Annotated in this window: 50 protein-coding genes and 1 pseudogene (1 of these 51 only partly in view); 39 read left to right on the top strand and 12 right to left on the bottom strand. The window is 71.8% G+C overall.

The features are described from left to right. On the top strand, nt 1-2266 hold the 3' portion of the coding sequence (smc, locus tag IF29_RS0134780; RefSeq protein WP_084715381.1) for a chromosome segregation protein SMC. 1394 nt of this gene lie to the left of the window's left edge; the window shows 2266 of its 3660 coding nt (coding positions 1395-3660); its start codon lies off the left edge, out of view; the stop codon is at nt 2264-2266. Here the strand turns inward: smc and IF29_RS0134775 are convergent. Next, nucleotides 2250-2618, bottom strand: coding sequence for a cupin domain-containing protein (locus IF29_RS0134775; protein WP_030263910.1), 369 nt, complete (start codon nt 2616-2618; stop codon nt 2250-2252). The two genes, smc and IF29_RS0134775, sit on opposite strands and share 17 nt — an antisense overlap. Nucleotides 2619-2828: 210 nt before the next feature. On the opposite strand from IF29_RS0134775, the gene IF29_RS0134770 reads away from it, so the two are divergent. After that, on the top strand, nt 2829-3590 hold the full coding sequence (locus tag IF29_RS0134770; RefSeq protein ID WP_198037643.1) for a helix-turn-helix transcriptional regulator: 762 nt from the start codon (nt 2829-2831) through the stop codon (nt 3588-3590). On the opposite strand, the gene IF29_RS0134765 is transcribed toward IF29_RS0134770, so the two are convergent. Both IF29_RS0134765 and IF29_RS0134760 read right to left on the bottom strand, forming a co-directional pair. Beyond that, a complete protein-coding gene (locus tag IF29_RS0134765) occupies nt 3553-5397 on the bottom strand; it encodes an ATP-binding cassette domain-containing protein (protein WP_051726424.1) in 1845 nt (614 codons plus the stop codon). The genes IF29_RS0134770 and IF29_RS0134765 overlap by 38 nt on opposite strands. Further along, nucleotides 5394-7211, bottom strand: coding sequence for an ATP-binding cassette domain-containing protein (locus IF29_RS0134760; protein ID WP_051726434.1), 1818 nt, complete (start codon nt 7209-7211; stop codon nt 5394-5396). Before IF29_RS0134760 ends, IF29_RS0134765 begins: the two co-directional genes overlap by 4 nt. A 130-nt stretch (nt 7212-7341) precedes the next feature. On the opposite strand from IF29_RS0134760, the gene ftsY reads away from it, so the two are divergent. Continuing rightward, on the top strand, nt 7342-8535 hold the full coding sequence (gene ftsY, locus IF29_RS0134755; protein WP_030263899.1) for a signal recognition particle-docking protein FtsY: 1194 nt from the start codon (nt 7342-7344) through the stop codon (nt 8533-8535). A gap of 112 nt (nt 8536-8647) precedes the next feature. Here the strand turns inward: ftsY and IF29_RS0134750 are convergent, their stop codons facing one another. Beyond that, a complete protein-coding gene (locus IF29_RS0134750) occupies nt 8648-9280 on the bottom strand; it encodes a bifunctional DNA primase/polymerase (RefSeq protein ID WP_232242719.1) in 633 nt (210 codons plus the stop codon). 477 nt (nt 9281-9757) lie between these two features. Here IF29_RS0134750 and nsdA point away from each other — a divergent pair, with 477 nt between their 5' ends. From nsdA to IF29_RS0134730, 4 genes are all read left to right on the top strand, one after another. Then, nucleotides 9758-11218 carry a transcriptional repressor NsdA gene (gene nsdA / locus IF29_RS0134745; RefSeq protein WP_030263893.1) on the top strand — a complete coding sequence of 487 codons (1461 nt, stop codon included), beginning with the start codon at nt 9758-9760 and terminating at the stop codon, nt 11216-11218. A 322-nt stretch (nt 11219-11540) separates the two neighbouring features. After that, entirely contained in the window at nt 11541-12878 is a 1338-nt protein-coding gene (locus IF29_RS0134740; RefSeq protein WP_030263890.1) for an ammonium transporter, read from the top strand. Beyond that, nucleotides 12875-13213, top strand: coding sequence for a P-II family nitrogen regulator (locus IF29_RS0134735; RefSeq protein ID WP_030263887.1), 339 nt, complete (start codon nt 12875-12877; stop codon nt 13211-13213). Before IF29_RS0134740 ends, IF29_RS0134735 begins: the two co-directional genes overlap by 4 nt. A gap of 141 nt (nt 13214-13354) precedes the next feature. Continuing rightward, complete coding sequence (locus IF29_RS0134730; RefSeq protein ID WP_051726423.1) at nt 13355-15838, top strand: [protein-PII] uridylyltransferase; 2484 nt, start codon at nt 13355-13357, stop codon at nt 15836-15838. On the opposite strand, the gene IF29_RS0134725 is transcribed toward IF29_RS0134730, so the two are convergent. Further along, the gene (locus tag IF29_RS0134725; protein ID WP_030263880.1) at nt 15754-16287 is read right to left on the bottom strand and encodes a hypothetical protein; all 534 of its coding nucleotides are present in this window, start codon (nt 16285-16287) and stop codon (nt 15754-15756) included. The genes IF29_RS0134730 and IF29_RS0134725 overlap by 85 nt on opposite strands. A gap of 253 nt (nt 16288-16540) precedes the next feature. On the opposite strand from IF29_RS0134725, the gene ffh reads away from it, so the two are divergent. The 3 genes from ffh (at nt 16541) to ftsH (ending at nt 20654) form a co-directional block, all read left to right on the top strand. Beyond that, the gene (gene ffh, locus IF29_RS0134720; protein ID WP_030263878.1) at nt 16541-18091 is read left to right on the top strand and encodes a signal recognition particle protein; all 1551 of its coding nucleotides are present in this window, start codon (nt 16541-16543) and stop codon (nt 18089-18091) included. A 76-nt stretch (nt 18092-18167) separates the two neighbouring features. After that, the gene (locus tag IF29_RS0134715) at nt 18168-18686 is read left to right on the top strand and encodes a GNAT family N-acetyltransferase (RefSeq protein ID WP_232242718.1); all 519 of its coding nucleotides are present in this window, start codon (nt 18168-18170) and stop codon (nt 18684-18686) included. Nucleotides 18687-18746: 60 nt separating this feature from the next. Further along, nucleotides 18747-20654 carry an ATP-dependent zinc metalloprotease FtsH gene (gene ftsH, locus IF29_RS0134710; RefSeq protein WP_030263873.1) on the top strand — a complete coding sequence of 636 codons (1908 nt, stop codon included), beginning with the start codon at nt 18747-18749 and terminating at the stop codon, nt 20652-20654. 182 nt (nt 20655-20836) lie between these two features. On the opposite strand, the gene IF29_RS0134705 is transcribed toward ftsH, so the two are convergent. Continuing rightward, nucleotides 20837-21667 carry a class I SAM-dependent methyltransferase gene (locus IF29_RS0134705; RefSeq protein WP_030263871.1) on the bottom strand — a complete coding sequence of 277 codons (831 nt, stop codon included), beginning with the start codon at nt 21665-21667 and terminating at the stop codon, nt 20837-20839. Nucleotides 21668-21906: 239 nt separating this feature from the next. Here IF29_RS0134705 and proS point away from each other — a divergent pair, with 239 nt between their 5' ends. The 18 genes from proS to IF29_RS0134615 all read left to right on the top strand — a co-directional run bounded on the left by proS (nt 21907) and on the right by IF29_RS0134615 (nt 36871). Beyond that, entirely contained in the window at nt 21907-23319 is a 1413-nt protein-coding gene (proS, locus tag IF29_RS0134700; protein WP_030263869.1) for a proline--tRNA ligase, read from the top strand. 333 nt (nt 23320-23652) lie between these two features. Then, nucleotides 23653-24258: a hypothetical protein gene (locus IF29_RS0134695; protein ID WP_030263866.1), complete on the top strand. Its 606-nt coding sequence runs from the start codon at nt 23653-23655 to the stop codon at nt 24256-24258. A 198-nt stretch (nt 24259-24456) separates the two neighbouring features. Further along, entirely contained in the window at nt 24457-24900 is a 444-nt protein-coding gene (gene rpsP, locus IF29_RS0134690; RefSeq protein WP_030263863.1) for a 30S ribosomal protein S16, read from the top strand. 2 nt (nt 24901-24902) lie between these two features. Then, nucleotides 24903-25142: an RNA-binding protein gene (locus IF29_RS0134685; protein WP_030263860.1), complete on the top strand. Its 240-nt coding sequence runs from the start codon at nt 24903-24905 to the stop codon at nt 25140-25142. A gap of 96 nt (nt 25143-25238) precedes the next feature. Continuing rightward, nucleotides 25239-25796 (top strand): ribosome maturation factor RimM, encoded by a 558-nt coding sequence (gene rimM / locus IF29_RS0134680; RefSeq protein WP_030263858.1) that lies wholly within the window; start codon nt 25239-25241, stop codon nt 25794-25796. A gap of 10 nt (nt 25797-25806) precedes the next feature. Further along, entirely contained in the window at nt 25807-26631 is an 825-nt protein-coding gene (gene trmD, locus IF29_RS0134675; RefSeq protein ID WP_030263855.1) for a tRNA (guanosine(37)-N1)-methyltransferase TrmD, read from the top strand. Between the two features lie 161 nt (nt 26632-26792). After that, nucleotides 26793-27143: a 50S ribosomal protein L19 gene (gene rplS / locus IF29_RS0134670; RefSeq protein ID WP_030263853.1), complete on the top strand. Its 351-nt coding sequence runs from the start codon at nt 26793-26795 to the stop codon at nt 27141-27143. Nucleotides 27144-27181: 38 nt separating this feature from the next. Further along, nucleotides 27182-27904, top strand: a complete 723-nt coding sequence (gene lepB / locus IF29_RS0134665) for a signal peptidase I (protein ID WP_030263850.1) — start codon at nt 27182-27184, stop codon at nt 27902-27904. Further along, nucleotides 27888-28823 carry a signal peptidase I gene (gene lepB / locus IF29_RS0134660; RefSeq protein ID WP_051726422.1) on the top strand — a complete coding sequence of 312 codons (936 nt, stop codon included), beginning with the start codon at nt 27888-27890 and terminating at the stop codon, nt 28821-28823. The genes lepB (IF29_RS0134665) and lepB (IF29_RS0134660) overlap by 17 nt, the downstream gene beginning before the upstream one ends. A 158-nt stretch (nt 28824-28981) precedes the next feature. Continuing rightward, nucleotides 28982-29908: a signal peptidase I gene (gene lepB, locus IF29_RS0134655; protein ID WP_380524863.1), complete on the top strand. Its 927-nt coding sequence runs from the start codon at nt 28982-28984 to the stop codon at nt 29906-29908. 132 nt (nt 29909-30040) lie between these two features. Beyond that, nucleotides 30041-30775 carry a signal peptidase I gene (lepB, locus tag IF29_RS0134650; protein ID WP_030263842.1) on the top strand — a complete coding sequence of 245 codons (735 nt, stop codon included), beginning with the start codon at nt 30041-30043 and terminating at the stop codon, nt 30773-30775. A 26-nt stretch (nt 30776-30801) separates the two neighbouring features. Beyond that, complete coding sequence (locus IF29_RS0134645) at nt 30802-31311, top strand: NUDIX hydrolase (protein WP_380524872.1); 510 nt, start codon at nt 30802-30804, stop codon at nt 31309-31311. A gap of 13 nt (nt 31312-31324) precedes the next feature. Further along, complete coding sequence (locus tag IF29_RS0134640; protein WP_030263837.1) at nt 31325-31651, top strand: DUF2469 domain-containing protein; 327 nt, start codon at nt 31325-31327, stop codon at nt 31649-31651. Nucleotides 31652-31807: 156 nt separating this feature from the next. Next, a complete protein-coding gene (locus tag IF29_RS0134635) occupies nt 31808-32179 on the top strand; it encodes a YraN family protein (protein ID WP_030263835.1) in 372 nt (123 codons plus the stop codon). Between the two features lies 1 nt (nt 32180). Further along, nucleotides 32181-33791, top strand: a complete 1611-nt coding sequence (locus IF29_RS0134630) for a YifB family Mg chelatase-like AAA ATPase (protein ID WP_030263834.1) — start codon at nt 32181-32183, stop codon at nt 33789-33791. Between the two features lie 22 nt (nt 33792-33813). Next, nucleotides 33814-34953 (top strand): DNA-processing protein DprA, encoded by a 1140-nt coding sequence (gene dprA / locus IF29_RS0134625; RefSeq protein ID WP_198037644.1) that lies wholly within the window; start codon nt 33814-33816, stop codon nt 34951-34953. A 471-nt stretch (nt 34954-35424) separates the two neighbouring features. Further along, complete coding sequence (gene whiG / locus IF29_RS0134620) at nt 35425-36225, top strand: RNA polymerase sigma factor WhiG (RefSeq protein WP_051726431.1); 801 nt, start codon at nt 35425-35427, stop codon at nt 36223-36225. Nucleotides 36226-36277: 52 nt separating this feature from the next. Further along, entirely contained in the window at nt 36278-36871 is a 594-nt protein-coding gene (locus tag IF29_RS0134615) for a TetR/AcrR family transcriptional regulator (protein ID WP_030263823.1), read from the top strand. 110 nt (nt 36872-36981) lie between these two features. On the opposite strand, the pseudogene IF29_RS45460 reads toward IF29_RS0134615, so the two are convergent. Next, a pseudogene (locus tag IF29_RS45460) lies at nt 36982-37368 on the bottom strand (peptidoglycan DD-metalloendopeptidase family protein); the annotation flags it as partial. A gap of 424 nt (nt 37369-37792) precedes the next feature. Here IF29_RS45460 and rpsB point away from each other — a divergent pair. From rpsB to rlmN, 6 genes are all read left to right on the top strand, one after another. After that, nucleotides 37793-38725, top strand: a complete 933-nt coding sequence (gene rpsB / locus IF29_RS0134605; RefSeq protein WP_030263817.1) for a 30S ribosomal protein S2 — start codon at nt 37793-37795, stop codon at nt 38723-38725. A gap of 146 nt (nt 38726-38871) precedes the next feature. Further along, nucleotides 38872-39708, top strand: coding sequence for a translation elongation factor Ts (tsf, locus tag IF29_RS0134600; RefSeq protein WP_030263814.1), 837 nt, complete (start codon nt 38872-38874; stop codon nt 39706-39708). 177 nt (nt 39709-39885) lie between these two features. Continuing rightward, entirely contained in the window at nt 39886-40626 is a 741-nt protein-coding gene (gene pyrH / locus IF29_RS0134595; RefSeq protein WP_232242717.1) for a UMP kinase, read from the top strand. 128 nt (nt 40627-40754) lie between these two features. Then, nucleotides 40755-41312: a ribosome recycling factor gene (gene frr, locus IF29_RS0134590; RefSeq protein WP_030263808.1), complete on the top strand. Its 558-nt coding sequence runs from the start codon at nt 40755-40757 to the stop codon at nt 41310-41312. A gap of 278 nt (nt 41313-41590) precedes the next feature. After that, nucleotides 41591-42682: a phosphatidate cytidylyltransferase gene (locus IF29_RS0134585; RefSeq protein WP_380524868.1), complete on the top strand. Its 1092-nt coding sequence runs from the start codon at nt 41591-41593 to the stop codon at nt 42680-42682. Nucleotides 42683-42779: 97 nt separating this feature from the next. Continuing rightward, on the top strand, nt 42780-43904 hold the full coding sequence (rlmN, locus tag IF29_RS0134580) for a dual-specificity RNA methyltransferase RlmN (protein WP_030263803.1): 1125 nt from the start codon (nt 42780-42782) through the stop codon (nt 43902-43904). Nucleotides 43905-44063: 159 nt separating this feature from the next. On the opposite strand, the gene IF29_RS0134575 is transcribed toward rlmN, so the two are convergent. From IF29_RS0134575 to IF29_RS0134560, 4 genes are all read right to left on the bottom strand, one after another. Further along, nucleotides 44064-45188 (bottom strand): hypothetical protein, encoded by a 1125-nt coding sequence (locus IF29_RS0134575; protein WP_030263799.1) that lies wholly within the window; start codon nt 45186-45188, stop codon nt 44064-44066. Beyond that, entirely contained in the window at nt 45167-45949 is a 783-nt protein-coding gene (locus tag IF29_RS0134570; protein WP_051726419.1) for an ABC transporter ATP-binding protein, read from the bottom strand. The genes IF29_RS0134575 and IF29_RS0134570 overlap by 22 nt, the downstream gene beginning before the upstream one ends. Nucleotides 45950-46147: 198 nt before the next feature. Beyond that, nucleotides 46148-47524: an aspartate aminotransferase family protein gene (locus IF29_RS0134565; RefSeq protein WP_030263787.1), complete on the bottom strand. Its 1377-nt coding sequence runs from the start codon at nt 47522-47524 to the stop codon at nt 46148-46150. Beyond that, complete coding sequence (locus IF29_RS0134560; protein ID WP_030263784.1) at nt 47521-47994, bottom strand: Lrp/AsnC family transcriptional regulator; 474 nt, start codon at nt 47992-47994, stop codon at nt 47521-47523. The genes IF29_RS0134565 and IF29_RS0134560 overlap by 4 nt, the downstream gene beginning before the upstream one ends. Nucleotides 47995-48183: 189 nt before the next feature. On the opposite strand from IF29_RS0134560, the gene IF29_RS0134555 reads away from it, so the two are divergent. Then, a complete protein-coding gene (locus IF29_RS0134555) occupies nt 48184-49620 on the top strand; it encodes a gamma-aminobutyraldehyde dehydrogenase (protein WP_030263781.1) in 1437 nt (478 codons plus the stop codon). A gap of 55 nt (nt 49621-49675) precedes the next feature. On the opposite strand, the gene IF29_RS0134550 is transcribed toward IF29_RS0134555, so the two are convergent. Next, nucleotides 49676-51334 (bottom strand): PucR family transcriptional regulator, encoded by a 1659-nt coding sequence (locus IF29_RS0134550; protein WP_030263777.1) that lies wholly within the window; start codon nt 51332-51334, stop codon nt 49676-49678. Nucleotides 51335-51576: 242 nt separating this feature from the next. On the opposite strand from IF29_RS0134550, the gene IF29_RS0134545 reads away from it, so the two are divergent. The 4 genes from IF29_RS0134545 (at nt 51577) to IF29_RS0134530 (ending at nt 56941) form a co-directional block, all read left to right on the top strand. Then, a complete protein-coding gene (locus IF29_RS0134545; RefSeq protein ID WP_030263774.1) occupies nt 51577-53112 on the top strand; it encodes a gamma-aminobutyraldehyde dehydrogenase in 1536 nt (511 codons plus the stop codon). A 67-nt stretch (nt 53113-53179) separates the two neighbouring features. Next, on the top strand, nt 53180-54574 hold the full coding sequence (locus tag IF29_RS0134540; protein ID WP_030263772.1) for an NAD(P)/FAD-dependent oxidoreductase: 1395 nt from the start codon (nt 53180-53182) through the stop codon (nt 54572-54574). A 243-nt stretch (nt 54575-54817) separates the two neighbouring features. After that, nucleotides 54818-55279: a hypothetical protein gene (locus IF29_RS0134535; RefSeq protein ID WP_030263770.1), complete on the top strand. Its 462-nt coding sequence runs from the start codon at nt 54818-54820 to the stop codon at nt 55277-55279. 96 nt (nt 55280-55375) lie between these two features. After that, the gene (locus IF29_RS0134530) at nt 55376-56941 is read left to right on the top strand and encodes a CoA-acylating methylmalonate-semialdehyde dehydrogenase (RefSeq protein WP_051726418.1); all 1566 of its coding nucleotides are present in this window, start codon (nt 55376-55378) and stop codon (nt 56939-56941) included. Nucleotides 56942-57366 lie beyond the last annotated feature (425 nt).

Below are 57366 nucleotides of genomic sequence, written 5' to 3'. Positions count from 1 at the left end.
GGCGCAGTCGCGGGCCCGCGAGGAGCTGGCCTCGGTGGAGCGCGAGCGGGCCGGGCTGACGGCGCGTCGGGAGGCGCTGGCCCTGGGACTGCGCCGCAAGGACGGCAGCGGCGCGCTGCTCGCGGCGGGGGAGCGGGGCGCCGGCGGCGGGCTGGTCGGGGTGCTCGGCTCGGCGGCCTCGCTGCTGTCGGTGCGTCCGGGCGCGGAGGCGGCGGTCGCGGCGGCGCTGGGGCACGCGGCCGACGCGGTCGCGGTGGACGGGGTCGCGACGGCGGTCGAGGCGCTGCGGCTGCTGCGCAAGGAGGACGCCGGCCGGGCCGGTCTGCTGATCGCCGCCGAGGCAGGTGCAGCAGAGGCAGTAGGGGACGAGGAGGCGGACGGACTGGCGCAGTGCGTGGACGGTCCGGCCGAGCTGGTCGGCGTGGTGCGCGGGCTGCTGCGCGGTTATCTGCTGGTCGCCGGCCTGGCGGAGGCCGAGGCACTGGTCGCCGCCCGCCCGGGGCTGACCGCGGTGACCGCCGAGGGCGATCTGCTGGGACGGGGGTTCGGCTACGGGGGCTCCGCCGCCGCACCGAGCCTGCTGGAGACCCAGGCCGCGGTGGACGAGGCGAGCGCCGCACTGGAGGAGCTGTCCGGACGCCGGGAGGCACTGGCGGCCGCGCTGGAGCAGGCCACCGCGCGCCGCCGGGAGCTGGCGTCCGCGCTGGAGGGGCTGACCGCGCGCCGCCGGGCGGCGGAGAAGGAGAAGTCCGCGGTGGCCCAACAGCTGGGGCGGCTGGGCGGACAGGCCCGCGGCGCGGCCGGCGAGGCCGAGCGGCTCGGAGCCGCCGCGGACAAGGCCGAGTCCGCGCTGGAGCAGGCCGAGGCCGAGCTCGCCGAGCTCAGCGAGCGGCTGCTGACCGCCGAGGAGGTGCCGGCCGACGAGGAGCCCGACACCGGCGAGCGGGACCGGCTCGCCGAGGCCTCGGCGCAGTGCCGGCAGGCCGAGATGGAGGCCAGGCTCTCGGTCCGGACCCATGAGGAGCGGGTGCGCGGCCTCGCCGGAAGGGCCGATTCGCTGGACCGCGGGGCCCGCGCCGAGCGCGAGGCGCGGGCCCGCGCCGCCCAGCGGCAGCAGCGGCTGCAGGCCGAGGCCCTGGTCGCCACCGCGGTCGGCGACGGTGCCCGGCAGCTGCTCGCGGCCGTCGAGCTGTCGCTGGGGACAGCGGCCCGCGAGCGCGAGCAGGCCGAGCAGGAGCGCGCGGTCCACGACACCGAGCTGTCCCAGCAGCGGGTCCGCAGCCGCGAGCTCAAGGCCGAACTCGACCGGCTCACCGACTCGGTGCACCGCGACGAGGTGCTGCGCGCGGAGAAGCGGCTGCGGATAGAGCAGTTGGAGGCCAAGGCGCTGGAGGAGCACGGCATCGAGGCCGACGGGCTGCTCGCCGAGTACGGCCCGGACCAGCCGGTGCCGCCGACGGACCAGGCCGAGGGCGCGGAGCCGCGCCCGTACGACCGGGCCGAGCAGGAGAAGCGGTTGCGCGCCGCCGAGAAGGCCTACACCCAGCTCGGCAAGGTCAATCCGCTGGCGCTGGAGGAGTTCGCGGCGCTGGAGGAGCGGCACCAGTTCCTCAGCGAGCAGCTGGAGGACCTGAAGTCCACCCGGCGCGATCTGCTCACCGTGGTCAAGGAGGTGGACGAGCGGGTGGAGCAGGTCTTCACCGCCGCCTACCACGACACCGCCGCGCAGTTCGAAGGCGTGTTCTCGCGGCTGTTCCCGGGCGGCGAGGGCCGGCTGGTCCTCACCGACCCCGACAACATGCTGACCACCGGCATCGAGGTGGAGGCCAGGCCGCCGGGGAAGAAGGTGAAGCGGCTGTCGCTGCTCTCCGGCGGCGAGCGCTCGCTCACCGCCGTCGCGCTGCTGGTCTCCATCTTCAAGGCCAGGCCCAGCCCGTTCTACGTGATGGACGAGGTCGAGGCGGCCCTGGACGAGACCAACCTGCGCCGGCTGATCGGCCTGATGGAGGAGTTGCGGGACAGCTCCCAGCTGATCGTGATCACCCATCAGAAGCTCACCATGGAGTGCGCCGACGCGCTCTACGGGGTCTCCATGCGCGGCGACGGCATCTCCCAGGTGATCAGCCAGCGGCTGCGGGACGAACCGCGGCGGCCCCCGCGCCGGATACTGCCGGCTCAGCAGACGGTGGCCGCCGAGGCCGTGCCCGCCGAGTCCGTGCCGTCCCCGGCGCCGGAGGCGCTGCCCGACGTCACTCCGGCAGAATGAAACCGGTGGTGGTCGGGATGCCCGGCACCTCGCCGGCGTCGCCGGCGTTGGTGGTGCCCTGCGGCTCCAGCAGCACGACCCTGGTCCCGGGGTCGGCGACCGGACGGTGCTGCAGGCCGCGCGGCACCGTGAACGCCTGGTGCGGGCCGAGTACCACCGGGTCCCTGCCCTCCAGTTCGAGCGTCAGCTTGCCGGCCAGGACCAGGAAGAACTCGTCGGTCTCCGGGTGGGCGTGCCAGACGAAGGCGCCCTCCAGCTTGGCGATCTTCACGTCGTAGTCGTTGACGGTCGCGGCGATGTGCGGCGACCAGTGGTCGGGGATGGCGTCCAGTGCGGCGTCGAGGTCGATCATGTGCCTTCTTCTCCCGGTGGTCGGCGGTGGGTGACGGTGGTTGACGGCGGATCAGGGGTGTAGCGGCAGGCCCTGGACCAGCCTGCGCCCACTGTCGTACCGCTGTCTTGGACGCTGGTGCGCGGCAGAATGGCGGGCGTGAGCGACTTTGTGATCGGTCGTGGCGACTGGGTGAGCTACTGGCGGGACGGACAGCGGCCGTTGGAGGCCATGCACGCGCACCTGCGGGAGCACGTCTACCACCGCCACAGCCACGAGGCGTACTCCTTCGGCGTGACCGAGGAGGGCGCGCAGAGCTTCAGCTGCCGCGGCGGAGCCCACACCAGCGCCACCGGGTTGGTGATGACCTTCAACCCGGACGAGCCGCACGACGGCCGCACCGCCGACGAGCTCGGCTTCACCTACCGGATCGTCCACATCGGCCCCGAGCTGGTCGGCCAGGTGCTGGCCGACGCGGCGGGGCGGGGGAGCGGACCGCTGCCGCTGTTCACCGAACCGGTCCTGGACGACGTCCGGGCCGCCCGTGCCATCCGCAGGCTGCACCACGGCCTCACCGGCGGGGCCGACGCCCTGGTGCGCGACGAGCGGCTGACCGAGGCCGTGCTGGCGCTGGTCGGCCGCGGCACCGGGCAGCGGATCAGCGTCGGCGCTGCCGGGGGAGCCCTGGCCCGGGCCCGGGCGCTGCTGCTCGATGCGGGCCCGCGCGCGGTGTCGCCCGAGGAACTGGCGGCCGCGGCGGGCTGCAGCCGCTTCGCGCTCTACCGGGGCTTCAAGGCCGCGTACGGGCTCGGGCCCAGCGACTACCAGCGGCAGCTGCGGTTGCGCGAGGCCCGGCGGCTGATCCTGCGCGGCCAGGGCCTGGCCGAGGTGGCCACGGCGACCGGGTTCACCGACCAGAGCCACCTCAACCGCTGGTTCCTGCGCTGCTACGGCATCACCCCGGGGGCCTTCCGCGCGGGGGCGCAGCCGTAGCGGGCCCGTCGAGCGCGTAGGCGGTGGCCTGCAGTCCGTAGAGCTCCGCGTAGCGGCCGCCGAGGGCGGTCAGCTGGTGGTGGTCCCCGGACTCGACCAGCCGGCCCTGGTGCAGCACCAGGATCAGATCGGCGCCGGTCACGGTGGAGAAGCGGTGCGAGACGATCACCGTGACGGCGCCGGTCCGCGCGGCCAGCTCGCGGGCCCTGGCCATGTAGCGCTCGAAGATGGCCTGCTCGCTGGGGGCGTCCAGGGAGGCGGTGGGCTCGTCCAGGACGAACAGCAGCGGATCGCGGCGCATCGACGCGCGGGCCAGCGCGGCCCGCTGCCACTGCCCCTCGGACAGCTCCACACCGCCCAGTTCCACGCCGAGCTGGGTGTCCAGGCCGTCGGGCAGGCCGGCGACGATCCCGGCGGCGTCGGCCGACGCGACCGCCTCGGCGATCCGCTCACGGTCCGTCAGCGCACCGGTGTCGCCCAGGCCGACGGTGTCGGCGAAGGTGGTGCGGAACCGCCCGAAGTCCTGGAAGGCCGCGCTGGAGCGGGCCCGCCAGCCCTCGGTGTCCAGATCGGTGAGCTCGGTGCCGTCCACCAGGATGGAGCCGCTGTCGGCGCGGTAGAACTTCGCCAGCAGCTTGACCAGGGTGCTCTTGCCGGACCCGTACTCGCCGACCACGGCCACCACCGAGCCGGCCGGCAGCCGGACGCTCAACCCGTCCAGGGCCGGGCGGTCGGTGCCGGGGTAGGTGTGGACGACGTCGGTGAGAGTGATCCCGTCCCGGAGCTCGGAAGGGGCGGGCAGGCTGCCGGACGCCCGGGCCCGTACCCCGGCCGCGTAGTCGCGCAGCCACAGGTAGGGCTCGATCACCTGCGAGGATCCCGCGGTCTCGGCGGTGGCGCCGACCAGGGTCTGCAGGCTGTCCTTGACGGTCCCCGCCACCGTGACGGTGAGCACCAGGTCGCCGATCGAGCCGCGGCCGTGCGCGGTCAGCCAGGCCACCAGTGCCAGCGCCGCGACGAAGCCGGCCGAGAACAGCGACCAGCCGCCGGCCTTCCACAGTGCGGCCCGGGCCCGGGCACCGGCCCGCAGCGCGATCGCCCGGTCCCACTCCTGCGCCTGGCGGTCGATCAGCTCGGCGGCGGACCCGGCGGTCAGCACCTCCTTCGCCCCGGCCGGCTGCACCGCCAGCTCCAGCAGGTGCTGCTGCAGCCGGTACCCCTCGGCGGAGGCGGCGTCGGTGGCCCGGACCAGCCGCTGGCCCCGGTGGTCGGCCCAGGTCAGCCCGGCGGCCAGTGGCAGCAGCAGGAGCAGCCAGGGGCTGACCGTGCCGAGCAGCAGCAGGGTGGTGCCCAGCCGGAGCACCCCGGCCAGGGTCATCAGCGCGTTCCAGGGCGACTGGGCCAGCCGGGAGGTCCCGGTGACGACCAGGGACAGCCGGTCCAGGAAGTCGCTGCGCTCCAGGTGCTCCAGCCCCTCCAGCGCGGCGATCTCCCGGTGCACCTCCGGTTTGAGCACGAGCCGCCCGAGCCGGTCGGCCGTGGTGCTGGTCAGCTGGAGGGTGGTGCCGGCCAGCACATAGCTGAGCGCGTACGCCAGCGCCGCACCGGCCGCCGCCGCCACGGCCGTGCCCGCAGCGCCGCGCACGGTGGCGTCCACGGCGGCCCGCAGGGTCAGCCCGGTCGCGGCCACCACCAGCACGGATCCGGCCACGGACGCCAGCGAGGCGAGGGTCAGCCCCGGCATCCGGCGCCAGGACAGCGCCATGAACTCCCACCACAGCGCCGGGTACCTGCTGATCCGGTTCATTCGGCCGCCCCCGCCGCGGCGAACCGCTCCGCCTGGACGGTGAACAGGCCGGCGTAGCCGCCGCCCAGCGCCATCAGCTGGTCATGGGTGCCGGACTCGATGATCCGGCCGCCGTCCAGCAGTACGATCCGGTCGGCCTGACGCACCGTCGACAGCCGGTGCGAGATGAGCACCACACTGGTGCGGCCCCGGTGCTCGGCCAGCCGCCGGAACACCTCGAACTCGGTACGGACGTCCAGATGGGCCGTCGGCTCGTCCAGCACCAGCAGCTGGGCGCCGGTCCGTACCGCGTAGAGGGCGCGGGTGAGCACCAGCTGCTGCCACTGGCCGCCGGAGAGGTCCACCCCGCCGCTCCTGGCCCGGGCCAGCGGGGTGTCCCAGCCGGCAGGCAGCCGCTCCAGGACCGGGGTGAACCCGGCGTCGTCGGCCGCCGCCCCCAGCGCCGCGCGGTCGACCGGACGCAGCGTCACATTCTCGGCGGCGGACAGCTGGTAGCGGACGAAGTCCTGGAACACCACGGTCAGCCGCTCGCGCCAGGCGGCGCTGCCGGAGGCGGTCAGCGGCACGCCGTCCGCGGTGATCCGCCCCGAGGACGGCCGGTACAGACCGGCGAGCAGTTTGATCAGGGTGGACTTGCCGGCCCCGTTGAGGCCCACCACGGCCAGCAGTTCGCCGGGACGGATCTCCAGGTCGAGTCCGTCCAGCACGGTGCGTTCGCTGCCCGGGTAGTGGAAGCCGACCCGCTCGAAGCGGACCAGCGGGGGCTCCGCGGTGCGCGGGAGGTCCGGGCCGGTCTGCGGTACGGACGCCAGCAGGTCCCGCACCTCCTCGAAGCAGCGGACCGCGTTCAGCGCGCCGGAGATCCGCAGCAGCTGCGAACCGCTGCCCAGGGCCTGGTAGAGCGCGTAGCCGGCGGCCAGCACCGCGGTCTGCACCGCCACCGAGGTGCGGCCGTGCACCGCGTCCAGGGTGACCGCGACGTAGGCGGGGCCCAGGCCGGCGCAGACCAGCAGCAGGGTGATCCACTCGCCGCGCAGCATCCGGTCGGTGCAGGACCACAGCGGCGCGTTGGCGACATCGATGTGGTGCCGCAGCCGTCGCACCAGCCAGTCGGCGAGGCCGAAGACCCGGATGTCCTTGCCCTCGCTCGGCGACACCACGGCCCGGCGCCACATGTCCGCGTGCAGTTCCTCCCGGTCGGCGAAGCGCCAGGTGCCGTTGGCCGTGCGGCCGGTCAGGTAGTGCCGCGCGCCGCAGCCGGCCGCGGTCATCAGCAGCAGCGGCACGGTCCACCAGGCGTAGCGGGCCAGCACGGCACAGGCGGCAGCGGCTCCGGTCAGCTGCGCCAGCTGCTGCACCAGGGCGAGCGCGCCCGTGCCGACGGTGCGGTCGGGGCCGTGGTCGGGATCGCCGACGGCGCCGCGCAGCAGGGTCTGCACCTCGGGGCTCTCCAGCGCGCCGACGGTGGGACCGGCCAGCGCCAGCCGGGCGATCCTGGTCCGCTGCGCGCCGTCCACCCGCCAGCGCAGCAGGTACTCCAGCGGGGCGGTGGCCGACTGGGCCAGGTAGCCGAGCAGCAGTACGGCGCCGAACAGCGCCAGCGGCAGCAGCGCGGCCCGGAAGACGCCGCTGCCCGACGCCCCGTCGACCCGGCCGACCAGCATCCCCAGCACGGCCGCGGTCAGCGCGGGTGCCACCGCGGTCAGCAGCCGGACCGCGGCCAGGGACGCCACCACCGGTGTCCCGGCCGCGCGGACGGAGCGCAGCAGCAGGAGCCGGTGGCGCAGAGCGCCGTGTACGGAGGAGGTCGGCATGACGGAGATGATGCCGGTTGCGGGCATGCCGGTTCCGGCCGGTGACATTCAGTGACAAATGTCCCTAGTTGGGCGCTGTCCCCCGGTCTTCGCACGTCTTCGCACAGCCGTACCCGATACTGGGAGCGTCATGGAATACATCATCATCGCTGTAGTCATCGCCGTGGTACTCCTCGGAGCCGCCAGCGGTCTCGTCGTCAACGGCAGGCGGCGCCGGCAGCTGCCGCCGCCGTCAACCCCGACCCGGATCGGTGAGCCGCAGGTCGGCGAGGACGCTGCGGCCCCGCGCGAGGCGCCGACCAGGACCGTCGAGGAGGTCCCGCTACCGGAGGCCGCCCCCGCTGAGGCCGCCGCCCCCGAGGCACCCGCCGTCCGCGAACTGGACGTGCCGGAGCCCACGGCCGGACGGCTGGTCCGGCTGCGCTCGCGGCTCTCCCGCTCGCAGAACTCCATGGGCAAGGGCCTGCTGGCACTGCTCTCCCGGGACCACCTCGACGAGGACACCTGGGAGGAGATCGAGGAGGTGCTGCTCACCGCCGACGTGGGCGTCGCCCCCACCCAGGAGCTGGTGGAGCGGCTGCGCTCGCGGGTGAAGGTGCTCGGCACCCGCACCCCGGACGAGTTGCGCGCCCTGCTCCGCGAGGAGCTGACCACCCTGGTCGACCCGACCCTGGACCGCACCCTGCACACCGCCCGGCACACCGAGGGGGACGCCCCGCGTCCCGCCGTGGTGCTGGTGGTCGGGGTCAACGGGGTGGGCAAGACCACCACCAGCGGCAAGCTGGCCCGGGTGCTGGTCGCGGACGGCCGCACCGTGCTGCTCGGCGCCGCCGACACCTTCCGGGCCGCCGCCGCCGACCAGCTGCAGACCTGGGGCGAGCGCGTCGGCGCCCGTACCGTGCGTGGCCCCGAGGGCGGCGACCCGGCGTCGGTGGCGTTCGACGCCGTCAAGCAGGGCATCGCCGAGGGCGCCGACACCGTGCTGGTGGACACCGCCGGACGGCTGCACACCAAGACCGGCCTGATGGACGAGCTCGGCAAGGTCAAGCGGGTGGTCGAGAAGCACGGCCCGGTGGACGAGGTGCTGCTGGTGCTGGACGCCACCACCGGCCAGAACGGGCTGGTGCAGGCGAAGGTCTTCGCCGAGGTGGTGGACATCACCGGCATCGTGCTGACCAAGCTGGACGGGACCGCCAAGGGCGGCATCGTGGTCGCGGTCCAGCGGCAGCTGGGCGTCCCGGTGAAGCTGATCGGCCTGGGTGAGGGCGCGGATGACCTGGCGCCGTTCGACCCGGCCGGCTTCGTGGACGCGCTCATCGGCTGACGTCCGGGCAGGTCGAGGAACCGGTGCTGTGGCCGTCGCCCTACGGGGGCGGCGGCCACAGTCGTTCCGGCCCGACCGTCGGTGCTGCCCGACCGTCGGTGCTGCCCGACCGTCAGTGCCGTCCGACCAGCTCCGCCACGCCCCGGTGGCAGGCGTAGGCCAGGGTGCCCAGCAGCAGCCGGCCCTCCGGCGGCCGGGCCGCCGTGTCCAGCGAGGGACGGCGCAGCCAGCGGGTCTGCGGGGTGGGCGGCGCCGGTACCGACCCGCCGGAGCCGTGGCAGACCAGGTCGAGTTGGGCGTCGTCCCAGCCGGTGCGGTACAGCAGGTCGGGCAGTGCCTCGGCGGTCTGCGGCGCGACCAGGAACAGCGCCCGGGCGTTCGGGGTCAGCAGCACCGGTCCCGGCCTGACGCCCATCCGCTCCAGCCGGACCAGCGCCTGGTAGCCGGCCGTCTCGGGGACGTCCAGCGCGTCGAACCGCAGGCCGGTGCGCAGCCGCAGCTCCGCGCCCGGCCGCCGCAGCCAGGCGTCGCGCAGTTCGGTGGGGCCGCTGCCGGGCGGGAGTTCGACGGAACCGGATCCGGGATCGACGCCGGGGCCGGGGCCGGAACCGGCGTCGGTCAGGGCCACGGTCCAGCCCCAGCGCAGGGTGTACTCGGCAGCGGTCTGGCACCGGGTGGCGCGGGACCGCCCGCGCGGGCCGAGCGACCGTCCGTTGAAGATCGGGTTTCCGAACAGGCTGTCCAAGTCCACTCACCACCAACCAGAATCAGGTCCCGATGGTTACGCCGCGGGGCGCGGCGGGGCGTGCAGTTGTCGGTCGTGCGCCCGCTCCCGGGGGCGGGAATCGTGGATTCGATTGCCGGTGCCCCGGGAATGGGGGATGGTCGTGTCCGGGAGCGGAAGGGCTCCGAGATCCAGTGAAGCGCCTGGGAGAGAGCCGAAGTTCACCCTCAGGGGTGGCGAAGGGTGGCGTTTCCCCGGGCTTACTCCCCCGGATGGCGGAAACCGCGCTACGTTCGCTCCGCAGGCGGTCGACTCGCCGTCCGAGCGGTTATGCCAATGGCAATCCGCTTACGGGGCAAGATCCCTGACGGATCGTCCGGGAGTTCGGACGGATCGTTCGGAAGTTCGACCGGCTGGCAGGAGCAGGCCTTGGGCGTCCCGGTCAGCCGGGCCGTGAAGGGCACCACAAGCGGGTGAGCCCGGGATGGGGGCGTTCCGGTGGGCGAGAAGCAACCCAACGAGCAGTTGACGACGTGGTTCGTGAGAAGCGGTTGGTCCAAGGGCGAACTCGCCCGGCAGGTCAACCGGCGGGCCCGGCAGATCGGCGCCAGCCACATCAGCACCGACACCTCGCGGGTGCGGCGCTGGCTGGACGGCGAGAGTCCGCGCGAACCCATCCCGAAGATCCTCTCCGACCTCTTCTCCGAGCGCTTCGGCTCCTTGGTCGCCATCGAGGACCTGGGCCTGAAGGCGGTGCCCAACCTCGCCCCCGGCTCCGGGGTGGACCTCCCCTGGAACGGCAGCCAGACCGTCCAGCTGATCTCCGACTACTCCCGCAGCGACCTGATGCTCAACCGCCGGGGCTTCCTCGGCACCTCGCTCGCACTCACCGCTGGGTCCGCCCTGATCGAGCCCATGCAGCGGTGGCTCGCCCCCACCCCCAGTTCCATGCCCACCACCGCCCTCACCGCCGCCCGCGAGGGCCGCGCGCCCACCGGCAGGATCTCCGGCCCCGAACTCGCCCTGCTGGAGTCCACCGTGCGGATGTTCCGCGAGTGGGACGCCCAGAACGGCGGCGGGCTGCGCCGCAAGGCCGTGGTCGGGCAGCTGCACGAGGTCTGCGACCTGCTGCAGGAGACCTACCCCGCGGACACCACCCGCCGGCTCTTCCAGACCACCTCGCAACTGGCCCACCTGGCCGGCTGGATGTCCTACGACATCGGCATGCACCCCAGCGCGCAGAAGTACTACGTACTGGCGCTGCACGCCGCCAAGGAGGCCGGCGACCGGCCCTTCGGCGCGCTGATCCTCTCCGACATGTGCCGGCAGATGATCCACCTCAACCGCAGCAGCGACGCGCTGGAGCTGATCCACCTCGCCCAGTACGGCAGCCGCGAGTCCGCGGGACCACGGCAGCAGGCCCTGCTGCACGCCATGGAGGCCCGCGCCTACGCCAACCTGGGCGAGGTCAACAAGTGCTACCGCGCGGCCCGGCTGGCCGAGGACTCCTTCGGCGACATCGCCACCACCTCGGCCGAGGAGCCCGACTGGCTCGGCTTCTTCTCCGAGGCCGAGCTCAACGCCGAGAACGCGCACTCCTACCGCGACCTCAGCTACCACGCCGGCCGCAGCGAGGTGTACGCGCTGCAGGCACAACCGGTGATGGAGCGCGCCGTCGAACTCTTCTCGCACGACGAGAAGCACCAGCGCTCCTACGCGCTGAACCTGATCGGTATGGCCAGTGTCCATCTGCTGCAGAAGGAGCCGGAGGCCGCCGCCTCCTCGGCGCAGCAGGCCGTGGACATCGCGACCCGGATCCGCTCCGAGCGGGTCAACACCCGGATCCGCAAGACCGCGGAGGCCGCCCTCGGCGAGTTCCGCGACGTCGGCGACGTGGTCCGGCTGCGGGACCGCATCGACACCGAGCTTCCCGAATTCACCCGCCCGCAGGCCGTCTGACCGACGGTTTCCGGCCATCCGCCGCTCGGCGGCAGTGACTCCGACCGCGGAAACCCCCCGCACTCGGCTCCCCCACGCCAGATCTGCACGGGGTTTCCGCGGTCGGTGCTGGTGTGGGGCGCCAGCGTAGCCATACGTGTGCGTCCTGGTTCGGGCGTTCACCGGGGTGTAACACGCTCGTGAGGTTCGTCACCCCCGCGAAACATGCTCACGCATCGGCCGAAACCGGTCTCCGTCAATCTCCTCAACAACAGCCGACGCCTCCGGGGGCACGGGACGGATACCCGGGGGACGGAGCGGCACAACAACCGAGGAGACGCCGATGCCTACCGGCTTCAGCGGCGGGGACACCGCTTTTGTACTCATAAGTGCGGCACTGGTCATGCTGATGACCCCAGGCCTCGCCTTCTTCTACGGCGGCATGGTCAGGGTCAAGAGCACACTGAACATGTTGATGATGAGCTTCATCGCTCTCGGCATCGTCACGGTGCTGTGGGTGCTCTACGGCTTCGCCCTCAGCTTCGGGAAGGACGCCGGCGGCATCGGCCTGATCGGCAACCTGGACTGGCTGGGCATGCGGGGCATCGGCACCGACGCCCTGCACGGGAGCATCCCGATCCTGGCGTTCTCGGCCTTCCAGCTGATGTTCGCGGTGATCACCCCGGCGCTGATCTCCGGCGCCATCGCCGACCGCGCGAAGTTCTCGGCGTGGGCGCTGTTCGTGGCGCTCTGGGTCACCATCGTCTACTTCCCGGTCGCGCACATGGTCTGGGGCCCGGGCGGCTGGCTCGGTACCACCGTGGGCGTGCTCGACTTCGCCGGCGGTACTGCGGTCCACCTGAACGCCGGTATGGCCGGTCTGGCGCTGGCCCTGGTGCTGGGCAAGCGGGTCGGCTTCAAGAAGGACCCGATGCGTCCGCACAGCCTCCCGCTGGTGATGCTCGGCTCCGGTCTGCTGTGGTTCGGCTGGTTCGGCTTCAACGCCGGCTCCGAGCTGGCCGCTGACGGCATCGCGAGCGTCGCCTTCATCAACACCCAGATCGCCACGGCCTCGGCCATGATCGGCTGGCTGGCCTTCGAGAAGATCAGGCACGGCTCCTTCACCACCCTGGGCGCGGCCTCCGGCGCGGTGGCCGGTCTGGTCGGCATCACCCCCGCCTGTGCCTTCATCAGCCCGCTCGGCTCGATCTTCCTCGGTATCGCCTGCGGCGCGGTCTGCGCCTGGGCCGTCGGCCTCAAGTACAAGCTGGGCTTCGACGACTCCCTGGACGTCGTCGGGGTGCACGCGGTCGGCGGTGCCCTGGGCGCCCTGCTGATCGGCCTGCTCTCCACCGGCCACCTCTACTCCCCGGCCAAGGGCCTGTTCTACGGCGGAGGCCTGGAGCAGCTCGGCAAGCAGGCGGTCGGCGTCGGTGTCGTCGGCGCCTTCTCCTTCATCGGTGCCTGGGTCATCGGCAAGGGGATCGAGAAGACCATGGGCTTCCGGGTCGCCGAGGACGTCGAGGTCGCCGGTATCGACCAGGCCGAGCACGCCGAGTCCGCCTACGACTTCAGCGCGGTGGGCGCGGCCCTGTCGAAGGCCCTGGCGCCGTCGGCGACCGTGTCCGAGGATGAGGCCGAGGCCGAGGCGGCCGACGCAGGAACGAAGGTCGAGGCATGAAGCTCATCACCGCAGTGATCAAGCCGCACCGTCTGGACGACGTCAAGGAGGCCCTGCAGGCCTTCGGAGTCCACGGACTCACCGTCACCGAGGCCAGCGGGTACGGTCGGCAGCGCGGCCACACCGAGGTCTACCGGGGCGCGGAGTACACCGTCGACCTGGTGCCCAAGGTTCGTGTCGAGGTCCTGGTCGAGGACGACGACGCCGAAGGCCTGATAGATGTGCTGGTCAAGGCCGCCAGAACCGGCAAGATCGGTGACGGCAAGGTCTGGAGCGTCCCGGTGGAGACCACCGTCCGGGTGCGCACCGGGGAACGCGGGCCCGACGCGCTGTAAGGCGACCTGCAGCGCGGCGGATCCAGCAGCACGACGGACAAGCAAGGCGCAACGACAACGAGACAACTCGCAAGGGGCGGGGGAGTCGGGCTCTGGCCCGGCTTCCCCTTCCGGCGTTCATCTTCGTATCAGGGAGCACCGTTGACGGATCGGCAGCAGGCAACGCCCGGCCACACCCCTACCGAACCGTCACCCCGAACCTCGGCCCAGCCCGAGCCCAGCGGCTACGCGGCCCAGCGGCTGCACCTGCTCCGCGAGGACGGCCGCACCGGCGCCGCCCGGCGCTCCGCGCTGGCCGAACTCACCGACCGCTGGCTGGCCGGGCTGTTCTCCACCGCCGCCGACTCGATGACCGGTGTCGCCCTGGTCGCCGTCGGCGGCTACGGCCGGGGCGAGCTGTCCCCGCGCAGCGACCTGGACCTGGTGCTGCTGCACGACGGCAGCGCCAAGTCCGGTGTCGCCGCCCTCGCCGAGCAGCTCTGGTACCCGGTCTGGGACAACGGCATCGCGCTGGACCACTCGGTCCGCGACCTCGCCACCGCCCGCAAGGTCGCCGCCGACGACCTCAAGGTGCAGTTGGGCCTGCTGGACGCCCGCCACATCGCGGGGGACCCGGGCCTCACCGCGGCCCTGCGCTCGGCGATCCTCGCCGACTGGCGCGCCGACGCCGCCAAGCGGCTGCCCGAACTGCACGCCATGTGCCGCGAACGCGCGGAACGTCACGGCGAGTTGGCCTTCCTGCTGGAGCCCGACCTGAAGGAGGCCCGCGGCGGCCTGCGCGATCTGACCGCGCTGGACGCGGTGGCGGCCTCCTGGATCGCCGACGCCCCGCGCACCGGACTGGCCGAGGCCGGCGCCAGGCTCCGTGACGTCCGCGACACCCTGCACCTGGTCACCGGGCGCGCCACCGACCGGCTCAGCCTGCAGGAGCAGGACGCGGTCGCCCTGGAACTCGGGGTCCTGGACGCCGACATCCTGCTGCGCCAGGTCTACGAGGCGGCCCGCACGGTGGCCTACGCCTCGGACGTGACCTGGCGCGAGGTGGACCGGGTGCTGCGCTCCCGCAGCGGCAGCAAGATCCGCCGCACGGTCCGCTTCGGTTTCGGCTCCAACACCCCGGTCGCCCGCGGCACCGCCGAACGCAGCCCGCTGGCCGAGGGCGTGGTGGAGCAGGACGGCGAGGCGGTGCTGGCGCACGCCGCCCGTCCGGCCACCGATCCGGCGCTGCCGCTGCGCGCCGCCGCCGCGGCCGCCCAGGCCGGTCTGCCGCTGGCGCCGTCCACGGTGCGCCGGCTGGCCGCCGAGACCAGGCCGCTGCCGGTGCCCTGGCCGGACGAGGCCAGGGACCAGCTGGTCACCCTGCTCGGCGCGGGCGAGAGCGCCGTCCCGGTCTGGGAGGCGCTGGAGGCCGAGGGCCTGATCGCCCGGATGCTGCCGGACTGGGACCGGGTCCGCTGCCGTCCGCAGCGCAACGCCGTGCACCGCTGGACGGTGGACCGGCACCTGGTCGAGACCGCGGTCCGGGCGGCCGCGCTCACCCGCCGGGTGGCCCGCCCCGACCTGCTGCTGGTCGCCGCGCTGCTGCACGACATCGGCAAGGGCTGGCCCGGGGACCACTCCGAGGCCGGCGAGGTGATCACCCGTGATGTCGCGGTGCGGCTGGGCTTCCCCAAGGAGGACGTGGAGACGCTGGCGCTGCTGGTCCGTCACCATCTGCTGCTGGTGGAGACCGCGACCCGGCGCGACCTTGACGATCCGGCCACCGTCGCCGCGATCACCGCGGTGGTCGGCAGCACCGGCGTGTTGGAACTGCTGCACGCCCTCACCGAGGCCGACGCGCTGGCGACCGGGCCGGCCGCCTGGAGCAGCTGGCGGGCCACCCTGGTCTCCGATCTGGCCGACCGGGCCGCGGCCGCCCTGGTCGGCGACGGCGGCCACCAGGACACCGCGGCGCCCGAGCCGTCCGCCGAGGAGGAGCGGCTGGCGGTGGAGGCGGCCCGGACCAACGGCCCGGTGCTCTCCGTCCACGCCGAGGCCGAGCACCCGTCCGACCCCGGGGCCGAGCCGATGGGGGTCACCCTGACCCTGGCCCTGCACGACCGTCCCGGCGTGCTGCCGACGGTGGCCGGGGTACTGGCGCTGCACCGGCTGACGGTCCGTTCGGCCGCCATCCGCGAGCTGGACCCGATAGGGGCTGGCGCCGTGCTGGCGCTGACCTGGCAGGTGGCCGCGGAGTACGGGGAGGTCCCGGAGGCGGCCAGGCTGCGCGCCGACATCCGCCGGGCCCTGGACGGCGGCATGGACGTCACCCGCCGGCTGGCGGAACGCGACGCGGCCGCCCCGCGCCGCCGCGGCATCGCGGCCCCGCCGCCCCGGGTGACCGTCGCCAAGGGCGGCTCGGCCAGCGCCACGGTCCTGGAGGTCCGCGCCCATGACGCCCCGGGCCTGCTGCACCGGATCGGCCGCGCCCTGGAGGACACCGGCGTACGGGTCCGTACCGCGCGGATCTCCACGCTGGGCGCCGACGCGGTCGACGCCTTCTACGTCACCGGGCCCGACGACCTGCCGCTGCCGCCCTCCCGGGCCGTGGAGGTGGCCCGCTCGGTGGAGCGCGCGCTCTCCTGACTCGGCCCCGGCAGCTGCGCCCGCGTGCCGATCCGGCGCGCGGGCGCGCCCGCCCAGATCTCGTAGGAGCCGGTGGACGTGGTCAGCACCGCGTTGGCGCCGACCACGGTGCCGCGGCCGACGGTGAGCACGCCCTTCTTGCAGAGCACCTTGGCGCCGGAGCAGAGCACCGCGCCGTCCTCGACCACCACCCGCTCCATCAGGCTCTGCTCCTGCGGGACCCAGGGGTCGGCGCGGCCGATGGTGACCCCGTTGTAGAGGGTCACCCCGGCGCCGAGGGTGGTGAAGGGGTGCAGCACCGTGCCGAAGCCGCGGTGGAAGACGATCAGCCCGGGGCCGATCTCGGCGGCGGCGGGCACCTCCACCCCGTACAGGGCCAGGACTTCCTGGACGGCGCGGCGCAGCAGCGGGTGGCGGCGGCGCTGGATCAGCGATGCGACGAGCGACATGGATCCATGCTGCGCACTGCGGGCCGACGGCGGGGGCCGGACGCGCCGCCGTCAGTCCATCGGATGATCCTGGACAGGGGTGAACCCGCTCCGGTCTCCCGGGGAGCGACCACCCCCGTACCCCCACGAAACCCGGGGTCGCCGGCCGTCGCGAACCGGTTCCCGTCGGCCGAGGCCGAGGAGTGCGCGCGGGCGGATACCCTGGGGGGCGACGACTCCATCCGTTCCCGAGCCACGAGGACCCGCGACCGACGTGTTCGATACCCTTTCCGACCGCCTCGCAGCGACGTTCAAGAACCTCCGCGGCAAGGGACGCCTGTCCGAGGCGGACATCGACGCCACCTGCCGGGAGATCCGCATCGCCCTGCTGGAGGCGGACGTCGCGCTGCCCGCGGTGCGCGCGTTCATCAAGCAGGTCAAGGAGCGGGCCCTCGGCGCCGAGGTCTCCGGTGCGCTGAACCCCGCCCAGCAGGTCATCAAGATCGTCAACGACGAGCTGGTCAACATCCTCGGCGGGGAGACCCGTCGGCTGCGCTACGCCAAGTCCGGCCCGACCGTGATCATGCTCGCCGGCCTCCAGGGTGCCGGTAAGACCACCCTGGCCGGAAAGCTGGGCCACTGGCTCAAGGAGCAGAAGCACACCCCGCTGCTGGTCGCCTGCGACCTGCAGCGCCCCAACGCGGTCACCCAGCTGAGCGTGGTGGCCGAGCGGGCCGGTGTCGCGATCTACGCGCCGGAGCCGGGCAACGGCGTGGGCGACCCGGTCAAGGTCGCCAAGGACTCCATCGAGTTCGCCAAGCAGAAGCAGTACGACGTGGTCATCGTCGACACCGCCGGCCGCCTGGGCATCGACGCCGAGCTGATGCAGCAGGCCGCGGACATCCGCGCCGCGGTCAACCCGGACGAGGTCCTGTTCGTCGTCGACGCCATGATCGGCCAGGACGCGGTCACCACCGCCCAGGCCTTCCTGGAGGGCGTCGACTTCACCGGCGTCGTGCTCTCCAAGCTGGACGGCGACGCCCGCGGCGGCGCGGCCCTCTCGGTGGCGCACCTCACCGGCCGTCAGATCATGTTCGCCTCCAACGGCGAGAAGCTGACCGACTTCGACGCCTTCCACCCCGACCGGATGGCCTCGCGCATCCTCGGCATGGGCGACATCCTCAGCCTGATCGAGCAGGCCGAGAAGACCTTCAGCCAGGACGAGGCCGCCAAGATGGCCTCCAAGCTGGCCAGCAAGGGCGGCAAGGAGTTCGGCCTCGGCGACTTCCTGTCCCAGCTGGAGCAGGTCTCCAAGATGGGCTCGCTGTCCAAGCTGCTCGGGATGATGCCCGGCATGGGGCAGATGCGGGACCAGATCAACAACATCGACGACCGGGACGTCGCCCGGGTCGGCGCGATCATCAAGTCGATGACCCCGGCCGAGCGGGACGACCCCAAGCTGATCAACGGCTCCCGCCGGGCCCGTATCGCCAAGGGCTCCGGGGTGCACGTCTCCGAGGTCAGCAGCCTGGTCGAGCGCTTCTTCGAGGCCCGCAAGATGATGTCGGCGATGGCCGGCGGCAAGGGCATCCCCGGGATGCCGGGCATGCCCGGCATGGGCGGCGGCGGGGCCCGCAAGGCCAAGCAGCAGAAGCAGGCCAAGGGCAGGAAGCAGAGCGGCAACCCGCTGAAGCGGGCGGCCGAGCAGAAGGCGGCGCTGGAGCGCAAGGCCGCAGGACCGCAGGAAGGGGCCGCCTTCGGCCCCGGTGCGGCGAAGCTGCCGGACAACTTCGAGCTGCCCAAGGAGTTCAAGGACCTGCTGTAGTCGGCTCTGCTCCCTGTACGGACTCTCTGTGGGGAACGGGCTCGGGGCCCCGCCCGGATGCGCGATGATGTTGTGCATGCGAGTGGAGATCCGAGCCCCCCGACTGTCCGACGCGGCCGTCTACGCCGCGGCCGTCCGCCGCTCCGCCGAGCACGTCGGCCGCTGGAACCCGGTCGAGCCGGACGGCCTGGTCGACCTGGTGCGGCGTCAGGGGGAGGGGCTGCGCACCTTCCTCTTCTTCGACACCGAGGACGGCGGGCTGGCCGGCAGCTGCAATGTCGCCAACATCGTCAAGGGCCGCTTCTGCAACGCGAGCCTCGGCTACAACGCCTACCTCCCCTACAACGGCAGCGGCCGTACCACCGAGGGGATGCGGCTGGTGGTGGACCGCTGCTTCGCGCCGGAGAGCGCGGGCGGCCTGGGGCTGCACCGGCTGGAGATCAACGTCCAGCCCGAGAACGAGCCGTCGATCCGGATGGCCAAGCGGCTCGGCTTCCGCCACGAGGGCTACACCCCGCGGATGCTCTTCCTCCAGGACGCCTGGCGCGACCACGAGCGCTTCGCGATGACGGCCGAGGAGTGGCCCGGTATCTAACGGGGGATCAACGCTCAGCTGCGGTGGTGACCGGCCCGATATGTCCATAACATCCAAAATGTGACTACTCCTGTGCCGCCCCGTCAGAACCCCGACGAGATCTGGCGTTCCGAAGGGGCGCCCCCGCCGCCCCCGCCCCGGCGCAAGCGCACCGGCGGCGGCTGGGTCAGCATGGTGCTCACCGCGGTGGTGGTGTTCCTGCTGGTCGACACCCTGCTCAGCATCTTCGGCAGCGGCGGCAGCACCAATGTCACCTACACCGAGTTCAGCAAGCAGCTGAACGCGGGCCATGTCTCCGAGATCTACGCCAAGGGCGACAGCATCCAGGGCAAGCTCAAGGAGGCCCAGCCCAAGCCCGACGGCGGCAAGGGCAGCTACACCGAGTTCACCACCCAGCGGCCGGTCTTCGCCGACGACGGCCTCTGGTCCACGCTGACCAAGCAGGGCGTCACCGTCGACGCCGAGCCGGTGGTCCAGGAGCGCAGCTTCCTCGCCAACCTGCTGATCTCGCTGGCCCCGATGCTGCTCCTGGTGGTGCTGTGGATCTTCATCGCCCGCAGGATGGGCGGCGGCGGGATGGGCGCGCTGGCCAGGAAGGCCCCGCCGAAGCCGGTCACCGCGGAGCCCGGGAGCAGGCGCACCAGCTTCGACGACGTGGCCGGCATCGACGAGGTCAAGGCCGAGCTCACCGAGGTGGTCGACTTCCTGAAGCGGCCGCAGGAGTACCGGGCGATGGGCGCCAAGATGCCCGGCGGGGTGCTGCTGGCCGGTCCGCCCGGCACCGGCAAGACCCTGCTGGCCCGGGCCGTCGCCGGCGAGGCCGGGGTGCCCTTCTTCTCCGCCTCGGCCTCCGAGTTCATCGAGATGATCGTCGGCGTCGGCGCCTCCCGGGTCCGCGAGCTCTTCGCCGAGGCCCGCAAGGTCGCCCCGGCGATCATCTTCATCGACGAGATCGACACCATCGGCCGGGCCCGCGGCGGCGGCAACGCCATGGGCGGCCATGACGAACGCGAGCAGACGCTCAACCAGATCCTCACCGAGATGGACGGGTTCTCCGGTTCCGAGGGCGTCGTGGTGCTGGCGGCCACCAACCGGGCCGAGGTGCTCGACAAGGCGCTGCTGCGCCCCGGCCGGTTCGACCGCACCGTGGTGGTCAGCCCGCCCGACCGGGACGGGCGCGAGGCCATCCTGAAGATCCACACCAGGGAGATCCCGCTCGCCGACGACGTCGACCTGGAGCAGGTCGCCAGGACCACCCCGGGCATGACCGGCGCGGAGCTGGCCAACCTGGCCAACGAGGCGGCGCTGCTCGCGGTCAAGCACAAGGCGAAGGAGGTCAGCGCCGGGGACTTCTCCGAGGCCCTGGAGAAGGTGCAGCTGGGCGCGGTCCGAGCGCTGGTGATGCCGGACGAGGAGCGCCGCCGCACGGCCTACCACGAGTCCGGGCACGCGCTGCTCGGCATGCTGCAGCCGGGTGCCGACCCGGTCCGCAAGATCACCATCGTGCCCCGGGGCCGGGCCCTCGGCGTCACCCTGTCCACCCCCGACGCCGACCGCTACGCCTACACCGAGGAGTACCTGCGCGGCCGGATCATCGGGGCGCTCGGCGGGATGGCCGCCGAGCAGGTGGTCTACGGGGTGATCACCACCGGTGCCGAGAGCGACCTGGAGCAGGTCACCAACATCGCCCGCGGCATGGCCGGACGCTGGGGCATGAGCAGCGTGGTCGGCCGGCTCACCGCGATCCCGAGCGACAGCCAGGGCGCCTACGGCCTCTCCGCGGCCCCGGCGACCCTGGACGCCGTCGACGGTGAGGCCCGCCGCATCGTCGCCGAGTGCTACGAGGAGGCCTGCCACAAGCTCGCCGAGCACCGCACCAGGCTGGACGCCCTAGCCGACGCCCTGATGGAGCACGAGACCCTCGACGAGGAAGCCGCCTACCGAGCCGCCGAAATGCCCCGCACCTGATCACCCGGCAGAACCTCAGGGGCGCGAGGAACTGCGCGACCAACCACGCACCCAGGTGCACCTGACGCGGACAGCCACCGTGCAGGCACCCCAGGGGCGCGAGGAACTGCGCGACCAACCACGCACCACCCGCACGCTCCGACGCACCGACCGCACGCCCCGACGCACCGCTCCCCGAGCCCCTACCGAACCCGCTCCGCCACCGTGTACCGGAACACATTCAGCATCCGCACCGACCCGTCCCCCCGCCGGTACGGGTGCAACGCCTCCACGACCTCCTTCTCCACCTGCCGCAGCCCGGAGTAGTCCGCCGCCGCATCGAAGACGCCCATCGACAGCAGCCCCCGCACCGCACTCTCCAGGTCCGGATAGGCGAACGGGCACAGCACCCGCCCGCCGCCGCCCAGGCGAAGCCCGGCCCGTGCCACCATCCGCTCTACCGCGCCCGGCTCGCTCAGCGCGAACGGCGCGTACGGCGCCCGCCGCAGCGGATCGGCCAACCGCCGTGCCACCCGCAGGACTCCCGCGCTCTCGCACCGCTCCGGCGGGCCCCAGGTGGCCAGCGCCACATGCCCCCCGGGCAGGGTGAGCCGGGCCGCGTCGCGGACCAGCGCCAGCGGATCGGCCGTGCAGGAGAGGTGCTCGAAGGCCGTCACCAGGGAGTGCGCCGACGGCTGCGTCCCGGCCTGCCCCTCCGGGGCGAGGTCCCGGTAGACGTCGCTCATCACCCGCAGCGAGCGGTCCTGGGCCAGCGAGCGCAACTCGGCCTCGGGTTCCAGGCCGACCACCTCGGCTCCCCGTCCGGCGGCCAGCAGCAGTGCCAGCCCCGAGCGGCAGCCGAGGCCGAGCACACTGGTCGCGGGCCCCACTTCCAGCCGCTCGTACACCGCCTCGTACAGCGGCACGAGCATGCGTTCCTGGATCTCCGCCCAGTCCCGTGCCCGCTGCCGTGCCCGGGTGCGCTCCGGCACCGGGCCGTTCGCCACGCCACTCGCCACTGATACGGAAGCCATCATCCAGGCTCCTTCGATCGGGCCTGTCGCGGGGCGTGAGGGTCGCCCCGCGCTTGGTCGCGCCGGGAGCCTGGGCGATCAGGCGATGATGATCACTCACAGTCTCCGGCTGACTACAGCCAACTCCGCCGAGGCCCCGGAGTCCAGAGCGCGCGGGTATTGACTCCGAGATTCCCTCACTTACCTCCGGGCGCCCTCGGGATTACGGGTCAAGCCCGTGCGACCCGTACGATTCGCCCATGGCAAAGGCTCCCGTTCTCACACCCCAGGCGGACGATTTTCCCCGCTGGTACCAGGATCTGATCAACAAGGCCGAGCTGGCCGACAACGGTCCGGTGCGCGGCACCATGGTCATCCGACCGTACGGCTACGCGCTGTGGGAGCGGATGCAGCAGGAGATGGACGCGCGCATCAAGAAGGCGGGCGCGCAGAACGCCTACTTCCCGATGTTCATCCCGCAGTCCTACCTCACCCGCGAGGCCGAGCACGTCGAGGGCTTCGCGCCCGAGCTCGCCGTGGTCACCCACGGCGGCGGCAAGGAGCTCGACGAACCGGTCGTGGTCCGGCCCACCTCCGAGACGATCATCAACGAGTACTTCTCGAAGTGGGTGCAGAGCCACCGCGACCTCCCGCTGCTGATCAACCAGTGGGCCAACGTGGTCCGCTGGGAGCTGCGGCCCCGGGTCTTCCTGCGCACCACCGAGTTCCTCTGGCAGGAGGGCCACACCGCCCACGCCACCTACGAGGACGCCCGCGCGTACGCCTCGCACATCCACACCGAGGTCTACGGCGACTTCATGACCAACGTCCTCGGCATCGACGTGGTGCTGGGCCGCAAGACCGCCAAGGAGCGCTTCGCCGGCGCGATCAACACGCTGACCCTCGAGTCGATGATGGGCGACGGCAAGGCGCTGCAGATGGGCACCAGCCACGAGCTGGGCCAGAACTTCGCCAAGGCGTTCAACACCCAGTACCTGTCCAACGGCTCCGAGCGGGAGTACGTCTGGCAGACCTCCTGGGGCACCTCGACCCGGATGGTCGGCGGCCTGATCATGTCCCACGGCGACGACAACGGCCTGCGGGTCCCGCCGCGGCTGGCGGCCACCCAGGTGGTCGTGCTGGCGATCAAGGGCGACGACGCGGTCATCGCCAAGGTCCGCGAGATCGGAGCGGCCCTGGAGGCCGCCGGGGTCCGCGTGGTCGTGGACGACCGCACCGATACCCCGTTCGGCCGCCGCGCGGTGGACTGGGAGCTCAAGGGCGTCCCGGTCCGCATCGAGGTCGGCCCGCGCGACCTGGAGAGCGGGACGGCGATGCTGGCCCGGCGCATCCCCGGCGGCAAGGAGCCGGTCTCGGTGGACGCCCTGGCGGCGCTGGTCCCCGGCATCCTGGAGGAGGACCAGGCGCTGCTGCTGCGCCAGTCCCGCGAGCGCCGCGAGTCCCGCACCGTCGAGGTGAAGAACATCGAGGAGGCGGCCGAGGCGGCCGCCACCGGCTGGGGCCGGATCTCCTGGGCCGAGCTCGGCCCCGAGGGCGAGCGCAAGCTGGCCGAGCAGGGCGTGTCGGTGCGCTGCATCGTCGCCGAGGACGGCTCGGTGCCGGACGCCGACGACCAGCCGGGCAACGTCGCCATCGTGGCCCGGGCCTACTGAGCACTGCCCGAGACGCTGCCCGGGACGGTTCCCGAGGCGCCGCCCGAGACAGCACCTGACGTACCGGGCGGAGAGCGCTTCGTCTCGCCTGTTGAGATTCGGGCAAGTCAATTTACGTAGTCCGACCGGTCCGCCGCTTCCCCGCGAAGTGGCGGACCGGCTTTTCACTTCTGTATGTCCTCGCTCAAGTTCCCTCTCTGACCAGCAAGATGACAATCCGTCAGGGATCCGGTGCGGACCGCGCTCGGAGCGCTCCCAAGCCGGTGACCCAGCCGTGTCCTGGAGAAACCGCATTCGCCGGAACATCGAGGGGCTCTCCCTCGTTGGCGTTGCGTGAGCACGACACAACAACCACTGGTCCTCGCGGCCGAGCTGGCCCTCGCCTGGGGCGACATCCAGCGCCACCACTCCGACCTGCCCAGTCTCGCGGCCCCGGAATCGCTCATCGGCGAATCCTCTTCGGCCTGCGGCACTGAACTGGGCTTTGAGCGACTGCTCCACGAGGCCGCCCACGGCCTGGCCGCCGCGCGCGGCATCCGCGACACCTCGCGGGCAGGGCGCTACCACAACCGCCGTTTCCTGGCCCTCGCCGATGAGCTGGGCCTGGACCACACCGCGGATCCCCATCCCAGCAGCGGCTTCTCGCTGGTCACGATGCGGCCGGAGACGCGTGAGCAGTACGCCGGCACCATCGAGCGGCTGCAGCTCGCCCTCGGCGCCCACGCCGCCGCGACCAGCGGTCCGGTGCTGGACCGGGCCCGCAACTTCCGCGGCCCCGCCACCAGGCACGGCTCCTCCGGGGGCGGCGTGCGGGTGAAGGCGGTCTGCGACTGCGGGCGCAACGTCCGGGTGGTGCCGTCGGTCCTGGCCCAGGCCTCGATCGTCTGCGGCGCCTGCGGCCAGCCGTTCCGGATCGCCGACGTCGCACCCCGGGGCTGAGGCTTCCGTACGTAGCTGCGGGCGGCACCGGCGGTAAGCCGGTCCGCCGCGCTATGGCACAATGGACAGCTGAGTACTCGGCAGCCGAGCAGGACCCCTCTCTCCTCCGGCTGACGTGTCCGTCGAGCAGCCAGCAGCCGCAACCCCACGTGGAATGCGCGGCTGCTCACCCACGTCAAATCCAGGAGAACCACTCCCGTGGCAGTCAAGATCAAGCTGAAGCGTCTCGGTAAGATTCGCTCCCCGCACTACCGCATCGTCGTCGCCGACGCCCGCACCAAGCGTGACGGTCGCGCGATCGAGGAGATCGGCATCTACCAGCCGACCTACGACCCCTCGATCATCAAGGTCGACAGCGAGCGCGCGCAGTACTGGCTGGGTGTCGGCGCGCAGCCGACCGAGGCCGTGCTCGCGATCCTCAAGCTGACCGGTGACTGGCAGCAGTTCAAGGGCCTGCCGGCCCCGGCGCCGCTCAAGGTCGCCGAGCCCAAGGTCACCGACTTCTCGCACCTGTTCGCGAAGGCCGTCGCCGGCTTCGAGGACTCCACCACCGGTGTGGCCATCACCCCGAAGGCCAAGAAGTCGGACAAGAAGGACGAGGCCGCCGCCGAGTCCGACGCTGCTCCGGCCACCGAGTCCTGATCATGCTCGAGGAAGCCCTCGAGCACCTGGTGAAGGGCATCGTCGAGAATCCGGACGAGGTCCAGGTGCGTTCGCGTGAACTGCGCCGGGGCCGCATCCTCGAGGTGCGGGTGCACCCCGAGGACCTCGGCAAGGTCATCGGCCGGGGCGGCCGTACCGCGCGTGCTCTGCGCACCGTGGTCACCGCCCTCGGCGGTCGCAGCGTCCGCGTCGACCTGGTCGACGTCGACGGCGTGCGCTAGGCACAGGGCACCACTCGGGGCCGGTCAGGACATCGTCCTGACCGGCCCCGAGCCTTTTCCACCGACAATCCGCAGTTCCAAACAGGAGATCGCACCGTGCAGCTCGTCGTCGGCCGGATCGGCCGTGCCCATGGCATCAAGGGCCAGGTAACGGTGGAGGTACGCACCGACGAGCCGGACCTGCGGCTCGCCCCCGGCGCCGTGCTGCTGACCGAGCCGGCCACGGCCGGACCGCTCACCGTGGCGGACGGCCGCTACCACAGCGGTCGGCTGCTGCTCAGCTTCAAGGGCGTCAACGACCGCAACGGGGCCGAGGCGCTGCGCGGCACCATGCTGATCGCCGAGATCGACCCCGAGGACCGTCCGGACGACCCGGAGGAGTACTACGACCACCAGCTGATCGGCCTGGCCGTGGTGCTCGCCGACGGCACTCCGGTCGGCGAGCTGACCGAGATCGCGCACCTGCCCTCGCAGGAGCTGCTGAGCGTGCAGCGGCCGGACGGCTCCGAGGTGCTGGTGCCCTTCGTCACCGAGATCGTCCCCGAGATCGACATGGAACGGCGGCGGATCGTGCTCACCCCGCCCCCGGGTCTGATCGACACCGACCAGGCCGAGGTCGCCTCCGCCCGCGACGACGCCGAAGCCTCCGAGTAGGGCGACCGCCGTGCGCATCGACGTGGTCACGATCTTCCCCGAGTACCTCGAACCGCTGAACGTCTCCCTGGTCGGCAAGGCCCGCGCCAGCGGCCGGCTGGACGTGCGGCTGCACGGGCTGCGCGAGCACACCAGCGACGTGCACCGCACTGTCGACGACTCCCCGTACGGGGGCGGCCCCGGCATGGTGATGAAGCCGGAGCCCTGGGCGGCCGCCCTGGAGGGCGTCGTGGCCTCGGCCGGCCCCGAGGACGGCGCCGTGCCGACCCTGGTGGTGCCGACCCCCAGCGGCCGTCCCTTCACCCAGGAGCTGGCCCAGGAGCTGGCCGGACGCCCCTGGCTGGCCTTCGCCCCGGCCCGCTACGAGGGCATCGACCGCCGGGTGATCGAGGAGGCCGCCGAGACCATGCCGGTGGTCGAGGTCTCCATCGGCGACTACGTGCTGGCCGGCGGCGAGGTCGCGGTGCTGGTGATCGTGGAGGCGGTGGCCCGGCTGCTGCCCGGGGTCCTCGGCAACGCCGAGTCGCACCAGGACGACTCCTTCGCACCGGGGCGGATGACCGACCTGCTGGAGGGCCCGGTGTACACCAAGCCCGCCGAGTGGCGCGGTCGGGAGGTCCCCGAGGTGCTGCTCAGCGGCAACCACGGGAAGATCGCCCGCTGGCGCCGGGAGCAGGCCTTCGCCCGCACCCTGGCGATGCGTCCGGACCTGGTGGAGCGCTGGCGGCGCGACGGCATGGACAAGCACGACCTGCGGGCGCTGGAGGAGATGGGCCTGCGCTGGAGCGAGTCCGACGGCCGATTTCTCCGCACCCCCGACGGTGTGGAACAATAGGCGATTGCTGCCTGTCCTCGGCCGGCCCGCGACCCAACCGTCGCAGTAGCCGGCACGGTGCCCCTGCCACGGGGGAGACACCGCCAACCGAGCGGCACACAGCGCAACCATTTCACACGATTTCCGTGGGTGGCCCGTGGCGCCTGCGATGGAGACACATCATGAGCAACCTGCTCACCGCTGTCGACGCGGCTTCGCTGCGCACCGACATCCCCGCGTTCCGCGCCGGTGACACCGTCAACGTGCACGTCCGCGTCATCGAGGGCAACCGCTCCCGTGTCCAGCAGTTCAAGGGCGTCGTCATCCGCCGCCAGGGCGACGGCATCCGCGAGACCTTCACGGTCCGCAAGGTCAGCTTCAACGTCGGTGTCGAGCGCACCTTCCCGGTGCACACCCCGATCGTCGAGAAGATCGAGGTCGTGACCCGTGGCGCCGTCCGTCGCGCCAAGCTGTACTACCTCCGTGACCTGCGCGGCAAGGCCGCGAAGATCAAGGAGAAGCGCGACCGCTGAGTCTCCTTCATACCGCGGTGCCTTAGGCTGCTGCGGCGATGGAAACCCAAGAAGCACCCGAGGACCGCGACTGCTCCTCCGAACCCGAGGGTTCGGAGGCCCGGCCGCGGTCCTCTGCTGTGCGCGGAGTGCTGCGGGACGTGGCCCTGCTGGCGGTGGTCTGCGCCGTGGTGCTGTTCCTGGTGAACATGTTCGTGGCCCAGCCGTTCGGGATTCCCAGCGGTTCGATGGAGGGCACCCTGCGGATCGGTGACCGGGTGATCGTCGACAAGGCGGTATACCGCTTCGGCAGCCCGCAGCGCGGCGACGTGGTGGTGTTCGACGGCCGCGGCTCCTTCATCGACGACGGGGCGTCCGGCAGCGGCGACGCCAACGGCGACGACTTCGTGAAGCGGGTGATCGGTGTCGGCGGCGACACCGTGACCTGCTGCGACAGTAAGGGGCGGCTGAGCGTCGACGGAGTGCCGCTGGACGAGAGCGGCTACCTCTACCCGGGTGACGCCCCGTCACAGGTGCCGTTCTCGATCAAGGTGCCGGCCGGGCGGCTGTTCGTCCTGGGCGACCACCGGTCCGACTCCAGCGACTCGCGGGACCATCTCGGCGACCCCGGCGGCGGGTTCGTTCCTGTCGACAAAGTGATCGGAAGGGTCGACTGGGTGGTCCTCCCGGTCGGACACTGGCGTTCGGTGGACCGTCCCGCGGCGTTCGCGACGCTGGCGTCGGAACTGCGGAAGGGCGCCGGTCATGGGCAGCAGGGGTAAGAACAAGGCACCGAGGGTCGAGACGGCCCCCGCCGGAGCTGCGGGTGGCAACCGCGCGGAGCGGGGGCGGGCGGAGCGCCGTCGCGCCGCCAAGCGCGCCAAGCGCCGCCGGAAGCGCTCGCTGCTGCGCGAGATACCCCTGATCATCGTGGTGGCCCTGGTGATAACCCTGGCCCTGCAGACCTTCTTCGTGCAGGTGTTCTCGATCCCCTCGGGATCGATGCAGACCACCATCGGGATCGGCGACCGGGTGGTCGTCAACAAGCTCTCACCCTGGTTCGGGGCCAAGCCGCAGCGCGGCGAGGTGGTGGTCTTCAAGGACCCCGACAACTGGCTGAAGGACGACCCGGTCCCCAAGAGCGGACCGGTGCTGACCGCGGTGAAGAACGTGTTCACCTTCGTCGGCCTGCTGCCCTCGGACCGGGACCTGATCAAGCGGGTCATCGGCGTCCCGGGCGACACCGTCGCCTGCTGCGACACCAAGGGCCGGGTGACCGTCAACGGCACCGCGCTGGACGAGCCCTACGTCTTCGCCGGTGAGGTCCCCTCCCGGATCGCCTTCAAGGTGACCGTCCCGGCCGGCAAGCTCTGGGTGATGGGCGACCACCGGGACATCTCGGCGGACTCGCGCTACCACCTGTCCGATCCGGACGGGGGGTTCGTCCCGGAATCCGACGTGGTGGGCCGCGCCGTCGCGGTGATCTGGCCGATCTCGCACTGGCGGAGCCTGCCGGTGCAGTCGTTCCCGGTGGCGTCCCCGACCGCGGCGGCCCCCGCGTCAGATCAAAGTCTTCGTCAAGTATCGTCCGCAGCAGCGTCCGGACCGCTTCCTGGGGAACTTCCGCTCGTTATGGGTTTGGCTGCGACTGTGCCCCGCTTCCCGGGACGCCGCCGCAGTCGCACCCGGCCCGAGCGGTGACGGGTTCGGTTCAGCGACACGCGTGGGCGCGACCCGCCCGCCTGGCGACATGAGGAGACGACGTGGGGGAGCCGGTCTTGCCCGAAGGACCACTGGGGATCGGTGCCCGCGCGGGTGTCGGCGAGCCCAAGGATTCGGCGGCCACTACCGTTGGGTCCGTGGACGACACCGGACGTGGAGACGCGGGCAGCGATCAGACCGCAGGAGCGGCGGACCCCCACGGGGACGGCGCGGACGATTTCTTGGAGAACGGGACACAGGGAGAGCCCGGGCCGCTCAAGGCGGGCAAGCAGAAGAAGCAGCGCTCCTTCTGGAAGGAGCTGCCGATCCTGATCGTGGTCGCGCTGGTCCTGGCCCTGCTCATCAAGACCTTCCTGGTGCAGGCCTTCTCCATCCCCTCGGGGTCCATGGAGAACACCCTGCGGATCAACGACCGGGTGCTGGTGGACAAGCTCACCCCGCACTTCGGCAGCAAGCCCTCACGCGGCGAGGTCGTCGTCTTCCACGACCCCGGCAACTGGCTCTCCGACGAGCCGTCACAGCAGCAGAGCAGCAACTCGCTGGTGCGCGGGATCCAGGACGTCTTCAGCTGGATCGGCCTGATGCCGTCCGCCAATGAGAAGGACCTGATCAAGCGGGTCATCGCGGTCGGCGGAGACACCGTCAGCTGCCAGGGCACCGGGCCGGTGTACGTCAACGGCAAGGCCCTGGTCGAGCCGTACATCTATCCCGGCGCCACCCCGTGCGGCGACAAGAACTTCGGCCCACTGAAGGTCCCCGCCAACTCCATCTGGGTGATGGGCGACCACCGCAACGACTCGCTGGACTCCCGGTACCACATGGACGAGCCGGGCGGCGGCTCGGTGCCCGACTCCGACGTCGTCGGCCGTGCCTTCACCATCGCCTGGCCGATCTCGCACTGGGCGACCCTGCCCATCCCGTCCACCTTCAGCCAGTCCGGGATCAGCACCCAGGCCGGCGCCCTGCTGGTGAACGAGCCGGCCGTGGCCGGACTGATCGGCGCCGTCCCGCTCACCTACCTGCAGCGCCGGATCCGGCTGCGCCGGCGCCGCGGTCAGGATTGATCGCCGGCAGCCCTTGCGAAGGCCGCGGTACCGACCAGTAATCTGCTGGGACGTCCTGCGGCCTTCCGCTTGTACGGGTGCGGTACGGGTGCCGTGCCGGTGGTTCGGGCAACGAGGCTGGGGAGCGGCGAGATGGCGGTACGGCGACTGCGGGTCGACGGAGTGCTGCAGGGCATCGGGATAGCCGTCGGCCTGCTGGCGCTGGTCGGCGGATTCGTCCTGCTGGCGGTCCAGTACCGGCCGTACTCGGTCCCCACCGACTCGATGGCGCCGACGGTGCATCCCGGGGACACCGTGCTGGCCCACCCGGTCAAGGGCAGCCAGGTCGGCCGCGGCGACATCATCGTCTTCAGCGACCCGGTCTGGGGCACCTCGGCGATGGTCAAGCGGGTGATCGGGGTCGGCGGCGACACCGTCGCCTGCTGCGACTCGGCCGGGCGCACCACGGTCAACGGGAAGCCGGTCACCGAGTCCTACGTCAACACCTCCAGTTCGAGCGCGGTGCTGCTGGGGGACAAGCCGTTCAGCGCCAAGGTCCCGGCCGGCCGGCTGTTCCTGATGGGCGACAACCGCTCGGTCTCGCTGGACTCGCGCTCGCATCTGGAGATCACCGAGGGGACCATCCCGGAGTCCGAGGTCAAGGCCAGGGTCGAGGGCACCGTCTGGCCGCTGTCGACGGCCAGGACCATCGGCCGCACCAGCGCCTTCGACGCGGTGCCGGGGCCGGCCGCCACCGCCCACGGCCCGCTGCCGGAACTGGAGTGGACGATCATCGGGGGCGCCGCACTGGTGTTGCTGAGCGCGGCGGCGGGTACGGTCGTGGCACAGTTGCGGAAGCGGTCCGCCAAGAGGGGCCGCAGCTCCTGACCGTACGGAGGTGACCGGTGGCGGTGCTGCGCCGAAGGGCGGCCCGGGTGCTGCTGCTGGACCCTGCCGAAAGGATCCTGCTGCTGCACGGCTTCGACCCGCTGGTGCCGGGACGCACCTGGTGGTTCACCCCCGGCGGCGGAGTGGAGGGCGAGGAGGAACTCGCCGACGCCGCCCGTCGCGAGGTCGCCGAGGAGACCGGGATCACCGGCATCGCGCTGGGACCGCTGGTGGCCCGCCGCGCCAGCGTCTTCAGCTTCGACGGACGCAGCTTCGACCAGGACGAGTGGTACTACCTGGCCAGGACCGGCACCACGGCGCTGGACGCCTCCGGCCAGACCGAGCTGGAGCTGCGCACCGTCGACGAGATGCGGTGGTGGTCGCTGCCGGAACTGCTGGCCAGCACCGAGACCGTCTACCCGGAGGGCCTGGGGTCGCTGCTGGCCTCACTGCTCGCCGCAGGGCCGCCGGACCGTCCGGTCCGGCTCCCGTGTCCCACCCCGTGGTCCACAATGGACGAACATACGCACAGCTGAGGGGAACGTGGGGATGAGTGCCGAGGACCTCGAGAAGTACGAGACCGAGATGGAGCTCAAGCTCTACCGGGAGTACCGCGATGTCGTCGGGCTGTTCAAGTTCGTGATCGAGACCGAGCGGCGCTTCTACCTCACCAATGACTACGAGCTGAACGTCCGCTCGGATCAGGGCGAGGTGTTCTTCGAGGTGTCCATGGCTGACGCCTGGGTCTGGGACATGTACCGACCGGCCCGGTTCGTCCGCAAGGTCAGGGTGCTGACCTTCAAGGACGTGAACGTGGAGGAACTGGCCAAGAGCGACCTGGAACTCCCCTCCGACGAGGCCGGTTTCGGCCCCTGACGGTCGGCCCGTCACGCCTCTCGTCAACACTCCGCCGTCCGGTTCACCCTGCCGGGCGGCGGAGTTTTTCACACCCCCCGAGCTGTCCACAGGCTGCGGACCGCCCCTGGCCCGGCGCCCCCGGAAGCGGCAGATTGCCGACCGGAGGTGATCGTGATGACCGCACGCACACAGGCCCTGGGCCGCTACGGCGAGAACGCCGCGGCACGCGCCCTGGCAGCCGCCGGACTGACCGTGCTGGACCGCAACTGGCGCTGCCGCGAGGGCGAGCTGGACATCGTCGCCATGGACGGCGACACCCTGGCCGTCTGCGAGGTCAAGACGCGCAGCGAGCGCGGCTTCCAGAGCCCGGCCGAGGCCGTCGACCCGATCAAGGCGGACCGGCTGCTGCTGCTCGCGGAGCGCTGGCTCGCCGAGCGCTGGCGGGCGCCCGCGCCCCCGGGCGGGGTGCGGATCGACCTGGTCAGCGTGGTGCACGCGCCGCGCGGAGCCGCCCGGGTCGACCACATCCCCGGGGCGGTGGGCTGAGATGGCGTTCGCCCACACCGGCTCGGTGGCCCTGCTCGGGGTGGACGGCGTGGTGGTCGAGGTCCAGGCCGACCTGGAGCCCGGCGTCGCCGCTTTCACCATCGTCGGGCTGCCCGACAAGGCCCTCAGCGAGGCCAAGGACAGGGTCAGGGCGGCGGTGGTGAACTCCGGCGAGAAGTGGCCCCAGCGCAAGCTCACCGTGGGGCTCTCGCCCGCCTCGGTGCCCAAGAGCGGCAGCGGTTTCGACCTCGCCATCGCCTGCGCGGTGCTGGCCGCCGCCGAGGTGCTCGACCCCGCCGCCATCGCCAAGCTGCTGCTCATCGGCGAGCTGGGCCTCGACGGTCGGGTCCGTCCGGTGCGCGGGGTGCTGCCCGCGGTCCTCGCCGCCGCCGACGCCGGCTACGAGCGGGTGGTGGTGCCCAGCCAGACCGCGGCCGAAGCCGCCCTGGTGCCCGGGATGAGCGTGCTGGGCGTCCGCACCCTGGCGCAGTTGCTCGGCCTGCTCACCGGGCGCCTCACGGGCGAGGAGGAGCCCGCCGAGGGCGCCGCCGGGGTCGGCGCCGAGCGCCCGGACAACGCCCTGGCCGGGCTCTCCCTCCCCGGTCTCGGCGTCCGCAGCCGCTCCGCCGACGAACCCGACCACCGCGACCTCGCCGACATCGCCGGGCAGTACGAGGCCCGCCGCGCCCTGGAGATCGCCGCCGCCGGCGGCCACCACCTCTACCTGAAGGGGCCGCCAGGTGCCGGCAAAACCATGTTGGCCGAGCGCCTCCCCGGCATCCTGCCGCCGCTCACCCAGCAGGAGGCGCTGGAGGTCACCGCGGTGCACTCGGTCGCGGGCCTGCTCCCCGCCGGACAGCCGCTGCTCGGCGCGGCCCCCTACTGCGCCCCGCACCATTCCACCACCATGCCCGCGATCATCGGCGGCGGCAGCGGACTGCCGCGTCCCGGCGCGGTCTCGCTGGCGCACCGGGGCGTGCTGTTCCTGGACGAGGCCCCGGAGTTCCCGGTCCGGGTCCTGGACGCGCTGCGCCAGCCGCTGGAGTCCGGCGAGGTGGTGGTGGCCCGCTCGGCGGGATCGCTGCGGCTGCCCGCCCGGTTCCTGCTGATGCTGGCGGCCAACCCCTGCCCCTGCGGCCGCTGGTCCCGACGGGGCGACGGGTGCGACTGCACCGCGACCATGGTCAGCCGCTACCAAGGGCGGCTGTCGGGTCCGCTGCTGGACCGGGTGGACCTGCGGGTCGAGGTCGACGCGGTCACCAGGGTCGAGCTCATGGAACGCGATGCCACCGCCGAGAGCACCGCGACGGTCGCCGCCCGGGTACTGGCAGCCAGGGACCGCGCCGCGGCCAGGCTCAAGGACACACCCTGGCGCACCAACGGCGAGGTGCCCGGGCACGAGCTCCGTACCCGCTGGCGGCTGGCCCCCGGCGCGCTGCGGGACGCCGAGCGGGACATGGAGCGCGGACTGCTCACCGCCCGCGGCCTGGACCGGGTGCTGCGGGTCGCCTGGACCGCCGCCGACCTGGCCGGCCTGGACCGTCCCGAACGCGACGAGGTCCGCACCGCCCTCGCCCTCCGCAGCGGTATCAGCCGCGGCCTGCCCCGTTGACCCTGCGATCGGAGGACAGCCCGTGCTGACCGACACCCGCGCGGACGTCCGCGTCGTACCCGAGGCCGAGCGGCTGGCCCGGGCCACCCTGTGCCGCATCGTCGAACCGGGCGATGAGGCCGCCGGACTGCTGATCCAGCAGCACGGTCCGGTCGAGACCGCCCGGCGGCTCACCCGGGGCGATGGCCTTCCGGCAGCGCTCCGTCGCCGCAGCGAGGGCTATCAGGCCCGCGCGGCGGGCGTCGATCCGGCGGCCGACCTCGACCGGGCCGCGCGGCTCGGTGCCCGGCTGGTCTGCCCCGGGGACGAGGACTGGCCCTCGCAGCTGGACGACCTCGGTCCGGCCCGTCCGATCGCGCTCTGGGTGCGCGGAGGAGCCTCGCTGCGGCTGCTCGCCCTGCGCTCGGTCGCCGTGGTCGGGGCCAGGGCCTGCACCGCCTACGGCACCCATGTCGCCACCGGGCTCAGCGCCGACCTCGCCGACGCCGCCTGGGTCGTCGTCTCCGGCGGTGCCTACGGCATCGACGCGGCGGCGCACCGCGGCGCGCTCGCGGCCACCGGCATCACTGTCGGGGTGCTCGCCTGCGGTGTGGACCAGGTCTATCCGCGCGGTCACGGTGCGCTGCTGACCAGGATCGCCGACCAGGGGCTGCTGTTGAGCGAGCTTCCCCTCGGCGCTCACCCCACCAAGCCCAGATTCCTGCTGCGGAACCGCGTGATCGCCGCACTGACCCGCGGCACGGTGGTGGTGGAGGCGGCCCGGCGCAGCGGCGCCCTGAGCACCGCGCGTCGCGCCCGGGACCTCAACCGGCTGGTGATGGCGGTACCGGGGCCGGTCACTTCGGAGCTCTCGGTGGGCGCGCACGCACTGGTCCGGGCCGGGGCCGCCCTGGTGACCGACGCCGCCGAAGTCATCGAGCAGGTCGGCGGGATCGGCGTGGACCTGGCGCCGACGCGCCGAGGACCGACGGTTCCGCTGGACGCGATCGGAGGGGAGGCGCTGCTGGTGCTGGAGGCGATCCCGGCCGGCCCTTGCGGCGCCCCGGTCGAGCAACTGGTCCGCGGAGCCGGCCTGTCGCCCGACACCGTGCTGCACAGGCTGTACGAGCTCGGTTCGCTGGGACTGGTCGAGCGGGAGGGCTCGCACTGGCGCCTGGCGTGAGCGCCCCGGCGCGTTCCTGAATGTTCACTGCGACCCACCTGATCGAGCGAGCGCCCGTTGTGGATAGCACTCAGAGAGCGTCCGGTCACGCTACGCTCACAACCGCTCGGCTGAACGGGGCCGATGGATCAGCAGAACGGCACAAGACAACGAATGCCCACGTACTCGAACTTCCCTGGGGACGAACCGCTCACCACCGGCCAGCGCCCGGCGCCGGTGCGGACACGGCGGGCGGCACCCCATGCGGAGGCCCACAACGAGTGCATTCCGGGAGCCCGTTCCGGCGCGACGGCACCGCCCACCGCGCACCCCTCGGCAGCACCGCGGCCTCCGGCGCCGCACCCGGCCTCGGCCTCGCTGTCCGCGGAACCGGTGTCCCCGAACCCGAGCCCGTCCGGGAACCCGTCCCCGACCGCTGCCCCGACCCCGGCCCCCTCCCCGATCGTGCCGACCACCGGCCCGGCCGCACCCGTGGTGGCGAAGCTCCCCGCGCAGAGCGCCGCCGACCAGCCGCGGCGCGCCCTCGACGCCCTGTGGCGCGCCTACAAGGCCGACGGCGACCCGCGGCTCCGCGAGCAACTGATCCTGCACTACTCGCCGCTGGTGAAGTACGTGGCCGGCCGGGTCAGCGTCGGCCTGCCGGCCAACGTGGAACAGGCCGACTTCGTCTCCTCCGGGGTCTTCGGACTCATCGACGCCATCGAGAAGTTCGACCCGGAACGCGCCATCAAGTTCGAGACGTACGCCATCAGCCGGATCCGCGGCGCGATCATCGACGAACTCCGGGCCCTGGACTGGATCCCCCGCTCGGTCCGGCAGAAGGCCAGGGCGGTCGAACGCGCCTACGCCACGCTGGAGGTCGCCCTGCGGCGCACCCCCAACGACCCCGAGGTGGCAGCGGAGATGGGGATCCCGCTGGACGATCTGCACACCATCTTCAGCCAGTTGTCCCTCGCCAACGTGGTCGCCCTCGACGAGTTGACGCACGGCGGCGGCGAGGGCAGCGACCGGGTCAGCCTGCTCGACACCCTGGAGGACCCCGCCGCGGACAACCCGGTGGAGGTCGCCGAGAGCCGGGAACTGCGACGGCTGCTGGCCCGTGCCATCAACACCCTCCCGGACCGGGAGAAGACCGTCGTCAGCCTCTACTACTACGAAGGTCTCACCCTGGCCGAGATCGGCCAGGTGCTCGGGGTCACCGAGAGCCGGGTCAGCCAGATCCACACCAAGGCGGTGCTGCAGCTCCGCGCCAAACTCTCCGACGCCCGCTGACGTCCGAGAACCGCCGTCCGTGCCGCCGTGCCGTCGGTCTAAGCTGTTCGCCGTGCCGAAGATCCGAGCCGCCACCCTCGTCGAGCATCGCCGACTCCAGCGCGACGCCCTGCTGGAGGCCGCCCGGGCGCTGCTCTCGGAAGGCGGCATGGAGGCGCTGACCTTCCCCGCACTCGCGGCCAGGACGGGTCTGGCCCGCTCCTCCGTCTACGAGTACTTCCGCTCGCGCGCCGCCGTGGTCGAGGAGCTCTGCGCGGTGGACTTCCCGGCCTGGTCCGCGGAGATCGTCGACGCGGTGGCCCTCGCCGACACCCCGGCCGGACGGGTCGAGGCCTATGTGCGGGCCCAGTTGGCGCTCGCCGGTGACCCACGGCACCGGGCGCTGGCCGCCATCTCGGCCGGCGAGCTGGACGACGCCGCCCGCGAGCGGATCCGCGCCTCGCACGGCCAGTTCGTCGCCCTGGTCGTCAGCGCACTGGCCGAACTGGGGCACGCGCGGCCCGGATTGACCGCGTCCCTGGTGCAGGGCATCGTCCAGGCCGCGGTCAAGCGGCTGGAGCTGGGCGCGGCCGAGGACCCGGAGGCCATCACCGAGGCGACCGTCGCCCTGGTGCTGCGCGGCGTCGCGGACGCACCGGCGGCCTGAGCCCGCGACAGCGGCAGCAGTCTGGCCCGTCCGGGACCCACCAGCGCCAACGGATCCAGGTAGCGGTGCCCCCGCAACAGTCCCCAGTGCAGGCAGCTCACCGGACAGTGGCCCGCAGCGCCGCCGATCGGACCGGTGGTGACCATGCCGACCACCGTGCCGGCCGCCACCGAAGCGCCCCGCTCCACCTCCGCCGTCACCGGTTGGAAGGTGGTCCGCAACGGGGGGTCGCCGCTGCCGGACAGGCTGATCGCGACCACCCCGGTGCCGGCGACCGTCCCCGCGAAGGACACCGTCCCGCCCCGGACCGCCCGTACGGCAGTGCCCACCGGCGCCGCCAGGTCGACTCCCCGGTGGCCGGGAAGCCAGGGCGACGGCGGTGGGTCGAACCGTCGCAGCACCTGGGCCAGCGATCCGCCGGTGGGCAGTCGTGGTGACGGCGGGATGCCGCCCCAGGCGAGCGCCCGCTGCCCTCCGGGCGGACCCGCCAGGGTCATGGCGAGCCACAGCAGCAGGCCGAGGAGCAGCAACAGCCGCCTGCTGTCGGGCGACGGGGGACGCGTCGTACAGCTGAGGAGTGAGGTCATGCGGTGACTCTCCTCGTCCGCACCGCGGGATTCAGCGTGCGCACCGTCCCCTGTGGACAACTCGGGGGGTGTGCAGAACCCGCTCACCCGCACGGGTGGGGACGGGCCGGAAGCAGCCCCCGACAGCGGAGGTCGCCCGGCGTCCGGCGGTTCCCGTACACTTCACTCGCGGCCCAGCGTGCTGGGTCGACTTCGCACGCCCCGCCACCGGTGCCTCGGCCAGTCCCTCGCCCGGTGAAGTGCCACTCGGTCCATCACGGTCCGGCACGGTCGGGGCGTCAGGCGCGGCGGCCTCCCGGCCGGCGCGGAAACCGAGAAACCTAGGAGTACGGCCATGGCCGTCGTCACGATGCGGGAGCTGCTGGAGAGCGGCGTCCACTTCGGTCACCAGACCCGTCGTTGGAACCCGAAGATGAAGCGCTTCATCTTCACGGAGCGCAACGGCATCTACATCATCGACCTGCTGCAGTCGCTGAACTACATCGACCGCGCCTACGAGTTCGTCAAGGAGACCGTTGCCCACGGCGGCAGCGTCCTCTTCGTCGGCACCAAGAAGCAGGCGCAGGAGGCCATCGCCGAGCAGGCCACCCGCGTGGGCATGCCCTACGTCAACCAGCGCTGGCTCGGCGGCATGCTGACCAACTTCCAGACGGTCTACAAGCGCCTCCAGCGGATGAAGGAGCTCGGCGAGATCGACTTCACGGATGTGGCCGCCTCCGGCCTCACCAAGAAGGAGCTCCTGGTCCTCGAGCGCGAGCACACCAAGCTCGAGAAGACCCTCGGCGGTATCCGCGACATGCAGCGCGTCCCGTCCGCCGTGTGGATCGTCGACACCAAGAAGGAGCACATCGCCGTCGGTGAGGCGCGCAAGCTCCGCATCCCGGTCGTCGCGATCCTCGACACCAACTGCGACCCCGACGAGGTCGACTACAAGATCCCCGGCAACGACGACGCCATCCGCTCGGTCACCCTGCTGACCCGCGTGATCGCCGACGCGGTGGCCGAGGGCCTGATGGCCCGTTCCGGTGCCGCCAAGGGCGACGCCAAGGTCGAGACCGGCGCCGACCAGCCGCTGGCCGACTGGGAGCGCGAGCTGCTCGTCGAGGGCGAGAAGAAGGCCGACGAGGCCCCCGTGGCCGCCGACGCCGTTGAGGCCCCCGCCGCCGAGGCTCCGGCCGAGGCCGCTGCCGCTGTCGAGGCGCCCGCCGAGGCCGTCGCCGAGACCCCCGCTGTCGAGGCCCCCGCCGCCGAGGCCGAGCAGGCCTGACGACTTCAGGGCGAGGGGTACGGCGGCGACCGCCGGCGTACCCCTCGCATCGTGTCCGACGGCCGGGCTCCGGGCTCAACAGCCCAGGTGCTCGGCCGTCGGCACGGCCCCCTCCACCGACATCGTTGAGAAGAGACTGAAGAACAATGGCGAACACCACCGCCGCGGACGTCAAGAAGCTCCGTGAGCTCACCGGCGCCGGAATGATGGACTGCAAGAAGGCTCTGGACGAGGCCGAGGGCAACGTCGAGAAGGCCGTCGAGCTGCTGCGCATCAAGGGCCAGAAGGGCGTTGCCAAGCGCGAGGGCCGCGACGCCTCCAACGGCGCCGTCGTCTCCCTGCTCCAGGGCGGCAACTCCGGTGTCCTGGTCGAGCTGAACTGCGAGACCGACTTCGTCGCCAAGGGCGGCCGCTTCGTGGAGGTCGCCAACGCGCTGGCCGCCCACGTCGCCGCCACCTCCCCGGCCGACATCGAGACCGCGCTGGCCAGCGAGATCGAGCCCGGCAAGACCGTCCAGCAGTTCGTGGACGAGGCCAACGCGGGCCTGGGCGAGAAGATCGTCTTCCGCCGCTTCGCCCAGTTCACCGGTGGCGCCTACGTCGCCGCCTACATGCACCGCACCGACCCCGACCTGCCGCCGGCCATCGGCGTGCTGGTCGAGCTCGACCAGGAGAACGCGGAGATCGCGAAGGACGTCGCGCAGCACATCGCCGCGTTCGCCCCGAAGTACCTCTCCCGCGAGGACATCCCGGCCGAGGCCCTGGAGAACGAGCGCCGCATCGCCGAGGCCACCGCGCGCGAGGAGGGCAAGCCCGAGGCCGCCCTGCCGCGGATCGTCGAGGGTCGCGTCAGCGGCTTCGTCAAGGAGAACTCGGTCCTGGAGCAGGCCTTCGCCAAGGACAGCAAGAAGACCGTCCAGAAGGTCCTGGACGAGGCCGGCGTCAAGCTGGTCCGCTTCGCCCGCTTCCGCGTCGGCGCCTGACCCCACCGGGGTCTGCGGTGGCCGCCCGGACGGGGCGTCCGCCCATACGATGTGAGTCGTGAAGTACGACGAGGAGGCCACAGCCGTGGAGGTATCCGTAGCGATGCCCCCGGCGGTGGCCTCCTCTCGTACGCCTGCTCGCACCAGCTCATGCACCACCAGAAGGAGTCGATGCAGATGACCGCTGAGGAGAGTTCGCGCCGCCGCGTGCTGCTCAAGCTTTCCGGTGAGGCGTTCGCCGGCGGGGGCGGCCTGGGCGTCGACCCCGACGTCGTCCACGCGATCGCCCGCGAGATCGCCACCGTGGTCCGCGGCGGTACCGAGGTCGCCGTCGTCATCGGCGGCGGCAACTTCTTCCGCGGCGCCGAACTGCAGCTGCGCGGCATGGACCGGGCCCGCTCCGACTACATGGGCATGCTCGGCACCGTGATGAACAGCCTGGCGCTGCAGGACTTCCTGAACAAGGAGGGCATCGAGACCAGGGTCCAGACCGCGATCACCATGGGCCAGGTCGCCGAGCCGTACCTGCCGCTGCGGGCGATCCGGCACCTGGAGAAGGGCCGCGTCGTGATCTTCGGTGCGGGGATGGGCATGCCCTACTTCTCCACCGACACCACCGCGGTCCAGCGCGCCCTGGAGATCCACGCCGAGGTGCTGCTGATGGGGAAGAACGGGGTGGACGGCGTCTACGACTCCGACCCCCGCACCAACCCGGACGCGGTGAAGTTCGACACCCTGGAATACTCCGAGGTGATCGCCAGGGACCTCAGGATCGCGGACCTCACCGCGATCACCCTGTGCAAGGACAACAACCTGCCGATGCTGGTGTTCGAGCTGCTCGCCGAGGGCAATATCGCCCGCGCCGTGCGCAGTGAGAAGATCGGCACGCTGATCAGTGGCGAGTCGGCGCAGCACTGACCCTCCCGTGGGGTTGGTCCTCGCAGGGGATGGACAATCCACCGGGCGTCGGCGAACGTGCCCGGTAACGCGTAGTAGTGCCCGCACAGCAGGAGTCGAGACCGGGTAGTACCGGACAGGAGCACATGGTGATTGAAGAGACCCTCCTCGAGGCCGAGGAGAAGATGGAGAAGGCCGTCGCCGTCGCCAAGGACGACTTCGCCGCGATCCGCACCGGCCGTGCGCACCCCGCGATGTTCAGCAAGATCGTCGCCGAGTACTACGGCGCGGTGACCCCGATCAACCAGCTGGCGTCCTTCTCGGTGCCGGAGCCCCGGATGGCGATCGTCTCGCCGTTCGACAAGAGCTCGCTGCGGGTGATCGAGGAAGCCATCCGCAACTCCGACCTGGGCGTCAACCCGTCCAACGACGGGTCCATCATCCGGGTGAACTTCCCGCAGCTCACCGAGGAGCGCCGCCGGGAGTACATCAAGGTCGCCCGGGGCAAGGGCGAGGACGCCAAGATCTCCATCCGCGCGGTGCGCCGCAAGGCCAAGGAGACCCTGGACAAGCTCAGCAAGGACGGCGAGGCGGGCGAGGACGAGGTGCGCCGCGCCGAGAAGGAGCTCGAGGACGTCACCGCACGCTATGTCGCGCAGGTGGACGAGCTGCTCAAGCACAAGGAAGCCGAGCTCCTCGAGGTCTGATGAACGACGACTCCTACTGGGGGCCCGAATCCGGCGACAGCAGCGCCGGGGCCCGAACGCAGGGCCACGACGCTGCTGCCTTCCCGAACGGACCTCACGGGGGAGTACTCCCCGGCGGACCACTGGCCGCCGGTGCGCAGCCCGGCGAGGCGGAGGCCACCGCGCTGATGCCGCCGGTGCTCGACCAACCGGTCCCCCCGTACTGGGGGGGACCGGCGGTCGGCCACTCGCAGCAGTCCCCGATGCACGGGAACGGGGGCATGCCGCAGACTCGTCCCATGGCCGCCCAGCATCCCGCACCGGAACGTTTCTCCGGACATTTCACCCAAGGCGGGCAGATGCCGCAGGCGAGTGCCGATCCGGTCGGCGAGCCGGTGGCAGCCCGCCTGAGCGGGCCGCTGTTCCGCGACGACGCACCCGCGCCGGCGCCTGTCGCGCCCGCGGAAGAGACCGCGGTGCTGCCCCCTCTCCGTACCGAGGCGCCGCCGATGAGCAACCAAGCACCGGTCCCCGATCCAGCCGCGCCGGTACCGCCCGCCGCGACCGGCAAGGCCCCCAAGGGCGGTCGCGACCTGCGTGCCGCGATCGGTGTGGGCCTCGGGCTCGGCGCGCTCGTGGTCGCCTCGCTCTTCATCGTGAAGTGGCTGTTCGTCGGGGTCGTCGCGGCGGTCGTGGTGATCGGCATGTGGGAGCTCACCAGCCGGCTCTCGGAGAGCAAGGGCATCAGGGTGCCGCGGCCCCCGCTCGCCGTCGGCGGGGTCGGGATGCTGGTCGCCGCCTACCTGGGCGGCCCCGAGTCGGCACTGGTGGCGCTGGCGCTGACCGCACTGGCGGTGCTGGTCTGGCGGATGAGCGAGCCGCCCGAGGACTACCTCCGGGACGTCACCGCGGGCATCTTCACCGCCTTCTACGTCCCGTTCCTGGCGACCTTCGTGATGCTGATGCTGGCCGCCCACGACGGCCCGCAGCGGGTGGTGCTGTTCCTGGTGCTCACCGTCTGCAGCGACACCGGCGCCTACGCGGCCGGCTCCCGCTTCGGCAGGCACAAGCTCGCGCCCCGGATCAGCCCCGGCAAGACCCGCGAGGGACTGGTCGGCGCGGTGCTGCTGTGCATGCTGGTCGGCGCCCTCGGGATGAACCTGATGATCGACCGGGCCAGCTGGTGGCAGGGCCTGGTGCTGGGCGCCTGCGTGGCGGTCAGCGCCACCCTGGGCGACCTCGGCGAGTCGATGATCAAGCGCGACCTCGGCATCAAGGACATGGGCACCCTGCTCCCGGGCCACGGCGGCCTGATGGACCGGCTGGACTCGCTCCTCCCCACCGCCCCGATCGTCTGGCTCGTCCTGGTCGGCTTCGTCGGCGCGGGCTGAGCGCGAACGCCGACGCGAGGCCCCGGACCCCCACCACGGGGTCCGGGGCCTCGCCGTTTGCGTGGCTGCTCGGCCGACCTGAGACACTGGAGGAATCATGCCTAAGCCACTCCCCGGTGAACTCACCTTTGCCGCGCCGCGCGGCGCCAAGCCCCCGCGCCACCTCGCCGACCTGACCGCAGCCGAGCGGCGCGAGGCCGTCGCCGAACTCGGCGAGAAGCCGTTCCGCGCCGACCAGCTCTCGCGCCAGTACTTCTCCCGGCTCTCGTCCGGTCCGGACGAGTGGACGGACATCCCGGCGGCGTCCCGCGCCAAGCTCGCCGAGGGGCTGCTGCCCGAGCTGATGAGCGTGGTCCGCAATGTGTCCTGCGACGACGACAGCACCCGCAAGACGCTGTGGAAGCTCTTCGACGGGGTGCTGGTCGAGTCGGTGCTGATGCGCTACCCCGACCGGGTGACGATGTGCATCAGCTCGCAGGCCGGCTGCGGCATGAACTGCCCGTTCTGCGCCACGGGCCAGGCCGGGCTGACCCGCAACCTCTCCACCGCCGAGATCGTCGAGCAGATCGCGGCCGGGATGCGGTCCATCAAGGCCGGCGAGTTCGGCGCCGACGCCTCGGGCGAGGCCGGCGCGGTGCGACTCAGCAACATCGTCTTCATGGGCATGGGCGAGCCGCTGGCCAACTACAAGCGCGTGATCGCGGCGATCCGCCGGCTGACCGATCCGGCCCCCGGCGGCTTCGGCCTCTCCCAGCGCGGCATCACCGTCTCCACCGTCGGCCTGGTCCCGGCGATCAACCGGCTCGCCGACGAGGAGCTCAGCGTCCGCCTCGCGGTGTCGCTGCACGCCCCCGACGACGAGCTGCGGGACACCCTGGTCCCGGTGAACACCCGCTGGAAGGTCGCCGAGGTGCTGGACGCGGCCTGGGACTACGCGGAGCGCTCCGGCCGCCGCATCTCCATCGAGTACGCGCTGATCAAGGACATCAACGACCAGGCCTGGCGGGCCGACCTGCTGGGGCGGCTGCTCAAGAACCACCGGGCGCACGTCAACCTGATCCCGCTGAACCCCACCCCGGGCTCCAAGTGGACCGCCTCCCGCCCCGAGGACGAGCGCGAGTTCGTCCGCCAGCTGAAGCTGCACGGGGTCCCGGTCACCGTCCGCGACACCCGCGGCCAGGAGATCGACGGCGCCTGCGGCCAGCTCGCCGCGGCGGGCTGAGCGCCGGCCTGCGCTGCTGTCTGCCGCGTGTGCCTGGTTGGTCGCGCAGTTCCCCGCGCCCCTGACGTGCTGCAACTGACCCGCTGCGGGCAAGTTGCACCACCAGGGGCGCGGGGAACTGCGCGACCAACCCCTACGGTCCGCACCTGAAAGAACCGCCTAGGCGCCCAGCGCCGCCGCAGTGAGCGCAGCCGCCGCAGCGGCGACTGCGGCGGCGACCAGGACGGCGCCCCCGCCCCGCACCGCCGCGGACCGCACCAGCAGTCCCCCCGGCGCTCCTATCCGGCTGAGCGAGGCGTAGGAGCCCCGCCGGGCCCGCGCCAGCTCCACCAGCCGGGCCAGCAGCGCGCCCAGCACGCAGACGCCAAGCAGCAGGACCTCCACCAGCACCAGCGGTCCCGCGGGGCGGCTTCCGGGGGCGTCCCGCAGCAGCAGGGTCGCCACCACGGCCCCGGCCACCGTCAGCACGGCCAGCGGCGCGCCCAGCCGCCAGCACTCGGCCTGCAGCGCGCGTCCGCCGAGCAGCCGGACGGCCCGCGGTCGGCCCGCTGCGAGCAGCCCGCCGACCAGGTACAGCAGTACTGGGACGGCGCCCGCCAGCCCGAGCAGGCCCAGCACGCCACCGGTCCAGGCCTCGGCGCTCGCATGGCCCCGCATCCCCAGCACGGCGATCACCGAACCGGCGAGGGCGGGCACGCCCACCGCGGCGAGGTAGGCGGCCGGCGGCCGACGCAGCACCCGGTCCGCGTCGTCGCCCGGCAGCAGATCGACCGACCGCACCGCGATGCCGGCCGCGAGGCCACCCAGCAGCGGGACCACCGCCAGCAGCGCGACCGTACCGGCGGCGGGCAGATTCCCGCCGGCGCCCAGCGCCGGGTCCAGTTGGCCGCCGGGGGTCAGCTCCAGCCAGTGCTCGCGCAGCACCACGAAGCCGAACAGGGCCAGCACCGCGCCCAGTGCGCAGATCAGCGCGATCTCCCCGGCCAGCACCAGCCGGGTCCGCACCGGCCCGGCGCCCGCCGCGACCAGGCCGGCGATTCGCTCGGGCCGCTGCACCGGCAGCGAGCGGGCCCAGGCGGCGCAGAGGTAGCCGACGGCGGCCAGCGCGGGCAGGCACCACAGCAGCCGCTCGACCGCGGCCCCAGTGTCGTCCGGGCTGCTGAGCGCCCGTCCCAGGGCACTGAGCAGCAGGGCACCCACGGTGGCCGAGGCGGCGGCGGTGAGCAGGCAGCGGCAGAGGTCCAGGAAGCCGTAGCCGCGGGCTAGACGGAGGTAGGGGAACACTGCTCCTCATCCCTCCGCAGCAGCTCGGACGGTTCTTCCGCGGCTGCCGTCGCCGCTGCTGCCGCTTGGCGGGCCCGGACCGGCGCGGCGAGCCGGCCGTCCACCATGGTCGCCACCCGGTCCGCGTAGCGGGCCAGCCCGGGGTCGTGGGTGGCCAGTACCAGGGTGATCCGGTGCGAGCGCGATGCGGTGACCAGTATCCGCATCACCTGGTCCCGGGCGTCGCGGTGCAGCGGAGCGGTCGGCTCGTCGGCGAAGACCACCGCGGGCTGGTGGGCCAGGGCCCGGGCGACGGAGATGCGCTGGCGCTGGTCCTGCCGCAGCGCGGCCGGCCGCTGCCGGGCGCAGTCGGCCACGTCGAGCCGCTCCAGCCACTCCATGGCGGCGACCGTGGCGTCCTTGCGCGCCGCGCCGGCCAGCAGCAGCGGCAGCGCCACGTTCTCCCGCGCGGTCAGCTCGGGGACCAGCCGGGGCTGGGGCCCGACGTGGCCGAAGCGCTCGCGCCGCAGCCGCTCCCTGGCGGTGCGGCCGAGGGTGTGCACGGGGGAGCTGTTGAACCAGATCTCGCCCTCGTCTGCGGGGAGCACGCCGCTGAGGCAGTCCAGCAGGGTGCTCATCCCGCAGCCGCGCGGTCCGGTGACGGCGAGGACCTCGCCCTCGCGCACGCCCAGGGAGACACCGCGCAGGGCCGGGGTGCCGCGGATGGTGTGCACCAGCCCTCGTGCCCACAGCACGTCGTTGTCGGGCGGGGCGACGGTCACTGGGGTCCTCCCGGTCGTGATGGTGGCTCACAGACTAGAACGAGTGATCCGCTTCGGGGTTGCGCACCGCACGGTTGGAACTGTCGTGTCGATCACTCGAACGCCAGGAGCTCCGGTGGTCCGGGAACGCCGCTGGGCGGCCCCGACCCTACAAGGTCAGGACCGCCCAGTGGCGGAGAGCAGGAGGAATGCAGCGAACTACATCCGGTTCCAGGCCTCGGTCAGCACCGTGCGCAGGATCTGCTCGATCTCGTCGAAGGTCGACTGGTCGGCGATCAGCGGCGGCGACAGCTGGATGACCGGGTCACCGCGGTCGTCGGCGCGGCAGTACAGGCCGTTCTCGAAGAGCGCCTTGGAGACGTAGCCGTACAGGATGCGCTCGCACTCGTCGTCGTTGAAGGACTCCTTGGTGACCTTGTCCTTGACGAGCTCGATGCCGTAGAAGAAGCCGTTGCCGCGGACGTCGCCGACGATCGGCAGGTCGTGCAGCTTTTCCAGGGTGGAGCGGAAGGCGTCCTCGTTGGCGAGGACGTGCTTGTTGAGGCCCTCGCGCTCAAAGATGTCCAGGTTGGCCAGCGCCACCGCGGAGGAGACCGGGTGGCCCCCGAAGGTGTAGCCGTGCAGGAAGGTGTTGTCGCCCTTGTAGAACGGCTCGGCGATCCGGTCCGAGATGATCGCCGCACCGATGGGGGAGTACCCGGAGGTCATGCCCTTGGCGCAGGTGATGATGTCGGGGATGTAGTCGAACTTGTCGCAGGCGAACATGGTGCCCAGACGGCCGAAGGCGCAGATGGTCTCGTCCGACACCAGCAGCACGTTGTACTGGTCGCAGATCTCGCGGACCCGCTGGAAGTACCCGGGCGGCGGCGGGAAGCAGCCGCCGGCGTTCTGCACCGGCTCCAGGAAGACGCAGGCCACCGTCTCCGGGCCCTCGAACAGGATCTCCTGCTCGATCTGGTCGGCGCACCAGCGGCCGTAGGCCTCCGGGTCGTCGCCGTAGATCGGGGCGCGGTAGATGTTGGTGTTGGGGACCTTGTGGGCGCCCGGGACCAGCGGCTCGAACGGGGCCTTCAGGGCCGGCAGGCCGGTGATGGACAGCGCGCCCTGGGGGGTGCCGTGGTAGGCCACCGCGCGGGAGATCACCTTGTACTTGGTGTGCTCACCGGTCAGCTTGAAGTACTGCTTGGCCAGCTTCCACGCGGTCTCCACGGCCTCGCCGCCACCGGTGGTGAAGAAGACCTTGTTGAGGTCGCCGGGGGCGTAGTTGGCCAGCCGCTCGGCGAGCTCCACGGCGGAGGGGTGCGCGTAGCTCCAGATCGGGAAGAAGGCCAGCTTCTCGGCCTGCTTGCGGGCGACCTCGGCGAGCTCGGCGCGGCCGTGACCGGCCTGGACCACGAACAGACCGGCCAGGCCGTCCAGGTACTTGCGGCCGTTGGAGTCGTAGATGTAGGTGCCCTCGCCGCTGACGATCGTCGGCACCGGGTTGTTCTCGTACGACGACATCCGGGTGAAGTGCATCCACAGATGGTCGTAGGCGGTCTTCGAAAGGTCCTTCGTGGCCGGGTCGGCGCTCATCGGGTACCCCAGGTGTAGGTCTGTTTCCGGAGCTTCAGGTAAACGAAGCTTTCGGTTCTCCGCACGCCGGGAAGCGCGCGGATCCGCTTGTTGATCAGTTCGAGGAGGTGTTCGTCGTCCTCGCAGACCAGCTCGGCCAGCAGGTCGAACGATCCTGCGGTGACGACGACGTAGTCCACCTCGTCCATGGCGGCCAGGGCGTCCGCGACCGGTTCCATGTCGCCCTCGACGGTGATGCCGACCATCGCCTGCCGGGTGAACCCGACGGTGAGCGGGTCCGTCACCGCGACGATCTGCATGACACCCTGGTCGAGGAGCTTCTGGACCCGCTGGCGCACGGCAGCCTCGGAGAGGCCCACGGCCTTGCCGATGCTGGCATAGGGCCGACGGCCGTCCTCCTGGAGCTGCTCGATGATCGCCTTGGAGACGGAGTCGAGGGGAACGCTGCCGTTCCGTTCACGGTTGGCCACGCCCTCACCCTGCCCTATCGTGCGCCCGTTCGCAAGGGATTCCGTTGCACAAAGCCGGAAAACGTACTGATTCCATCGTTGCTTCCGCTCAGGTCTGCCGATAACCGCAGAGACAGGGCTAGGCTGGTGCCGTCGCCGGCATCACCAGCATCAAAGGAGCCGGAGAGCCGGATTCGAGGAGAGGTCCCCGTGAGCGAGCTTCAGACGCTGCGCAACTACATCAACGGCGCGTTCGCCGACGCGGCCGACGGCCGTACCACCGAGGTCGTCGACCCGACCACCGGTGAGGCGTACGCCACCGCGCCGCTGTCCGCCCAGGCCGACGTGGACGCGGCGATGGCCGCGGCCGCAGCCGCGTTCGAGGGCTGGCGGGACACCACCCCCTCGGTGCGCCAGCTGGCCCTGCTGAAGATCGCCGACGCGATCGAGGCCCGCGCGGACGAGCTGGTCGCGGCCGAGTCCAGGAACACCGGCAAGCCGCTGGGGCTGACCGCCTCGGAGGAGATCCCGCCGATGGTCGACCAGATCCGCTTCTTCGCCGGCGCCGCCCGCCTGCTGGAGGGCAAGTCCGGCGGCGAGTACATGGAGGGGCTGACCTCCTTCATCCGCCGCGAGCCGGTCGGCGTCTGCGCCCAGGTCGCGCCGTGGAACTACCCGATGATGATGGCGGTGTGGAAGTTCGCCCCGGCCATCGCGGCCGGCAACGCGGTCGTCCTGAAGCCCTCGGACACCACCCCGGCCTCCACCGTGCTGCTCGCCGAGATCATCGGTGAGATCCTGCCGGCCGGTGTGTTCAACGTGGTCTGCGGCGACCGGGAGACCGGCCGGCTGATGGTGGAGCACCACACCCCGGCGATGGCCTCCATCACCGGCTCGGTCCGGGCCGGCATCCAGGTCGCCGGCTCCGCGGCGAAGGACGTCAAGCGGGTCCACCTGGAGCTGGGCGGCAAGGCCCCGGTCGTGGTCTTCGACGACGCCGACATCGCCGCCGCGGTCGAGGGCATCAGCGTGGCCGGCTACTTCAACGCCGGCCAGGACTGCACCGCGGCCACCCGCGTGCTGGTGCACGAGTCCGTCCACGACGAGTTCGTGACCGCGCTGGCCAAGGCCGCCGCCGACACCAAGACCGGTCTGCCGGACGACGAGGACGTGCTCTACGGCCCGCTGAACAACGCCAACCAGCTGGCCCAGGTCACCGGCTTCATCGAGCGCCTCCCCGCGCACGCGAAGGTCGAGGCCGGCGGCCACCGGGTCGGTGAGGTGGGCTACTTCTACGCCCCCACCGTGGTCTCCGGGCTGAAGCAGGACGACGAGATCATCCAGAACGAGGTCTTCGGCCCGGTCATCACCGTGCAGAAGTTCTCCGACGAGGCCGAGGCGATCGCCAACGCCAACGGCGTGGAGTACGCCCTGGCCTCCTCGGTCTGGACCAAGGACCACGCCCGTGCGATGCGGCTGGCCAAGAAGCTCGACTTCGGCTGCGTGTGGATCAACACCCACATCCCGCTGGTCGCCGAGATGCCCCACGGCGGCTTCAAGAAGTCCGGCTACGGCAAGGACCTCTCCGCCTACGGCTTCGAGGACTACACCCGGATCAAGCACGTGATGACCTCGATCGAGGGCTGAACCCGGAACACCGCAGGGCCGGACCCCGTCGGGTCCGGCCCTGCGGCATGTCCGACTAGCGTCGCACCGCGTCCAGCGCCAGCAGCGCGACGTGCAGCGACAGGCACGACTCGACCTGGTCCAGGTCGACCCCGAGCACCCGCTCGACCTTGTGCAGCCGGTCGTAGAACGAGGGCCGGGACAGATGGGCCGCGTCCGCGGCCGCGGACTTGTTGCGGCCCTGCTCCAGATAGATCCGCAGCATCTGGATCAGCTGGCTCCCGTGCTCCGCGTCGTACGCCAGCAGCGGCCCCAGCTCGCGCTCCACGTAGGTCTGCAGCCGGGCGTCGTCGCGCAGCAGGTGCAGCAGGCCGCGCAGCCGGACATCGGGCAGGCGGTAGTAGGAGGCCGAGCGGGCACCGGAGGCGGGGGCGTCGTGCAGGGCGGCGTCGGCGACCTGGGTGGCCTCGACCAGGGTGCGCCGGGCGTCACGCACCGCGCCGACCGAGGAGCCCACGGCGATCACCGGTTCGGGCTGCTCCGCCTCCAGGACCAGCCGCCGTAGCGACGAGGCGAAGCCGTCCAGCGCCGCGTGCTCGTCGTCGCGCGGACCCAACGAGACCAGCAGGCCCACCGCCTCGTCGTCCAGCGCGCCGACCAGCGCGGTCAGCCGCTTCTCCCGCACCGCGGCGGCCGCCGTCTCGGTGAAGTCGCGCAGCCGTGCCTGTGCCTCCAGCGCCGCCGGGGTGGTCCCGCGGCGCTGCCGCAGCACCACCCCGACCAGCCGCCGCCCCTCCAGCGGAACGCCCAGCGCCGAGGCGCGCAGGGCCACATCCGACACCGTCAGCGCATGCGTCAGGATCCCGGACAGCAAGGTGCGGTGCGTCTGCCGCTCCAGGCTCTCCCGGTCGCGCACCAGCAGCCGGTTCAGCGCCAGGGTGGCGGCGGCCCGCTCCAGCAGCATGGTGTGCCGGTGCGAGGCCTCGGCGGGGGCGACGTCCTCCTGGGCCGAACTCGGCGCGCCCAGCAGGACCAGGCGCCCCCAGTCGTGCCCGCGCGCCCCCACCGAGGTGACCAGCCAGCCGGTCCGCGGATCGTGCCCGGTCCGGCCCTTGGGCCTGACCCCGCGGGAGCGCGACTCCCAGCCCGCCAGCAGCACCTGGGCGTTCTGGCCCGCCGTGTCGTACGCCAGCACCTGGTGCGACAGGTTCTCCAGCACCACCGGCGCCCCCGCCATCCGGGACACCTGCTGCACCACCTCGACCGGTTCGGCGCCCTCGACCGCCAGCTCGTTGAAGGTCTGGTGGATCTCCTCCGACGACCGCAACTCCTCCAGCTGCGCGTTGACCACCAGCGCGTGCACGGCCTCGGTCACCGCGACGAAGCGCAGCTCGCGGCGGAGCACGATCAGCGGCAGCCCGCGCTGCTCGGCCGCATGGACCAGGGCCCGCGGGAGGTTGTCGAAGTAGCGCCGCCCGAACTCCACCACCAGCCCGGCCACCCCCACCTCGGCCAGCTCCCTGACGTACTGCGCCAGGCCGTCGCGGTGCTCCGGAAGGGCAATGCCCGTGGTCAGGATCAGCTCACCGCCCTGCAGCACCCCCGCGACGTCCGGCAGCTCGCTGACGTGCACCCAGCGCACCGGGCGCTCCAGGTGCTCCCGGCCGGCCACGACCTCCGGCAGGCCACGGGTGACCACGTCCAGGTCGAGGACGCGGGCGACGGTGGGGAACAACGGGACCTCCGGAAACGATCGTGGAATCCCTTCATAGTGTCAGTCGGATCCGACATGCGGGCAACGAGGTGTCGGATTCGGGTAGCTGGCAGGGTGTAATGCCAGTAACGATCTGCCTTGCGCACTGTTGCTTGCCGCTCTCGTCCGAACCGGGGCATCGTACGCAGAGTGGGCGCCCCGCCCTGCAGCCGCCGCCCGCCACCGGGTGCGCCGCATGCACCCCGCTGTCGCTGGAGGAACACATGACCCGGAACACCGTCGGCTCCCGCTTCGACGCCGGGGCCCAGTACCTGGCCGGAGCGCTGCGCGAAGGCACCGGGACGGAGACCTTCGACGTCGTCGACCCCTCCGACGGCAGCCTGGTGCAGCGGGTACGCCTCGCCTCCACCGCCGACGTCGACGACGCGGTGGCAGCCGCCCGCGCGGCCTTCCCCGCATGGTCGAACGCCACCCCCGGCACCCGCTCCGATGCCCTCACCAGGCTGGCCGGCATCCTTGCCGAGCGCGCCGACGACTTCGCCCGGGTGGAGAGCGCCCAGACCGGCAAGCCGATCAAGCTCTCCACCGAGTTCGACGTGCCCGGCACCATCGACAACACCGCGTTCTTCGCCGGTGCGGCCCGCAACCTGGAGGGCAAGGCCACCGGAGAGTTCTCCGGCGACCACACCTCCTCGATCCGCCGCGAGCCGATCGGCGTGGTCGGTTCCATCTCGCCGTGGAACTACCCGCTGCAGATGGCCGGCTGGAAGATCCTCCCGGCCATCGCCGCGGGCAACACCATCGTCCTCAAGCCGGCCGAGCTCACCCCGCTGACCTCGCTGATGTTCGCGCAGGCCTGCACCGACGCCGGGATCCCGGACGGAGTGGTGAACGTGGTCACCGGCGCCGGCCGCACCGCCGGCGAGCACCTGGTCTCGCACCCCGACGTCTCGATGGTCTCCTTCACCGGCTCGACCGGCGTCGGCAAGCGCGTCGGCGAGCTGGCGGTGCAGAGCGTCAAGCGCACCCACCTGGAGCTCGGCGGCAAGGCCCCCTTCGTGGTCTTCGACGACGCCGACCTGGACGCCGCCGTCAACGGCGCCGTGGCCGCCGCACTGATCAACACCGGCCAGGACTGCACCGCCGCGACCCGCGCCTACGTCCAGCGCCCGCTGTACGACGCCTTTGTGGCCGGTGTCGCCGAGCTCTTCGAGCAGGTCCGGCTGGGTGACCCGTTCAACCCGCAGACCGACCTCGGCCCGCTGGTCTCCTTCCGGCAGCGCGACAGCGTGGCCGGCTTCGTCGAGCGGGCCCGCGGCTACGGCGCCACCATCGCGGCCGGCGGCTACGCCCCGGAGAAGGGCCACGACGGCACCGACCTGACCCTGGGCGCCTACTACCGCCCGACGCTGATCACCGGCATCGCCCAGGACGCCGAGGTGGTCCAGAGCGAGATCTTCGGCCCGGTGCTGGTGGTGCTCCCGTTCGACAGCGACGAGCAGGGCCTGCGGCTCGCCAACGACACCCCGTACGGCCTCGCGGCCTCCGCCTGGACCCGCGACGTCTACCGCTCGCTCCGCGCCACCCGGGAGATCAAGGCCGGCTGCGTCTGGGTCAACGACCACATCCCCATCATCAGCGAGATGCCGCACGGCGGTTACAAGGCCTCCGGCTACGGCAAGGACATGTCGCAGTACTCCCTCGACGAGTACACGCAGGTCAAGCATGTGATGCAGGACATCACCGCGGTGGCCCGCAAGGACTGGCACCGCACCATCTTCGGCGACCGCGAGCAGTAGGCCGCGGTCCGTCGGACAACCCCCCTCCTACCGCACCCCTGAGGGTGCATCAGAGAGCAGTGAGAACATGGATCCGGCCCATTCCCTCGCCGACGTCCAGTACACCTCCTTCTGGCTGGCCGACCCGGCCCGGCCCGAAGCCCTGCCCGCCCTGGTCGGTGACGTCTCCTGCGACCTGCTGGTCGTCGGCGGCGGCTACTCCGGCCTGTGGACCGCGCTGATCGCCAAGGAGCGCGACCCCTCCCTCGACGTCGTCCTGGTCGAGGGCAAGGAGGTCGGCTGGGCCGCCTCCGGTCGCAACGGCGGCTTCTGCGCGGCCAGCCTCACCCACGGCTTCTTCAACGGCCTGGAGCGCTGGCCCGACGAGATCGACACCCTGGAGCGCCTCGGCCGGGAGAACCTCCAGGCCATCGAGGACACCGTCAAGCGCTACGGCATCGACTGCGACTGGGAGCGCAGCGGCGAGCTGGACGTGGCCACCGAGCCGTACCAGGTCGAGGAGTTGCGCGAGGGCGCCGAACTGATGGCCGCGCACGGCCTGGAGGTTGACTTCCTCGACGCCGACGCGATCCGCGCCGAGGTCGACTCGCCCACCTTCCTGGCCGGGCTCTGGGACAAGGACGGCGTGGCGATGGTCCACCCGGCCAAGCTCGCCTGGGGCCTCAAGCGCGCCTGCCTGGAGCAGGGCGTGCGGATCTTCGAGCACACCCCCGCCACCCAGCTCGCCGAGAGCGGGCCCGGGATGGCCGTCCGCACCCCGTACGGGCGGGTCTTCGCCAGGCACGTGGCGCTGGGCACCAACATCTTCCCCAACCTGGTCAAGCGGGTCCGGCCCTACCTGGCCCCGGTCTACGACTTCGCGCTGATGACCGAGCCGCTGACGGAGCAGCAGCTGGAGTCCATCGGCTGGAAGAACCGCCAGGGGCTGGGCGACTGCGCCAACCAGTTCCACTACTTCCGGATCTCCGCCGACAACCGCATCCTCTGGGGCGGCTACGACGCGATCTACCACTACGGCGGTCAGGTGCGGGACGAGTACGACCACCGCCCAGAGACCTACCAGAAGCTGGCCGGGCACTTCTTCACCGCCTTCCCGCAGCTCGAAGGGGTGAAGTTCAGCCACGCCTGGGGCGGCGCCATCGACACCTGCAGCCGCTTCTCGGCCTTCTTCGGCACCGCCCACAAGGGTCGGGTCTCCTACGCCCTCGGCTACACCGGCCTGGGCGTCGGCGCCACCCGTTTCGGCGCCGAGGTCATGCTCGACCTGCTGACGGGCAGGCAGACCGAGCGCACCGAACTGGAGATGGTGAAGAGCAAGCCGATGCCCTTCCCGCCGGAGCCGGTGAAGTGGGCCGGGATCGGCATCACCAAGTGGTCCCTGGACCGGGCCGACCACAACGAGGGCAAGCGGAACCTCTGGCTCAAGGCCATGGACGCCCTCGGCCTCGGCTTCGACAGCTGACAGCTGACCGGTGTCGGTCGGTGTCGGCCGGCTGTCAGCGGCTTCGGCCGCCTCGCGGGGCGTACCCAATAGCGGGTACGCCCCGCTCTTCGCACCCGTACGCGCCTTTTCGCCCCGTGTTCGCTCCCACGGATTGAGGATGTTGCCGACAACCGTGTAAGAGCTGGGCCGTATGTCGCTCTCTCTTGTTACCAGCGAGTCCACTTCGGGGCCTCGTCGGGAGGACGTGGAGGGCGAGGAGCGATGGAGAGCATGGAAGAACGGGGCGCTGTCGAGTGGCTGAGCGCCGCCGCCCCCGATCCGGAGGCATGCCGCTGGGAGTGGGAGCGCAGCTCCCTGGGGATCGTGCTGCTGCCGGCCGGCCGTCTCTGGGACGTGCTGATAGTGCCCGGCGAGCTGGGGCGGATCACCGTCGACGTGCTGCTGCGCCTCGAATCCGAACCGGGCCCGGTACTCGCGGACTTCGGAGACTTCCGGGTCGGCTTCTTCGTCCCCCCGGGCACCGCGGCGCGCTGGGTGGGCACCGGGGTCCGCACCGCCGGTCCGGGAACCTGGCTCGCCGTCCCCCACCCCGGCCGGGCGGGTCGGGGCCTGCGCTGGCTGGTGCCGCCCGACGGCAGCGGCACGCTCAACGACCCGGTGATGCTGGAACTCGCCATGCACGAGGCGGCGGCACTGCTCACCGGAGAGTCAGACGAGGTGTGAGTCCGACGAGGTGTAAGGGCGAATCGGCTTCCCCCGACAACCTGCCGATTGAGCGGATGCCCGCGCCGCAACAGAATGTGGAGAGCGCGGCACCCGATGGTGAGATCCCTGTGCCCCGCCCGGACTCGGAGGCAGACGTTGAGCAAGCACATCACCCACTGGATCGGCGGCAAGCAGGTCGCCACTGCGGGCAGCGCCCCGCGCCGCGGTGACATCTTCGACCCGGCGACGGGCAAGGTCACCGGCCAGGTCGACTTCGCGACCATCGCGGAGGTGGACGCCGCCGTGGGCGCCGCCGTCACGGCCTTCGGCGCCTGGCGCAACTCCTCCCTGGCCAAGCGCACCACCGTGCTCTTCAACTTCCGCGAGCTGCTGAACGCCCGCAAGGACGAGCTGGCCGCGATCATCGTCGCCGAGCACGGCAAGGTGCACTCGGACGCGCTGGGCGAGATCGCCCGCGGCCAGGAGGTCGTCGAGTACGCCTGCGGTATCCCGCAGCTGCTCAAGGGCGGCTTCACCGAGCAGGCCTCGACCGGGGTCGACGTCTACTCGATCCGCCAGCCGCTCGGCCCGGTCGCGATCATCTCGCCGTTCAACTTCCCGGCGATGGTCCCGATGTGGTTCTTCCCGATCGCCATCGCGGCGGGCAACACGGTGATCCTCAAGCCCTCGGAGAAGGACCCCTCCGCGGCGCAGTTCATCGCCGAACTGTGGAAGGAGGCCGGCCTGCCGGACGGCGTCTTCAACGTCGTGCACGGTGACAAGGTCTCGGTCGACCGCCTGCTGGAGCACCCGGACGTCAAGTCCGTCTCCTTCGTCGGCTCCACCCCGATCGCCCGCTACGTCTACGAGACCGGCACCCGCTACGGCAAGCGCGTCCAGGCCCTCGGCGGCGCCAAGAACCACATGCTGGTCCTGCCCGACTCGGACCTCGACCTGGCCGCCGACTCGGCGATCAACGCCGGATTCGGCGCGGCCGGCGAGCGCTGCATGGCGGTGTCCGTGCTGGTGGCCGTCGACCCGATCGGCGATGAGCTGGTCGAGAAGATCAAGCAGCGGATGGCGACCCTCAAGGTCGGCCCGGGCTGCAACGGCGACTCGGACATGGGTCCCCTGGTCACCGGAGTGCACCGGGACAAGGTCACCTCCTACCTGGAGTCCGGCCTCGCCGACGGCGCGGAGCTCGCGGTGGATGGCCGCAAGCACCCGATCACCGGCGCGGACAAGAACGGCGCCGAGACCACGGACGGCTTCTGGCTCGGCCCGACCCTCTTCGACCACGTCAAGCCGGGCATGTCCGTCTACAACGACGAGATCTTCGGCCCGGTGCTGTCGGTCGTCCGGGTCTCCTCCTATGAGGAGGGGCTGGAGCTCATCAACAGCAACCCGTACGGCAACGGCACTGCCATCTTCACCAACGACGGCGGCGCGGCCCGGCGCTTCCAGAACGAGGTCGAGGTCGGCATGGTCGGCATCAACGTGCCGATCCCGGTCCCGGTCGCCTACTACTCCTTCGGCGGCTGGAAGGCGTCCCTCTTCGGCGACAGCCACGCCTACGGCCCGGACGGCATCCACTTCTTCACCCGCAGCAAGGCCGTCACCTCCCGCTGGCTCGACCCCAGCCACGGCGGCATCAACCTCGGCTTCCCGACCAACGCCTGACAGGTAGCAGTACTGAGGCCGGCCGGGCTACGACGTCAGTCGTTGCCCGGCCGGCCTCAGTTTGACCAGGCACTGGGTGGCGGGTAGTGTTCTTCGAGTTGCCCTGCGGACAGCGGTGGCGGCGAAACCCCTGATGAGACGGCATGGCTCTTCTTTGGCATGCCGTTTATCGGGAAAGCGGTGGAATTGGCTCCGGCCGAGGAATTCCGCTAGAGTTTCACTCGTCGGAACGGGCCGCGAAGCAAACACTTCACGGGTCGGGAGGACGGAAAGCAAGCCGGAAACGGTCTGCTAGAGTAGAAAACGAAGGAAGCGCCCGGAGGGCCGGTGTGAAAGCCGCTCGAAGGAAGCGTCCGTACCTTGAGAACTCAACAGCGTGCCAAAAGTCAACGCCAAATGTTGATACCCCGTCCGTTCATCGGACG

It is taken from the genome of Streptacidiphilus jeojiense, assembly GCF_000719095.1.
GTDB classification, from domain to species: domain Bacteria; phylum Actinomycetota; class Actinomycetes; order Streptomycetales; family Streptomycetaceae; genus Streptacidiphilus; species Streptacidiphilus jeojiensis.
This window is presented reverse-complemented; position numbering and strand designations above follow the sequence as displayed.

What these genes read in the sequence shown, in the direction of transcription:
- IF29_RS0134705 (WP_030263871.1), bottom strand. Translation starts at nt 21,667, where the DNA reads ATGGCTTCCGTATCAGTGGCGAGTGGCGTGGCGAACGGCCCGGTGCCG.
- IF29_RS0134540 (WP_030263772.1), top strand. Translation starts at nt 53,180, where the DNA reads ATGGATCCGGCCCATTCCCTCGCCGACGTCCAGTACACCTCCTTCTGG.
- IF29_RS0134760 (WP_051726434.1), bottom strand. Translation starts at nt 7,211, where the DNA reads ATGCCGACCTCCTCCGTACACGGCGCTCTGCGCCACCGGCTCCTGCTG.
- IF29_RS0134765 (WP_051726424.1), bottom strand. Translation starts at nt 5,397, where the DNA reads ATGAACCGGATCAGCAGGTACCCGGCGCTGTGGTGGGAGTTCATGGCG.
- IF29_RS0134630 (WP_030263834.1), top strand. Translation starts at nt 32,181, where the DNA reads ATGGCGTTCGCCCACACCGGCTCGGTGGCCCTGCTCGGGGTGGACGGC.
- IF29_RS0134770 (WP_198037643.1), top strand. Translation starts at nt 2,829, where the DNA reads ATGCACGCGCACCTGCGGGAGCACGTCTACCACCGCCACAGCCACGAG.
- IF29_RS0134635 (WP_030263835.1), top strand. Translation starts at nt 31,808, where the DNA reads ATGACCGCACGCACACAGGCCCTGGGCCGCTACGGCGAGAACGCCGCG.
- rlmN (WP_030263803.1), top strand. Translation starts at nt 42,780, where the DNA reads ATGCCTAAGCCACTCCCCGGTGAACTCACCTTTGCCGCGCCGCGCGGC.
- IF29_RS0134685 (WP_030263860.1), top strand. Translation starts at nt 24,903, where the DNA reads ATGCTCGAGGAAGCCCTCGAGCACCTGGTGAAGGGCATCGTCGAGAAT.
- pyrH (WP_232242717.1), top strand. Translation starts at nt 39,886, where the DNA reads ATGACCGCTGAGGAGAGTTCGCGCCGCCGCGTGCTGCTCAAGCTTTCC.
- IF29_RS0134530 (WP_051726418.1), top strand. Translation starts at nt 55,376, where the DNA reads ATGGTGAGATCCCTGTGCCCCGCCCGGACTCGGAGGCAGACGTTGAGC.
- tsf (WP_030263814.1), top strand. Translation starts at nt 38,872, where the DNA reads ATGGCGAACACCACCGCCGCGGACGTCAAGAAGCTCCGTGAGCTCACC.
- IF29_RS0134585 (WP_380524868.1), top strand. Translation starts at nt 41,591, where the DNA reads ATGGCCGCCCAGCATCCCGCACCGGAACGTTTCTCCGGACATTTCACC.
- lepB (WP_051726422.1), top strand. Translation starts at nt 27,888, where the DNA reads ATGGGCAGCAGGGGTAAGAACAAGGCACCGAGGGTCGAGACGGCCCCC.
- rplS (WP_030263853.1), top strand. Translation starts at nt 26,793, where the DNA reads ATGAGCAACCTGCTCACCGCTGTCGACGCGGCTTCGCTGCGCACCGAC.
- IF29_RS0134740 (WP_030263890.1), top strand. Translation starts at nt 11,541, where the DNA reads ATGCCTACCGGCTTCAGCGGCGGGGACACCGCTTTTGTACTCATAAGT.
- IF29_RS0134640 (WP_030263837.1), top strand. Translation starts at nt 31,325, where the DNA reads ATGAGTGCCGAGGACCTCGAGAAGTACGAGACCGAGATGGAGCTCAAG.
- IF29_RS0134735 (WP_030263887.1), top strand. Translation starts at nt 12,875, where the DNA reads ATGAAGCTCATCACCGCAGTGATCAAGCCGCACCGTCTGGACGACGTC.
- IF29_RS0134715 (WP_232242718.1), top strand. Translation starts at nt 18,168, where the DNA reads ATGCGAGTGGAGATCCGAGCCCCCCGACTGTCCGACGCGGCCGTCTAC.
- IF29_RS0134565 (WP_030263787.1), bottom strand. Translation starts at nt 47,524, where the DNA reads ATGAGCGCCGACCCGGCCACGAAGGACCTTTCGAAGACCGCCTACGAC.
- IF29_RS0134545 (WP_030263774.1), top strand. Translation starts at nt 51,577, where the DNA reads ATGACCCGGAACACCGTCGGCTCCCGCTTCGACGCCGGGGCCCAGTAC.
- lepB (WP_030263850.1), top strand. Translation starts at nt 27,182, where the DNA reads ATGGAAACCCAAGAAGCACCCGAGGACCGCGACTGCTCCTCCGAACCC.
- ftsY (WP_030263899.1), top strand. Translation starts at nt 7,342, where the DNA reads ATGGAATACATCATCATCGCTGTAGTCATCGCCGTGGTACTCCTCGGA.
- rpsB (WP_030263817.1), top strand. Translation starts at nt 37,793, where the DNA reads ATGGCCGTCGTCACGATGCGGGAGCTGCTGGAGAGCGGCGTCCACTTC.
- lepB (WP_030263842.1), top strand. Translation starts at nt 30,041, where the DNA reads ATGGCGGTACGGCGACTGCGGGTCGACGGAGTGCTGCAGGGCATCGGG.
- proS (WP_030263869.1), top strand. Translation starts at nt 21,907, where the DNA reads ATGGCAAAGGCTCCCGTTCTCACACCCCAGGCGGACGATTTTCCCCGC.
- IF29_RS0134535 (WP_030263770.1), top strand. Translation starts at nt 54,818, where the DNA reads ATGGAGAGCATGGAAGAACGGGGCGCTGTCGAGTGGCTGAGCGCCGCC.
- IF29_RS0134725 (WP_030263880.1), bottom strand. Translation starts at nt 16,287, where the DNA reads ATGTCGCTCGTCGCATCGCTGATCCAGCGCCGCCGCCACCCGCTGCTG.
- IF29_RS0134775 (WP_030263910.1), bottom strand. Translation starts at nt 2,618, where the DNA reads ATGATCGACCTCGACGCCGCACTGGACGCCATCCCCGACCACTGGTCG.